The organism is Niveispirillum sp. (genome assembly GCF_052437035.1).
Classification (GTDB): domain Bacteria; phylum Pseudomonadota; class Alphaproteobacteria; order Azospirillales; family Azospirillaceae; genus Niveispirillum.
The window spans coordinates 110149-166228 of the sequence record NZ_JBQVOH010000004.1 but is presented as its reverse complement, the minus strand read 5'-3'; the positions used below and the strand labels follow the sequence as shown (position 1 = coordinate 166228).

The following is a 56080-nucleotide window of genomic DNA, read 5'->3' as shown; positions in this document are numbered from 1 at the left end:
TGCGCATGGGCGTGATGGCCACCATCACCCAGACCATCGATGCCGATACGGCTGAACTGGTCGTGCAGGAGCTGGGTCACCGTCCGGTTCGCGTTGCCGAAAGCGACGTGGAAATCGGCGTGATGGGCAACGAGGATGTGGCCGAGGATCTGGTGTCCCGTCCGCCCGTCGTCACCGTCATGGGTCACGTCGACCATGGCAAGACCTCGCTGCTGGACGCGCTGCGCAAGACCGACGTTGCTGGCCGCGAGGCCGGTGGCATCACGCAGCATATCGGTGCCTATCAGGTGCAGCTGAAGTCCGGGTCGAAGATCACCTTCATCGACACGCCGGGTCACGCCGCCTTTACCGAGATGCGTGCCCGTGGCGCCAACGTCACCGACGTTGTGGTGCTGGTCGTGGCCGCCGATGACGGCGTCATGCCGCAGACGATCGAAGCCATCCGCCACGCCAAGGCGGCGGGTGTGCCGATCATCGTCGCCATCAACAAGTGCGACCTGCCCTCGGCCAAGCCGGACCGCGTCCGCCAGGAACTGCTCCAGCATGAGCTGGTCGTGGAAGGCATGGGCGGCGACGTCCTGGACGTGGAAGTGTCGGCCAAGGCCGGCATCAACCTGGACAAGCTGGAAGAAGCCATCCTGCTGCAGGCCGAAATCCTGGAGCTGAAGGCCAACCCGCGTCGCACCGCCGATGGCGTTGTGGTCGAGGCCAAGCTGGACAAGGGCCGTGGTCCGGTTGCCACCGTGCTGGTGAAGCGCGGTACCGTGAAGGTCGGCGATATCGTGGTTGCCGGTTCCGAATGGGGCCGTGTCCGCGCGCTGGTTAACGATCGCGGCATCAATGTCCCCGACGCCCCGCCGGCCATGCCGGTTGAGGTGCTGGGCCTGGGCGGCGTGCCGCTGGCCGGTGAAGAGATGGTCGTGGTCGACAGCGAAAGCCGCGCCCGCGAAATCACCGAGTACCGCGCCCGTAAGAAGCGCGAAGCCGAGAGCGCCAAGTCCGGTCGTGGTTCGCTGGAACAGATGTTCAAGCAGATCCAGGCGGGCGAAGCCAAGGAACTGCCCATCGTCATCAAGGGCGACGTGCAGGGTTCGGTCGAAGCCATCTCCGGCGCGCTGGAGAAGCTGACGGCGGAGCATACCGAGGTGAAGGTGCGCGTGCTGACGTCCGGTGTGGGCGCCATCACGGAAAGCGACATCACGCTGGCCAACGCGTCCAAGGGTCTGGTTGTCGGCTTCAATGTCCGCGCCAATCCGCAGGCCCGCGACATGGCCAAGCGCGACGGCGTGGAAATCCGCTACTACTCGATCATCTACAACATCATCGATGATGTTAAGCAGATGCTGACCGGCATGCTGTCGCCGACGCTGCGGGAGAAGTTCCTGGGCAACGCGCACATCCTGCAGGTCTTCAACATCACCAAGGTCGGCAAGGTTGCGGGCTGCCGTGTGTCGGAAGGTATCGTCAAGCGCGGTGCCAAGGTCCGCCTGCTGCGCGACAATGTCGTGATCCACGAGGGTACACTGAAGACCCTGAAGCGCATGAAGGACGAAGTCCGCGAAGTGCGCGAAGGGTTCGAATGCGGTATGGCCTTCGAAAACTACGACGACATCCGCGAAGGCGATACGATCGAAGCCTTCGAGATGGAAGAAATCGCCCGCGCCCTGTAATCGGGTCTTGGGTGATGTGATAAAGGCCGGTGCCAGCGATGGTGCCGGCCTTTTTCTTTTCCGAACTTGCCCTCACCCTCCCACTGGCTGGCCTTGATGGGAACATAAGGGCAAGCACGAGGCAAAACCTGATCTCCATCTTCTGCTGGCCTTTCCCTGTTTCACAGCGTTTCATAGGAAACGTGGAAGGAAAAGCCGCGACCCGCGCGGCGTCTGGGAGATCATAAATGCCCAAACTTGCCCAAAATCTGATCTGGATCGTCATCGGTGTCTTCGGTGCCGCTTGCCTGGGCGGGATCGCCCTGCACCGGGGGGAGACGATCAATGCCCTGTGGTTCATCGCGGCGGCCTTTGGCATCTATGCCGTCGCCTACCGGCTTTATGCCGGCTGGATCGTCACCCGTGTGCTGGTAGCCGATCCCAGCCGGGCGACGCCAGCCCTGCGTATCAATGATGGGCGCGACTATGTGCCGACCCATCGCTGGATCACCTTCGGCCACCATTTCGCCGCCATTGCCGGCGCCGGCCCCCTGGTCGGGCCGACGCTGGCGGCGCAGTTCGGCTATCTGCCGGGCACGCTCTGGCTGCTGACCGGTGCCGTCATCGGCGGCTGCGTGCAGGACATGGTGGTCCTCTGGGCTTCCACCCGCCGCGATGGCCGCACGCTCGGCCAGATGGCGCGGGACGAGCTGGGGCCGGTGGCCGGCGGTGCCGCCCTGGTCGGCACCCTGCTGATCATGGTGCTGATCGTGGCCGTGCTGGGTCTGGTCGTCGTCAATGCCATGAAGCACAGCCCCTGGGGCACCTTCACGGTGGCCATGACCATCCCCATCGCCATCCTGGTTGGAATCTATATGCGCAGTATCCGGCCGGGCCGGGTGCTGGAAGGCTCGCTGATCGGGCTGGCGCTGCTGTTGCTGGCCACGGTGGGCGGCGGCTGGGTGGCGCATGACCCGGTGCTGGGGCCTATGTTCAATTTCGATGGGCCGGCACTGGCCCTGATGGTCATCGGCTACGGCTTCTTCGCGGCCATCATGCCGGTCTGGCTGCTGCTGGCGCCGCGTGACTATATCTCCACCTTCATCAAGATCGGGGCCATCCTGCTGCTGGCCTTCGCGGTTGTCATATTGCGGCCCGAGTTGCATATGCCGGCCCTGACGCAGTTCACCGACGGCACCGGGCCGGTGGTGGCGGGCGGGCTTTATCCGTTCCTGTTCATCACCATCGCCTGCGGTGCCGTTTCCGGCTTCCACGCGCTGATCAGCGCCGGCACCACGCCCAAGCTGATCATGTCCGAAAAGGATCTGCGGCTGGTCGGCTATGGCTCCATGGCTATGGAAAGCTTTGTCGGCGTCATGGCCCTGATCGCGGCCTGTGTTCTGGACCCCGGTGTCTATTTCGCCATCAACAGTAGTGCCGGCATCGTCGGTGCCACGCTGGAAACGGCGACGGCCACCATCACTTCCTGGGGCTTCCCCGTCACGGCGGAGCATATGCAGGAACTGGCGACGGCCATGGGGGAGACGACGTTGCTGGCCCGTACCGGCGGTGCGCCGTCGCTGGCCGTCGGCATGGCACAGATATTCGCGGGCGCCTTCGGGCAGAACCTGCTGGCGCTCTGGTACCATTTCGCCATCATGTTCGAGGCCTTGTTCATCCTGACGGCGGTGGATGCCGGCACCCGCGTGGGCCGCTTCATGCTGCAGGATCTGTTGGGCAATATCTGGAAGCCGCTGGGTGATACCAAGGCACGGGGACCGGCCATCGTCTGTTCGGCCCTGTTCGTGGCCAGTTGGGGTTACTTCCTTTATATCGGGGTTATTGATCCCTATGGCGGTATCAATATCCTCTGGCCGCTGTTCGGCATCTCTAACCAGATGCTGGCCGCCATGGCGCTGGCCATCGCCACCACCATCATCGTGAAGAAGGGCAAGGCCGCCTACGCTTGGGTCACGGGGCTGCCCATGGCGTTCCTGGCTGTCACCACCACCTATGCCGCCTGGCTGAAACTGTTCGATCCCAACCCGCGCATCGGCTTCCTGGCCGGGGCCAACGCGCTGGAAGGCAAGCTGGCGGCGGGGTCGCTGTCGGGTAAGGCGCTGGAGTCTGCACCGCAGTTGATCTTCAATCAGCGGCTGGATGCCGGGCTGACGGTGTTCTTCATCATCGTGCTGTGGGTGATGATCATTGAGATGGCCCGCATCTCCCTGCGCCATGTGCAGGGTCAGGCGGTGCCCGCTTTGTCGGAAGCACCCTATGTCGATGTGGCCAGCTTGCCGCAGCCGACCGGTGCGGGAGGGCATTGATCATGATGGCGGGACCGGCCCATTTCCTGCGCACGGCCTGGACCGTTTTACGGGAAGTATCGGGCGATGCGGCGTATGAAAATTACGCCGCCCGCCATCGCGAACGCCACCCGGATCAGCCACTGCTGGACCGGGAGGCGTTCTACTTGTCGGAGCTCGAACGGCGATGGAGCGGGGTCAACCGCTGCTGCTGACGCCGGATCAGGCGTCATTGGCGGCGGGTAGCTCACCGATCGACATGGGTTCGTGGTCGGGGAAGCGGTCCAGCAGGGCGTCGGCTTCTGCGGCCACCGGCCCCCGGTCGGTGATAAAGCCGGTGATCAGCGACAAAGGCAGGATGTCGGCGCCCGGTGCCGTGATGGTGCCGGGCCCCAGCGCCTGCCAGTTGATGGCGGCGGCGGGAAGGCAGACATGCAGCGGTGCGCCCGCCACCTTGGCCGCCCGCGCCAGATCGCCGGTCCCGGTGGGGACCAGAACGTCACCGCGCGCACTGGCCCGGATGGCGGCCACGAACAGCCGCTCCACCACCCCCCGCTGGACAAGATCCAGGGCGCCGTCAAGGTCGCAGGGGCTGTGCGGAATGCCCGCCTCCACCATCTCCCACGCGGCCAGCGGGCCGATAGTCACGACCTGCGGCGGGGCGATATCCTCCCCCAGCACACCACCCGTGGCCCGGCGCAGATCCACCTGTTCTTGTGCCAGAAACAGGCCGGCGGACGCGGCACCCCATCCCACCGATGACAGCCAGCCCGGTTCGGCGGCCAACAGCAGGGTCTGCGGCTTGCCGTCGCCGCCACCCGCACCGACTCGGCGCAGCATGCCCATGGCGTGGCGACCGATGGCAAGGTTGCCGGCCAGTTCCTCCGCCGCGATGGCGTCGGCCTCCATATAGGCGCGGTGGGCGCGTTCGGCGGGCGGGGTGACATCCAGCACCTCCCGCATCCGGTCCAGGACACCGCGCAGACGCGGGCAGCGGGGATCGGTGGCGGCCAGCGCGTGCCAGGCCGTCATGACGGGGACTATGTCGGGATCGCGCCGTGCGGCCAGGGCCAGCCCATAACCCGCTAGGACGGAAATCAGGCCCGGCCCCCGCACCACGCCGCCAACAATCGCACCCAGCACTTCACCTACAGAGGCGACGCGGCGAATCTGGCACTGCGCGGGCAGCCCGGTCTGGTCGATGACCTCCACGCCCCAGCCATCATCCGCCAGCCATATCGACTGGTGTCGCATGTAGCGGCGTGGAGAGGCGGCAGCGGGCATGGGGTTCCTGTTTCCGTTTGCGCACCCACCATGGACCGCCGCTGCGGCGCGGGTCAAGCTGCCTTACCCTGTCCGAAAGCACGGGGGACGATTTTTGCCCCGCTAAGCGGCAGACAGTTGTTCAACAAAACCGCTAACATTGCGGCGCAGGTCGCCCGCCTGTCCGGCCACGCCATTGGCCGTGCTGGTTACCTGACGGGAGGTTTCCCCGGTTTCGCCGGCAACACCGACCAGACCGTCCAGATCCTGACGGATATCCTCCGTACCGACTGCTGCCGCCTGCACATTGCGGGTGATCTCGGCGGTGGCGGCGGACTGTTCCTCCACCGCCGCTGCGATGGCGCCTGTCATGCTGCGGATCTGGTCGATGGCGGTGACGATGCCGCCGATGGCCCCGACGGAACCACGCGTGGCACTTTGTACCCCCTCCACCCGGCGCCTGATATCTTCCGTCGCGGATGCCGTCTGGTTGGCCAGCGCCTTGACCTCCGACGCCACGATGGCAAAGCCGCGTCCCGCGTCGCCGGCCCGCGCCGCCTCGATGGTGGCATTCAGCGCCAGCAGGTTGGTCTGGGCCGCGATCCCGTCGATCAGATCCACGATCTGTCCGATCTGGCCCACCGTGTCGGCCAGATCGGCAATGTCGCGGGCCGTGCGCTGGGCGCCGTCGGCCCCCTCGCCGGCCAGGGCTGCCACCTGCGTTGCCTGCCGGCTGATCTCCCGGATGGAGGCGGCCAGTTCCTCTGTGGCGGCGGCCACGGTCTGCACATTCGCGCTGGTGCGGTTTGATGCCTCGGCGGCGGCACTGGTGCGGTCGGCGGCGGTGGTGGCGGCGCGCTGCAATCCGCCGGCCTGGTTCTGCAAACCATCTGCATTGCCGGCCAGTTCGGTGACGATCGCCTCCATCCGGCCCACGAATTCTTTTACCAGACGTTCGCGGTTGATCCGGCGTGTGGCCATCGCGGCCTCCGCTTCCTTCTGTTCGCGGGCAAGCCGTTCCGCCCGCTCCATCCCGTCGCGGAACACGGCAACCGCGCGGGCCATTTCCCCGATCTCATCCGACCGGTCAGTATCGGCCAGTTTGACATGCAGATCATTGGCGGCCAGCCGGCCCATGGCCCCGATCAACCGGTTCAGGGGCGAGGTCACACCCTTCAGTGCCACCACCAGCGACAGGCCGATACCGCCCAGGGTGCCCAGCAGCGCCGTCAGCGACAGGGTCCAGCTGGTCAGCCGTTCCATGGCATGCAGTTCGCCGGTCAGGGCCGCGACCGCCTTCTCCAGCGTCGTGATATAGGGGTCGGTCTGTTCGGATGCGGCGCGTTCGGTGCTCCGCACCTTGTCCCGGAACAGGGCGTGGGCGTCAGCACTTTTGCCATCCATGGCCAGGGTCCGCACGTCCCGCAGGGCGGCGATCACCGGGGTCTGGCTGGCGGCGATGGCGGCAGGATCACTGCCCGGCACCGGCGGCGGCAGGGTGCGCATGGCGGCCACCGCCGCCTCCATGGTCGCCAGCCTTTTATCGAACCGGGTGGCGATGGCGGCCCTGCCATCGGCGGGTTCGAAGATCAGGTTCAGGGCGTCGCGCTGCAACGCGCGGCTGGTGGAGCGCAGTTCGCCTGCGGCCAGTGCCGCCTCATTCGCCCGGTTCAACGCCTCTGTCGCGCCATTCACGCGCGCCTTGGACCACAGCGCAGTGGCGGTCACGACCAGGGCGACCAGCGACAGGATGGCCACGGGGGCCAGAATCTTCATGGAAAGACGCATTAATGCCGCTCCCTTTTTTGACGAAACGCCGCGAAACGGAAGGGAAAGCTGGGCCAAGGAGGTCCTGGGCCGATATATGCAGGTGAAAGTAGAGGATACGCCGGTCCGTGGATCGGGGAAGGGGCGATTGCGGTCCTGATGGATAGGGTTCCGATTATTTCCGGCCATCGCCATTCTGGAACCTGTGCGGCGGCACGAAAAGGGGCGTGCCGATGGTTTCAGCACGCCCCTTTCCGACAAGTCCCTGTCAGCCGATCAGCACCCGCAGGGCAAAGGCCTCCATCGCGTCGGGCAGATAATCGGCCAAGCCCGGGGCCAGGGCATCGTAGCGCGCGCGGAAATCGGGATGCGTGCGGTAGATGTCGGCCAGACCCGCATAGGCATTAGCCTCGGGGCGGCGTCCCCAACTGGCGGCTACCCAATCCAGATGCCGGTTCAGCATCGGATCAAGCCGGGGATCATCAGCCTCAATCCCGTCCCGCAACGCCTGGGCAATGGCCACCTCCACGGCGGCCAGTTCGGCCATGTGCGCCGGCTGATCCAGTCCGGTCATGGCCTGCTTGGAACGGCTAATATCGGTCCGCACGGCGGGGCCATAACGCCCAGCCAATCCTCATATCCCGCCTGCTTTTCGGGGCTGAACCCCTGGTACAACGTCTCGGCATCCATCACGGATTTTCCTTCCAGTAGGGTGATGGTGCGGTCGATGGTGGTGACCAGTGCACGGTATCGTTCCGCCTCGGCCAGCAGGTGCTGGCGCTGGACGCGCAGGGCGTCCAGCCGGTCGAAGCCTGGGGCGTCCAGCAGCCGGGCAATCCGGGCCAGCGGCAGTCCCAGTTCCCGGTGCAGCAGGATCTGTTGCAGGCGCAGCAGTTCGTCTGCCCCGTAATAACGGTAGCCGTTTTCCCCCGTCACGGCGGGTCGCAGCAGACCGATATGGTCGTAATGGTGCAGGGTGCGCACCGACACACCGGCCAGTCGTGACAATTGGCTGACGGTATAACGGCTCATCCCCCGGTCCCTTCCATGTTCCACACGCCCATTCTTGCTGGGTTATGACGCGGCGTCAGGGTCAAGGGGGGAATTAAAACAGATCGTCGATCTCGCTCTGGTCCATGGTAACGGCGGGGTTACTGTCCTGCACGCTGCCATGGACGATGGCGCTGCCCCGGTCGACCAGGGCCTGCAAACGCTGCCAGTAATCGGCGGCGGTAAAGCCCAGCATGTCGGCATCGTCGCGCATAGCCGACAGGTTGGCCACCGCCTCCACGATCAGGCTGTTCATATCGTTGATCGCATCGTCGAACGGTGCCCGGAACTCGGTGGGCACATGATCATAGGCTTCGATGGCCAGCGGCGCGAAGGCCAGGCCCGATTCCTCGAAATGCTGACGGTAGGTCTTGGGCGTCCAAGCCACGATCTCGTCCAGCATGTCGGGCATATCGCCCAACATGGACAGCAACATGATCACTTCATTGAAATGATTGAAGTAATCTGTCGACAGCAATGTCCTGTCGTCGATCGTCGTATCACGGACAAGTTGGCGGTAATGGTCGAACATGGACGTATCTTGCATGGCATGGTCTCCATACCACAATGTTCGCTAACAATATCCCTAAAATTCCATCTACCCTGTCATCCCCACACCTCAAACCCATTTCCCTGTTGAACAATCCTTGTGCAGATATTGGGGGGAAGGGAAGGGGTAAGTCCCTATCCTTACGGTGTTTCCGGTTTCCCCGGCTGCCAACCCCGGGCGCGCCTTAGGACTTCTTCCGCTGTCACCCCCTGCTCGCGCAGGGTGCGGATACCTGTGGCGCCGTCGCGTTTGGACAGCCGCTCCCCCCGGTCGTTCAACAGTAGATCGTGATGGTGGTAATCCGGTTTCGGCAAGGACAGCAGCGCCTGGAGCAGGCGATGGACATGGGTAGCCTGGAACAGGTCCACACCACGCGTTACCAAGCTCACCCCCTGGATGGCATCATCGACAGTAACCGACAGGTGATAAGAGGTACGGACATCGCGCCGCGCCAGCACGATATCGCCCAGCAGGCCAGTGTCCGCCGTCACGATCCCCCGCCCCCGGTCATGCCAGGTCAGGGGGCCGGTCAGGCTGGCAGCCTTTGCCACATCCAGGCGGGTGGCGTGCGGTTCCCCCGCTGTCACGCGCGCGGCGGCCACATCCGGGGGCAGGTTGCGGCAAATGCCGGGATAAAGCGGCCCCTCCGGCCCCACGGCCACCAGATGCGGGGCATTGCCGGCCCGCGCAATCTCATCCGCGATCTCCTTGCGTGAACAGAAGCAGGGATAGGTGACGCCCAGAGTCGCCAGCCGGTCCAGCGCCGCGGTATAGTCATCCATATGGTCGGATTGCCGCCGCACCGGTTCTTCCCAGCGGAAGCCAAGCCAGGCCAGATCCTCCTTCAGCATCACCTCATAATCCGGGCGGCAGCGGTTGGGGTCGATATCCTCAATCCGCAGCAGAAAACGCCCGCCGGCCTGTTGCGCGGCATTCACGGCGAACAGGCAGGAATGGACATGCCCCAGATGCAGGAAGCCTGTTGGGCTGGGTGCGAATCGGGTAATGACGGGGAGGGCGGGTTCAGTCATGCATTGGCACCGGGGATGGGGGCGGCGCCCCTGCTCTCACGACATATACCCCCAATGGGTGGCGGGTCACAAGCCAAGCGACCACAAGGGCTTGCGTGTCGTTTCTATTGCAGGCGCGTGATAATTGCGGATTACGCATGCCGGGCGGGTTGCCAGAAGGGGTCGGGTCGTTATATCAAGATGCCCGACGTTCCGGCCTGCCGCCAACCTGTCCGCCGCCCGATGCCGACAGTCCCGAAAGGGTCCTGACGGGTGGAAGAAGGCGGGGCTCCGGGGGTCGGGAACACCGACGGAACGGCGCTTGGGGGTGCAACTTGTCACCACCTTATGATGGGTGTCCTGCCTTGGTGCTGAATGCGGATTTCCGTCCGCTCAGCTATTTCCCGCTCTCGCTCTGGTCATGGCAGGATGCGGTCAAGGCCGTGTTCCTGGACCGCGTCAACATCGTCTCTCACTATGACCGCGTGGTCCGGTCGCCACAGCTGGCGATCCGGCTGCCCAGTGTCATTTCGTTGAAGGAATATGTGCCCGCCACGCGGCGGCCCGCCTTCACCCGTTTCAACGTGTTCCTGCGTGACCGGTTCACCTGCCAATATTGCGGGCGCTGGTTCCCGACGCATGAGCTGACTTTCGACCATGTCATCCCGCGCTGTCGGGGCGGGCGGACCAGTTGGGACAATGTTGTCACCTCCTGCTCGGCCTGCAATCTGGTCAAGGGCAGCCGCCTGCCCAACCAGTGCGGCATGCACCCGATGCAGGAACCGTTCGCCCCCACGGCGTACGAGCTGCAAGAAAATGGCCGCAATTTCCCGCCCACCTTCCTGCATGACAGCTGGCGCGACTTCCTGTCCTACGATGATATCGGGGACGAGGTGGCGGCCGATCCGGGTGAGGATTTGCCGGGCGCCGCCTTCCCCGCCTCCATGACCAGCGCCGAATATTGGGGCGCCGAACTGGAGCAGGGCTGACGCGCTGGCAAGGGCCGCCGGATTGCCCAGCATCCCCTTCCATCCCGCCTTTTTATGGTGGTGTTGAAAGGTCCGCTTCGGCGGGCCTTTCTTCCGTTATAGGCCGGTGTGGAAGCTGCCGGGTGGCATAGGCTTTGTCTTACCCCGAAAGTTACACCCCTTCCGGCAAGTTGGATGGTTGAAGCGTGACGCGTACGCATTAATTCTAAATTAGCTGTTTTCAATGCTTTCGGAAAAGCAGCGGTGAAAGTCAATAAATCAAAAGGCTGAATTATATCTAAAATCCAATCGATCAAGAGGAGCGGCATTTTATTCTGAGCGGATAGTTAAAAAGCTTTCCTGAATCCTCCCCAAAACTCTCCGTCGCTATCCTTTGTCAAGGATGGCCTCGCTCCTTCTTTGCCCGGATCGACCGTGGCCAGGAGAAATCGCATGCTGACCAAACTGCGCGACCTTTCGATTGCCCGCAAATTGCTGATCGCCTTCGGGGCGCTGGTCCTGACCTCTGCTGCGGTTGGCACCATCAACCGGGTGCAGCTGGCCTTCATCGAAAATGGCAATGCCGAAACCGTCCATACCTATGAAGTTATGCGCACGGTGCGTCAGTTGACTACTGCCAAGGTGGATCAGGAAACGGGCCTGCGCGGCTATATGCTGACCGCCGATGCCAGCTTTCTGGAACCCTACAGTAACGGCATCCGGAATTTTGACGCCAGCTTCGCCCGCGTCAGCGAACTGACCAAGGATAATCCCGAACAGCAGGCCCGCCTGCGGGAGATCAAGGAAGCGTCGGATGCCTGGAACCGCGAGGTTGCGGAACCGATGATTGCCGGTATGAAGGACCTCGCCACGCGGGAGGCGACGCGCGCAGCCGCAGCCGCCGGCACAGGCAAGAACCGGATGGATGCGATCCGGGCTAAGGTGGAAGAGGTGCAGAATGTGGAGCGCACCCTGCTGGAAAGCCGTCGCGACGGCTTGGCCAACGCCTTCTCCACGGCCAATATTGCCACCATCGCGGGGGCCGTCGGGTCGCTGATCATCGCCATCGTGGCCGGCCTGTCGCTGGCCGGTGCCATCGCCCGGCCCATCCGCGCCATGACCGACCAGATGGGCCTGCTGGCCGGTGGCGACAAGACCATCCATATCGACGGGCTGGACCGTCAGGACGAGGTGGGCGGCATGGCCCGCGCGCTGGAAGTGTTCCGCCAGAACGCCATCCGCGCCGATGAACTGGCCGCTGAACAGGCCCGTGAACAGGAGGCGAAGCTGCGCCGGACAGAGGTTGTGGAGGGGCTGATCGCCCGCTTCGACGCCGAGGTGACGGCCGTCCTGGGCAGCGTCGCCGGCGCCACCAGCCAGCTGGATGCCACGGCCCAGGGCATGACCGCTATCGCCGAGGAAACCCGCGCCCAGGCCACCGCGACCGCCAGCGCCGCCGACCAGACCGCCGCCAATGTGCAGACGGTCGCGTCGGCGGCTGAGGAAATGGCCAGCTCCATCCAGGAAATCTCCCGCCAGGTGGTGCATTCGACCCAGGTCGCCGACAATGCCGCCAGCCAGGCCGCCCGTACCAATGACACGGTGCAGACCCTGGCTGACGCCGCACAGCGCATCGGGACGGTGGTGCAGTTGATCAGCGAGATTGCCAGCCAGACCAACCTTCTGGCCCTGAACGCCACCATCGAGGCGGCGCGGGCCGGCGAGGCCGGCAAGGGTTTTGCCGTCGTCGCATCGGAGGTCAAAAGCCTGGCCAACCAGACGGCCAAGGCCACCGAGGAGATCGCGCAGCAGATCCAGTCGATGCAGGCCGTGACGGGTGACGCGGTTGGGGCCATCGGCTCCATCACCGGTACCATCGCGCAGATCAACGAAGCCATGGCCACCATCTCAGCCGCCGTGGAACAGCAGAACGCCACCACCCTGGAAATCAGCCGCAATGTGCAGCAGGCGGCCCTTGGCACCCGTGAGGTTTCCGCCAACATCGCCAGCGTGACCCAGGCGGCGGGAGAGACGGGTGCCTCCGCCACCCAGGTCCTGGGTGCGGCCCGCGAACTGGGCGAGCAGGCAGATGTCATGAAAAGCCAGGTGGAAAGCTTCCTGTCCGGCATCCGGGCAGCGTAACGGTTCCTTGCTCCAGTCTGTGGACAGCCCGGCATCCGGTTTCTGGATGCCGGGCCTTTCCTCTGGCACGATGCGGTCAATCCTCCTTTGACCGGTGTCCAGAATGCGCTTTTCTCCGTTCCGTTGCCTGCTCACGCTGCTTTTGAGTTCTGCACTGGCCGGATGTGCCGCCGCCCCTCGGCAAGCTGCGCTTCCGGTCGGTGCGAAATATGTTGCGATGGGCAGTTCCTTTGCTGCGGGTCCCGGTTTGCCGCCCTATGTGCCGGACGCGCCGGCGCGGTGTGGACGGTCGGCCGGCAATTACGCGCAGCAATTGGCGGCCAAACGTGGGCTCGCCCTGACGGATGTCACCTGCTCCGGTGCGACGACGGGGGCCGTTCTGGAGGGATGGGCAGAACTGCCGGCGCAGGTTACTGCGATTGATGCTGATACACGGCTGGTGACGGTCACCATTGGCGGCAATGATGTCGGCTATATCGGCAACATGATCTCCGCCTCCTGTCTGACCCTGGCACGCAACACCGGTTCGGGGACCGAGAAGTGTCGCACCCCGTCCTGGGCCGAGGAGGAAAAGTTCCAGCAACTTGCAGCGGCGCTGATCCGCATAGGAACGGCTGTGCGTGAACGCGCACCCAATGCCCTGCTGATCTTCGTCGAGTATCCCGCCATTCTGCCGCCCACGGGCACCTGCGCGGCAACGCCGCTGGACCCGGCGGATGCCGACCGGTTGCGGGAGGTTGAGCGCCGTCTGCGTGATTTGACGGGGTTGGCTGCCAAACAATCCGGTGCCCTGTTGCTGCCCGCGGCGAAACTGTCGCTCGACCATGGCGTATGCGGTGCGGAACCCTGGATGGAGGGGTTCCCAGTTTCGGCGGGTAAGGCTCCCTACCACCCCAATATGGCGGGCATGAGCGCTGTTGCCGTCGCCCTGGATGGAATGCTGCCGCGCTGACAGATTGGAGATGTTCCCGTTTTGTTGATGCATGGCGGCGGGACTTGCCTATACTCCGCCGCCATGAGCGAGATTGTCCCCTTCCGCCGGCCCGGCACTGACAAGGCGCCAGATGCCCCGTCATCTGTGCGTACGGCGCCCCCGCGCCTGTTGCTGCCTGATGCGCCGGCCATTGTGGTGGGCGCGCGCGGGGTCACCTGGGTGACGCCCGATGGCGAGGTGGACCTGATCCCGCATGACGAGGCAGCGTACCGTCTGCGTCACGAAAGCGTGATCCTGGCCCATGCACGCGCCGTGGGAAGGCGGCTGCGCACCGAGCGGATGAACGATCCGTTCGATGTCCTTGAACTTTTCGCCTTTGTCCGCCCCGCCCGTTTCTGTCTACCCACGCCCAAGGGGCTGGCGGACGCTACGGGACAGCCGGTCCCCGCCGACCCGGAAGCCGAGGCCCTGTCCCTTATCGACAGTGCCCGTGCCCTGCTGTCTGAACTGGCGGAGAATAACCGCCCGGAACCGGACGGGGAAAAGCGCAAGCAGCGGCGTGAATTATCGGATGCCGCCGGCATCGGCTGGTTCATGGGACAGGCGGGCTGGTCCTGGGCTCCGTCGGTGATGGCGGCATTGGGACTGCCGCATGGTCCCGGCGACGGGCGGGCGCGGCGTGGCCTGATGGTCTGGAACCATCTGAAGGAATGGCAGGCCGAGGCACCGGAGCCGCCGCCGGGCCATATCCCCGTGGAACCGGCGGAGGCGCGCTGGCGTCTGGCCGAACTGGTGGGCAGCGGGGCCGGTGCCGAACCTCGCCCGCAGCAGGCCGATTATGCCAGCGCCGTGTCCAGCGCCTTCACCCCACGTGATGAACAGGGCGTGCCCAATGTGGTTCTGGCAGAGGCCGGGACGGGCGTGGGCAAGACCCTGGGCTACCTCGCCCCGGCCACCGTCTGGGCGGAGAAGAACAGCGGGCCGGTCTGGATTTCCACCTATACGCGCCAGCTGCAGCAGCAGATCGACAAGGAACTGGACCGGCTGCACCCCGACCCCGCTGTGAAGGCGAAAAGGGTGGTGGTGCGCAAGGGGCGGGAGAATTACCTCTGCCTGCTGAACCTGGAGGAAGCGGCCAACATTGCCCATACCCAGCCCGCCTACGCCAATGCCATCGGCCTGATGGCGCGGTGGGCGGCGGCGACGCGCGATGGCGATATGGCGGGCGGGGACTTCCCCGGCTGGCTGGTCGATATTCTGGGCAAGGGCCGCACCATGGGTCTGGCCGACCGGCGCGGTGAATGCGTCTACAACGCCTGTTCGCACTATTCCCGCTGTTTCATCGAGAAATCGGTCAGGCGCGCGCGCAAGGCCGACATCGTGGTGGCCAACCATGCCCTGGTCATGGTGCAGGCGGCGCTGGGCGGTGGTGACGATGCCTATGTCCCCACCCGCTATGTGTTTGATGAAGGCCATCATGTGTTTGATGCCGCCGACAATGCCTTTGCCGGCCATCTCACAGCGGCGGAAGCGGCGGAACTGCGCCGCTGGCTGCTGGGGGCCGAGGTGTCGGGCCGCAGCCGGGCACGCGGCCTGCGCCGCCGGGTGGAGGATCTGGTGGGCGGGGATAAGGGTTCCCTGGACCTGCTGCAGGAAATCCAGCAGGCGGCCCAGATCCTGCCGGGGGAAGCCTGGTCACAGCGCATCCATGGCGGCGAAGTCAAAGGGCCGCTGGAGGCGTTCCTGGCCGGCGTTCGCGCCCAGGTCTACGCCCGCGCCCAGGGCGTGGATAACCCCTACAGCCTGGAAACCGACTGCAAGCCGGTGGCCGAGGGTCTGGTCGATCTGGCCGGCGAACTGGACATGGCGCTTTTGAAACTGGCCACGCCGCTGGAGAAGCTGGCCGACCGGTTGAAGGAGATGCTGGACGAGGAAAGCGACGAGTTGGAGGCCGAAACCCGCCGCCGCATGGACAGTGTGGCGCGGGCCTGCAAACGCCGCGCGCAGAACGAGGTGAATGGCTGGCGGCTGATGCTGCAAAGCCTGAAGGACGATACCCCGCGCAAATTCGTCGACTGGTTCGGGGTGGAGCGGGTGGAGGGGCGGGATTTCGATCTGGGCATGTATCGCCACTGGGTGGACCCCACCATCCCCTTTGCCGACACGGTCGGCACCGTCGCCCACGGTTTGGTCCTGACCAGCGCCACCCTGACCGATGGCACCGGCGATGTGGAGCAGGATTGGCAGGCGGCCCATCTGCGCACCGGTACCGTGCATATGGGGGCCACGGCCTTGCGTGCTGCCGTGCCCAGCCCGTTCGACTATGCCAGCCAGACCCGCGTGCTGGTGGTGAATGATGTGCGCAAGGATGATCTGGGGCAGGTGGCAGCGGCCTATCGTGAACTGTTCCTGGCGGCGGGCGGTGGCGGGCTGGGCCTGTTCACGGCCATTCAGCGGTTGCGCGCGGTCCATGAACGCATCGCCGAACCGCTGGAAGAGGCTGGCATCCCCCTGTTGGCCCAGCATCTGGACGGCATGGATGTGCCCACCCTGGTGGATATTTTCCGGGGCGAGGAGGATGCCTGCCTGCTGGGCACCGATGCCGTACGCGACGGGGTGGATGTGCCGGGCCGGTCCCTGCGCCTGATCGTCTTCGACCGCGTACCCTGGCCCCGTCCCGATATCTTGCACAAGGCGCGGCGGAATTATTTCGACAAGATCGCGGGCCGTCGCGGCTTTGACGACATGATCACCCGCCTGCGCCTGCGCCAGGCCTTTGGCCGTCTGGTCCGCCGCGCCGATGACCAGGGCGTGTTCGTCCTGCTGGACCCCATGATGCCATCCCGCCTGATCGGTGCCTTCCCTGAAGGGGTGGAGGTGCGCAAGGTCGGGCTGGCGGAGGCGGTGCGGGTGACGAAGGGGTTTTTGCACCGCCCCGTGTGACGGGGGTTAAGCCCCCGGCACACCCTTGCTGGTCGAATACTCAAAATGCAGCACATGGTCCGGGTGGACCAACCCATGCGCCGAGTGCGCAGCCATAGCCGCCTCGCTGAACCCGCACAGGATCAGTTTCAGCTTGCCCGGATAATGCGCGATATCGCCGATGGCGAAGATGCCGGGGGCCGACGTGGCGAGCGTGCGCTGATCGACCAGGATATGGCCCTTTTCCATGTCCAGGCCCCAATCGGCGATGGGGCCAAGATTCATGGCCAGACCAAAGAAGGGCAGCAGGACATCCGCCTCCAGCAGCTTTTCATTATCATCCAGATCGGCGACGCGTACGCCCGTCAGCTTGTTCCCGGTGCCTTCCAGGCCCGAAAGCTGGTACGGCACCACCATCTCCACCTTGCCTTCCTTGACCAACGCGTCCAGTCGGGACACGCTTTCCGGTGCTGCGCGGAATTTGGGGCGGCGGTGGACCACCATGACATGGGCCGCCACTTCCGACAGGGAATTGGCCCAGTCCACGGCGCTGTCGCCGCCGCCGGCAATGACGATGCGCTTGCCCGCGAAATCCTGACGGCGCTTCACCAGATAGAAGATGCCGGTGCCTTCATAGGCTTCCAGACCGTCCAGCGGCGGCTTGTTGGGACCAAAGGCCCCCACGCCCGCCGCGATGATCACGGCCTTGGCGTCGATCACGGTGCCCTTGTCGGTGCCCACGCGCCAACCGGTATCGGTCCGGGTCAGGGTGGTGACCTGCTGTCCCAGATGGTAGGTGGGGTTGAAGGGGGCGGCCTGTTCGGCCAGCTTGTCGATCAGGTCGGCGCCATCAATGGAAGGGTGGGCCGGGATGTCATAGATCGGCTTTTCCGGGTACAGCGCCGTGCATTGCCCGCCCACCATGTCGAGCGCGTCCACCACATGGGTGCGCATCTTCAACATGCCGCATTCAAACACGGCAAACAGGCCCACGGGGCCTGCGCCGATAATGACGACATCGGTGGAATGGCTGTTCTCGGACGACATGCAAACGCTCCCCATCGGGCGGACATCACGACTGGCGGGTTTGGTGCCCCGTTTCGCGCACGATGGCAAGTGCGGATGCGCGGATGCGGGATTGCGTCGCCCCTTGCGATGCGGGGGTCTTTTGTCGGAGTCTGGGGTCATGATCCTGGAAAGCCACCTCGAATGACCCTGACCCTTTCCCTTGCCGATGAGGCCGCGACCAAGGCACTGGCGGCACGTCTGGCCCCGCATCTGCGGGCCGGCGATGTGGTGACCCTGCGCGGTGACCTTGGTGCCGGCAAGACGGCGCTGGCCCGGTTCCTGATCCGCCATCTGGCCGGCGATGAGGCGGAAGAGGTGCCAAGCCCGACCTTCACCCTGGTCCAGACCTATGAACACCTGACGCCGCCCATCTGGCATTTCGACCTTTACCGCCTGACCGATCCGGGGGAGGTGGTGGAACTGGGGTGGGAAGAAGCACGCGAAGCCTGCGCCCTGGTCGAATGGTCGGAACGGCTGGGTCCGCTGCTGCCGCGTGACCGGCTGGATGTGCAACTGACCTTGGACGGGCCGACGGCGCGGCAGGTGGTCATTACGGGCCATGGCGCCTGGGAAGCACGCGTGGCGGGGATATGATACCAATTTGCCGAGGGTTAAACCCTCGGCAAATTGGAGGCTGGCGACGGCCAGCCCGGCGCCTGTGCGCCGTGAGCCAAGCTGCCGGATGGCAGCGCCCGGCGTTTGAGGGAGATTGGTATACGCATGATGCGGGATGAAGTGATCGGAGCCTTCCTGGCCCACGCCGGCTGGGCGGATGCCCACCGGGCATCGATGGGGGCCGATTGGTCCACGCGGCGCTATGAACGGCTGAGGCGGCCCGATGGGGCGAAGGCCATCCTGATGGATGCGGCGGGCGACGGTGCAGGGCAGGTGCCGCCCTTCGTGCGCCTGTGCGGTCTGCTGCGGGATGTGGACCTGTCGGCCCCCGTGATCTTTGCGGAGGATCAGGGTCAGGGCCTGCTGCTGCTGGAAGATTTCGGGGATGACAGTTTCGCCGCCCTGCTGGAACGCGGGGACGATGCCTGGCCGCTTTACGGTGTCGCGACCGATGTCCTGTCGCACCTGCATCAACGCTTTGATCCCGGTATCGCCCCGGATGTGCAGCGCTATGACCTGTCCCTGTTCACCAGACAGGTGGCGCTGTTCGGCGATGCCTATCTGGATGCAGCGGGCAATCCGCTGACCCCGGCGGGGCGGCATGCGCTGGATCAGGCTTGGGTGACGGTGCTTACCCATGTGCTGGGCATCGTACCCGACAGCCTGCTGCTGCGCGATTATCATCCTGGCAACCTGATGCGGCTGGACCGTCCAGGCGTGCGGGCCTGTGGTCTGCTGGATGTGCAGGATGGCGGCGTCGGGCCGGTCAGTTATGATCTGCTGTCGCTGTTGCAGGATGCGCGGCGCGATGTGCCGGACGATATCCAGGCGGCGATGATCGACCGCTATCTGGCGTCCATGCCCGGCCTGTCGCGCGATGCTTTCCTGGCCAGTTACGCCGTGATGGGTGCCATGCGCCATGCCCGCATCCTGGGCCGTGTGGCACAACTGGCGGCGGGCGGGGGCAAGGCAAAGCAACTGGCCTTCCTGTCCCGCGTCTGGGGACAGTTCCGGACGGCCATCGCGCATCCGCTTTTGTCGCCGTTACAAAGTTTCACGGATCAACATTTGCCCCCTGACGGTGCCGTGCCGCATATTCTGGGGCGTTGACTAAAGTTGGAGTACGATTCCATGTCCTTCATGCCCAAGCGGGCGATGGTGCTGGCGGCGGGTCTGGGCCTGCGCATGCGCCCGATCACGTTGGAAACGCCCAAGCCGCTGGTGACCGTGGGTGGCCGCACCATGCTGGATCACGCGCTGGACCGGCTGGAAGCCGTCGGCGTGGAAGAGGCGGTGGTGAATGCCCATTGGCTGGCCGATAAGATCGAAGCGCATCTGGCGGCCAACCCCCGCCGAAACCTGAAACTGACCCTGTCGCGCGAAGAGACGCAGCTGGAAACTGGCGGCGGCGTGAAGCATGCCCTGCCGCTGCTGGGTGATGATCCATTCTTCGTGGTTAATGCCGATATCGTCTGGCTGGACGGGCCGGTCCCGGCATTACGCCGCCTGGCCGATGCCTGGAACCCCGACCTGATGGACAGTCTGCTGCTGGTCACACCTACGCCCAGCGCCATCGGCTATGACGGTCGCGGCGATTACCTGATGGACCCCGATGGCCGCCTGTCGCAGCGCCCAGACCTGGAGGTTTCGCCCTTCGTGATGGCCGGCGTGTCGATCATGACGGCGGTACAGTTCACCGACACGCCCGATGGCGCCTTTTCCAATCTGCTGCTGTGGCAGCGGGCGGAGGCGGCGGGCCGCCTGTTCGGTGTCCGGCATGAGGGCAACTGGTACCATGTCGGCACGCCGGGCGCCGTGCCCCTGGTCGATGGTCATTTGCAGGCCCCGGCCAGCCGTGAGGTCGTGCCCTGATGTCCCATACCCCGCCGCCCGCCAGCGTTTTCACCCTGGCGCCCAACCTGCCCTTTGTCGATGCGCTGGCGGCGGGTCTGTGGGAACAGGCGGGCGGGGATGCGCTGGCACTGAACCGGTTCACCGTGCTGCTGCCCACCGCGCGCGCCGTCCGGTCGCTGCGGGAGGCGTTTTTGCGCCTGTCGGGCGGGCGGCCCATCCTGCTGCCCCGCATGGCCCCGCTGGGCGATGTCGATGGGGACGAGGTATCGCTGATGATGGATGGGGTGACGGGCAAGGCGGGCGGCTTGGACCTGCCCCCCGCCATCGCACCCCTGCGGCGGCAATTGCTGCTGGCCCGCGCCATCGCGGCCGCCAGCGACCGCTTTGCCAAAACGCGCGCCCAGGCGGCACGATTGGCCCGTGAACTGGCCAAGCTGCTGGATCAGACGCAGACGGAAGGGGTGGGGTTCGACCGGCTGCACAGTCTGGTCCCCGATGATTATGCCGAACATTGGCAGGTGACCCTGTCCTTCCTGTCGATCATCGTCGATCAATGGCCCGCCATCCTGGCCGCCGAAGGGGCCGTGGACCCGGCGCAAGAGCGCAATAACCGCCTGCTGGCCTATGCCGCGGCCCTGCGCGCGTCCCCACCCACGCACCCGATCATCGCCGCCGGCTCTACCGGCTCCATCCCCGCCACCGCTGAACTGCTGGCCACCGTTGCGCGCCTGCCCACGGGTTCCGTGGTGCTGCCGGGGCTGGACCGGGATTGCGATGACGCGACCTGGGCGGCGCTGGACGATGCCCACCCGCAATTCGGCCTCAAGCAACTGATCGACCGGATCGGCGTGACGCGGGATCAGGTGCCGGACTGGCCCCTTGCCGCTGGTGTCGCCCCGTCCTGTCCGCCGGCGCGTACGGCCCTGATTGCAGAAGCCCTGCGGCCCGCCGGCACGACAGAGGCCTGGCGCGATATGGGGGCGCTGGACCCCACCGCCCTGTCCGGCCTGACGCGCATCGATGCCGCGACACCGCAAGAAGAGGCCGGCATCATCGCCCTGATCCTGCGTCAGGCGCTGGAAATGCCGGGGCAGACGGCGGCCTTGGTCACGCCCGACCGCAATCTGGCCCGCCGCGTGGCCACCGAGCTGCGCCGCTGGGACATCCGCGTCGATGACAGTGCCGGACGCCCCCTGGCCCAGACACCGGTCGGGTCCTATCTGCGCCTGATCATGGACAATGCGGTGCAGGGCGCGCCCATCCCGCTGCTGTCGCTGCTGAAACACCCGATGGCGGGGGCAGGCCTGCCGGCGGGACAGTTGCGGCGTCAGGCGCGCCTGCTGGAAACCGCCATCCTGCGCGGCCCCCGCCCGCCCGCCGGGCTGGAGGGTTTGCGCCACGCCATCCGTTTCATGGCGTCGGACGCCGCCGACAAGCGTCGCCGTATCACCAACCCCAGTATCCGCGACGACCTGCTATCCATGGTGGACCGGCTGGATGCCGCCATGGGTGGTCTGGCGGCAGCGGTCGCGGATGGTGAGGAACGTCCCCTGTCCGACTGGCTGCGCCTGCATGTCGGGGCGGCAGAGGCGCTGGCGGCACTGGAGGGGGAGACCGGGTCCGACCGTCTTTGGCGCGACAAGGATGGAGAGGCCGCCGCCAAGTTCATTGATGAACTGCGCGAGGCGGCGGATGGTTACCCGCCGCTGGGCGGCAAGGATTATGCGGGCCTGATGGAGGTGCTGATCGCCGGCAAGGCCGTGCGTTCTGCCTTCGGCCTGCATCCGCGCCTGCATGTGCTGGGCCTGATGGAGGCCCGGTTGCAGCAATTTGACGTGATGGTCCTGGCCGGGCTGAATGAGGGGACATGGCCCCCGGCCCCGCCGCCCGACCCCTGGATGTCGCGCCCCATGCGCCGGGATTTTGGCCTGCCGGCACCTGAACGCATGGTTGGACAGGCCGCCCATGATTTCGCGACGTCGTGCGGTGCGAAGACCCTGTACCTGACCCGGTCGGAACGGGTGGAGGGCACGCCGACCGTGCCGTCACGCTGGCTTCTGCGGCTGGATACGGTGCTGGACAAGGCGGGCCTGCGTGGGCGGATTGAGGCGGATGGCGATTACTGGCGCGGCCTGTGGCAGGCGCTGGACCGCCCCTCCCAGGTGCGCCCCTGCCTTGCCCCCGCCCCGAAGCCGCCCCTGTCGGCCCGGCCCCGCCGTCTGTCCGTCACCCAGATCGAAACCTGGATGCGCGACCCCTATGCCATCTATGCGGCCAAGGTGCTGGACCTGTCAGCCCTGGACCCTATTGATGCCGATCCGGGCGCGGCAGAGCGGGGGGAAATCATCCACAAGGCGCTGGACCTGTTCGTCCGCCAATATCCCGACACGCTGCCGCCGGACCCGCTGGGCGAACTGATCGCCATCGGGCGTGGGGCGTTCGGTGACCTGCTGGACCAGCCGGGCGTGGCCGCCTTCTGGTGGCCGCGGTTTGAGCGGGTGGCGGAATGGTTCGTGGCGCAGGAGACGGAGCGGCGGCGTACCATCAAGCCGCTGGCGACCGAGGTGACGGGCCGCATCACCCTTACCGGCCCCGGCGGCGACTTCATCCTGACGGCCAAGGCCGACCGCATTGATCGCACGCCCACCGGCGGTCTGGTTCTGATCGATTACAAGACCGGCAGCCCGCCCACGGGCAAGGAAGTGCGGCTTGGCAAGGCCCCACAATTACCGCTGGAGGCGCTGATCGCCAGCCGTGGCGGGTTTGAGCATCTGAAACCCGCCCCCGTGGATGGGTTGGAATATTGGCGTCTGTCGGGCGGCGATCCCGCCGGTACCATCCAGGTGCTGAAGGAGGACCCGGCGGCCCTGGCGGTGGAAGCGCGCGAAGGCCTGCTGGACCTGATCCACCAGTTCGATGATCCCGACATGCCCTATCACAGCCAGCCGCGCCCCGCCTGGGCACCCAAATATACCGACTACGCCCACCTGGCCCGCATCAAGGAATGGTCCGCGGGAGGCGGAGGTGAAGCAGAGGGTTAAGGGATGAACGACGAAATCCGGCAACTGGCCGAACAGCTTCTGACCCAGGGCGAAACCGTCTTGTCCGACCGGGAACGCCGCGTGCTGTCCCGCATCGCCCACCGTCAGGCCATTTCCCGCAACAGCCATTCCGACTTCGAAGCCTCCATGACCTTCGGTGACCGGCTGGCCGACAAGGTGGCGTCGGTGGGTGGGTCCTGGTCCTTTGTGATCGGATTCGGCCTCTGCATGGCGGTCTGGATGGCGCTGAATGCCGCCATCTGGGGTTTCGCCTGGGACCCCTATCCGTTCATCCTGCTGAACCTGATGCTGTCCACCCTGGCCGCCTTACAGGCCCCCATCATCATGATGTCGCAGAACCGGCAGGCCGCGAAGGACCGCATCCAGGCCAACATGGACTACGAGATCAACCTGAAGGCCGAGTTGGAGATTATGGCCCTGCACGAAAAACTGGACCGGCTGCGAACAGATGAGCTTGAAGCCCTACTGCGCCAGCAGAAGGAGGAAATTTCCCTACTGCGGGCGGCGGTGGAAGCGCTCAAGACCTAGCCGGAGCGGACCGGCCTTCCATCCTACCGCAGGGTCTTGAACCGCTCCGTCGCCTGGACCAGGGCCATGCGGACGCCGGGTTCCATGGCGCTGTGGCCGGCGTCGGGCACGATGATATAGTCGGCCTCCGGCCAGGCGCGGTGCAATTCGTCGGCAGTGCGGATGGGGCAGACAATGTCGTAGCGGCCCTGCACGATGACGGCGGGGATATGCCGGATCGCCCGGATATCGCGCAGCAGCTTGTCTTCCGGGTCCAGCATGTTGTTGCGGAAATAATGCGCCTCGATCCGCGCCAGCCCCAGGGCGTGATTATCTTCGCCGGAGGCGGACACCAGTTCCGGGCTGGGCATCAGGGTCGAACAGGAACCTTCATACATGCTCCACACCCGCGCGGCGGGCAGGTGGATGGCCGGGTCGGGATGGGTCAGCCGCTTCCAGTAGGCCTCCAGCAGATCATCGCGTTCGGCCACGGGGATATAGGCGTTGAAATGGTTCCACGCTTCCGGGAAAATCTGCTTCATCCCATAGAGGAACCAGTCGATCTCCGACCGGCGCATCAGGAAGATGCCGCGCAGCACCAGACCGATCACCCGGTCGGGATGCGCCTCCGCATAGGCGATGGACAGGGTGGAGCCCCAGGAGCCGCCGAACACCATCCAGCGGTCGATGCCCAGATGCGCGCGCACCGCCTCCAGATCGCCCACCAGATGCGGGATATCATTGTTGCGTAGGTCGCCCAGCGGCGTGGAACGACCGGCCCCGCGCTGATCCAAGATGATGATGCGGTAGAAGGTGGGGTCGAAAAACCGGCGATGAGTGGGCGAGGCGCCGGCCCCCGGCCCACCGTGCAGGAACAGCACGGGCACGCCATCGGGATTGCCGCTCTGTTCCCAGTAAAGGTTATGAACATCATCGACCTGCAACCGGCCGGTCTGAAAAGGGTCGAGCGGGGAGAACAGATCGCCGCGGGGCATGGATGCATCCGTTTGTTGTTCCGCTGATTGTAGGCAAGCGCAACGCGCAACGCAAACCGTCCGCGCGGACAAAGCTGGGGGAAATCGCGGCAGGTTAGGATCGTGCCATGATGAGCACCCGCCCGCCCTATGCCCGCATTGATGATGACAGCCTGACGGTGCTGCTCATCGAATTCTATGCGGCCGCCCGCCTGGACCCCCTGCTGGGGCCAATGTTCCAGACCATGGTGGGGGATGGGGATGAGGAATGGGCCGCCCATCTGCGCCGTGTTCATGATTTCTGGTCGTCGGTGACCATGGGCACGGGGCGATATGGGGGCCGGCCCATGCAGGTGCATGCGGGTATTCCCGGCCTGGATGCCGCGCATTTCCAGCGCTGGCTGGACCTGTTCGGACAGAGCACGGACCGGCTGTTCACTCCGCCTGCCGCCGCCTTCCTGCGCGACAAGGCCGCCCGGATGGGGGAGGCGTTGCAGCAGGGCATTGCCATGGCGCGCGGCGTTTGAAGCCGGGCCTTGCGTCCGGCCCCGGCAACCCCCATCTTGACGCCATGACCGATCCCGCCCACCCGCATCCTGACCTTGCCGACCCGCGCCCGCGCGGGGCCATCGGCCAATGGTCTGACCGGGTGAAGGCGCTGGCACTGCTGGTGCTGCTGGCCTGTGCCGGCGTTCTGGCCGGGCTGGGCGGGGGCGAAGGGGATCGGGCGCGCGAAGGGCTGACGGCAAGTGGTCCCGGTCTGCGCACCACCCTGTCGGAGGCACCGGCCACGCTGGCTGCCCTGCCCGACGAACAGCGCCGTGCCGATCTGTCCGGCGGAGATGACCCGCCGCCGGCAAAATTCGTGGCGGCCAGCCCGCCCTGGATGCCGGTCCCGGTTGCCCTGGACAAATCGTCCCTGCCGCCGGTCATCATGGGGCCTGCCATGGCCCGCGCGGGCCATGCCGCCCGCATGCCGACGGGCCCGCCCGCCGGACTTTCCGCCTGATCCATCCTGATCCTTGAATGCGCGGGGCATGCGTGGCCGATGCCCGACCCTGCGCCCATGCCGGAAAGTCCGTAACCATGAAAAAGTCTCTGTTCTTTTATGCTGCGGCCTTGGCTGCTGCGGGTGGTGTCATGACCGTCAGCCGTCAATGGGGCGGCTTCATGCTGCTGGCCACCTTCATCCTGTGGTTCCTGCACAGCGTCTTTGCCAGTACCGATGGCACGGGCCGGCAGCTGTAATACTCGCCCTCATCCGGGCGCTGCCGCATTGGTCAGGGCCCGGATAATCGCTTGCCAGTCGTCAATGACCGTGCGCAGGCGCGATTTCACCATCAGCAGAATGGTGAGATCGCGGCTGCGATCGATACGCGGCCAAGTACCGAAATAGCCAGGGCTGGAGATCGTGGGGCAGGCACCATCGGCCTCTCGCTGTTCGCACCACATGCCAATGCCGTAACCCTGCATGGCTTTGGCAGCGTTCGGCTGTTGCTTGCGCCGGGCGGCCCCAATCTGGTCATGCTCCATGGTGGGGAATATGTCGACCGGCAGCAGGCGCTGCCCATCTTCCATCACGCCCTGCCGCGCGATCAGCAGCAGGATGCGCTCAAAATCGTCCGGGCTGGCGATCAACCCACCGGCCACACCCCAGCGCTCACCCCAGCGGCAGGCGGGCGACAGGCCCAACGGGTCGGCGATCAGGCGGCGAAACAGGCTGTTCCAATCGGCCCCGCCCGCCTGTTCAGCCATGAAGGCCGCCACCTCCATCGATACGCCAGCATAGGCGAAGACCCCACCCGGCGACCCGATTAGGTCCATATCCGCCAGCTTTGCCGCCGCTGCGCGCGGGGTGGGGTAGCGGCGGTCCTGCCAGAACGGGCCGGTGTCCGGCAGGGCCGAGGTATGGCTCATCAACTGCGCGAGCGTGATGCCGGCTTTCGACCCGGCGCTGACCAGCCCGGCATCGGCCAATGTCATGTCCAGCCGCAGCTGCCCCTGGGCCACCAGCGCCATGATCACCAGCCCCGCCACCCATTTGCTGGCCGACGCCACATCAATGGCGGTCCCGGGACCGACATCGCCGAAATAGCCGCGATAGAGCACGCGCGGCCCCTGATGCGCGATGGCGGCCACCCCGTCCAGCCGGTGGCGGCGGATGGCATCCTGAATCAGCGTTGTCACCTGCGGCAGGTCCGGCGATGTCGGATCGACGGGCACGGCGACGGCGGTAGGAAACGGCAGCAGCAGGCCGGCGGCGAGGCTGGACAGAAACAGACGACGGCTCTGCATGTGCATGCTCCGGGTGTGGGTCTGTGCCTGATACGACCCAGCCACCCTGACCCTGCCGCCAGCCCTCACTCAAACCGATGCGGCACGAAGCGGGAGGTGTCGCGGGTGACGGCGGTGCTGTCCTCACGGATGCCGATACCCCGGCATTCATCGCCCACCATCCATGCGCCGATCACGGCATGATGGTCACGTGTCACGCCCTTGATGTCCGGCCCCCGCGCCGACACCACCGGCGACCAGGCCTGATAGACATAGCCTTCTTCGCCGTAAGGTCCAGCCACATCCAGTTCGCGCGTGGTGGGGCGGCCATCGGGGCCCATCGTGACGACGCTGATATTGGCCCCTTCCCGGCCCAGTAGCGGCTTTGCCACCACGCGGGTACCGGCGGCAAAGGCCCGGCGGTCGAAATGCGCTTCCACCAGATAGGGGTGGTGCGGGTACATTTCCCACAGAACCGCCAACAGCCCCTTGTTGGACAGCAGCATCTTCCAGGCAGGCTCCACAACCCGGATATCATTGCGTTGGGCCAGGGTCAGCAGGTTGGTGCCGAAATCATCGGCCACCAGCCATTCCCACGGCGTCAGCTTGAACAGGCATTTGATCTCCTGTTCCTCTAGGTCGGTGAAGTAACCGCGCGTCTGGCGGTTCAGGTGGTCCTGCTCCTCGGTCCAGCCGATATCCGACAGGGCAATGCTCTTGGTCGCCAGCCCGGCCTCGATGGCCGTATCCTGGAGATAGCGTAGCGTGCCCTCATCCTCGGTATGCGGCATGGCACAGGTCAGGTGCAGGGCGCGCCCCGCCTCCCATACTCCGCGCCGACCGCCATCATCGGCCAGCAGCCGATCAGCACGCAGCAGGGCCTTCCACTGATCCACCAGCCCTTCATGGATGGAATTGAACTGATCCCCCTCGGGGAACACATCCTCCAGCCAGGTCCATTGCGCCACCGCCGCCTCATACAGGCCCGTGGGCGTGTCGGCATTGTACTCCAGAAGTTTGGGCATGCCGTCACCATGGCCGGCCCCGCCATAGGCCAGGTCGAAACGGCCATAGAGGGAGAATTCCTGTCCCCCCTGGTAACGCTGCCACGATGCCTCGATGGCCGGAATGGCATGGGCGGGGATGTTCAGCAGGGGGTAGAGCCGTTCATCAATGATGCGCTTGGCGGCGGCCAGACACATCTTGTGCAACTCGTTCCCCGCTTCTTCCAGCAGGTCGATCTCCGCCTCGCTGAACACCCAGCAGGCACTTTCATCCCAGTAAACCCCGCTCGGGTCCTCGTCCGTCGGGATGGTGTGGAAATCAAAGCCCAGCGCTTCCATGCGGGCTTTCCAATCGGGACGCGGGCGGATGGATTGGCGATGCATGGTGGTATCCGCTGTGCTGAAGGGGCGCGGGAAGGAGAGGCAGAGAGAGGGGGAACGGCGGTCAGGAACCGCCGCCGCCAAACTTGGCCGACGATTTGCCAAAGCCGCCGCGGCTGGTCGATTTGGTGGTGGTTCCCACCTGCGCCGACTTGCCCCGCACCTCGGTCTTCATGCCAAAGCCGGTCTTGCCCTGGGTGAAGCTGTCGCGGCTGACCGGGGCGCGGCCCAGGCTGCCCCGACCGCTATACATGAACCCGTCACGGTCAATGAAGATGGGACGCGGATAATAGTACCCACCCCGCGCGCCGATATAGCCGCCGCCATATTGCGGGGGTGGCTGCAACGCCTTGGCCATCATGAAGCCCATCAGGGCCGGCACGAAGACATTGCCCAAGCTGCCATCTGGCTGCGACAGGACCATGGGCTGACACGCGCCATTGCCCATCGTCGCCTCGCACGCGGCCGCCGTATCGAAGCGCGGGGTGGATTGCAGGTGCAATTGCTTGGCCTGTTCAAAGGCGCCGTTGCATTCCTGCTGGCTGAACTCCACCAGGCACGCTTCCACCGTTGGGAAGATGCGGGCGTCTGTCTCCTGCACATCGTCGCCGCCGCAGCCCGACAGCATCAGGGCCGCCGCCCCCCCGACAAGCAGGGTAGAGACATGGGCGGAACGGCGGCGTTTGCGCTGTTGGTCGGTCATGGCGGCCCGGATGGCGATGGTGGCGGGGTAACGGATACGGTCAGGGGGCGTTGCGGCCCTACTTGCTCCACTTGTCGGTGATGGCCAGCGGGGCGGCGTCAGGCGACGGACCCTTCAGGCGGGCCAGACGTTCCTGCACCGACAGGGCGGGTGCCCCGCCCTTGCCCACGGCGGCCAGTGCCGCCTGGATATCGGCATCGCCCATATCATCGGCGGATTTGCGCGACAGGTCGCCCAGGGCCTGGGCCTTCATGCGCGCCGCCTCGGCATTGGCGCGGGCCTCATTGGCGCGGCGGGTCATGGCGTCGATGGCGGTGTTCAGCTTCGAACCGCCATCATCGCGCAGGCCGGCCACCTGGGCGGCGCGGTTGGCGCGCTCGCGCTCCCGCTCCTCCTGGATGCTGGCGCGCTGCATGTCGCGCTCGGCCTTGGCCAGGGCGGACTTGGCCTCGGTCAGGGCGCGGGCCTTCTCGCGATAGGCAACCTCGGCTTCGGCCACCAAAGCCTCGGCCTCGTCGGCCTCGCGCTGTTCAATGGCGACCTCGCTCTCCAACTCTTCCAGCTGTGCCAGCAGCTTGGCCAGGCTAGCCTCCAGGCTCGCCTTACGCTCGCCCTCGGCGGTGGCCAGCAGGTTGTTCAGATGCTCGGCGGCGGCAAGACGGCGGTCATAATTCTCCCGCGCCTCCACAGCTTCCTTGCGCTCACGCTGCATATCGACGCGAAGATTGGTCAGCAGCTTGCCGGCCTTGTCCAGATCGGCCTCCATGACCCGCAACTGGGCGACGGACGCGCTCTTGGGGTCCATGGCGACCAGGGCATCCACCACCTGGCGGCCCACCTTCTCACCCTTCACGCCCAACAGCGTGCGGAAGAACTGCATCATCGGAACTGGCTCCTCAAGACCAAGCAGAACGGCCCCGCCGGTTATGGCCGGGCGGGGTTAATCAGAGATAGGGAGGCCGGGGTTAAACCGAAAGCGCCCCGGCATTCAAAATTCCCATGGCAATGGACAGGGTGCCCAGCGTGACGCCATAGCCCAGCTTGTCCGCTTCGATCCCCTGCCGGAAACCGGGCAGCAGGAAACAAACGGCGACAAACACCAGCAGCTGACAAGCCAGCGCCATCCCACCCCACATCAGCAGTTCGGCCACCGCGTAGGTGCCGCGCGCCACCGATGACAAGGCAATGGCCATGCCAATGGCCGTGCCGCCCATGCTGGTCGCCGCCGCCGAATTCCCCTGCCGGATCAAGGCCCATTCGCGGTACGGCGTGATCAGCGTATAGGCCAGCAGGGCCACGGCCAGCAGCGCCACAGAGGCGCCGACAAAGGTCAGATAAAGCGGCAGGGTCTCGAACATCGATCCGTTGCTCCTTATGGGCGCCCACAGGCCACGCATTTGCCCGCACGCTACGGGAGCGCGCCGGAAATTGCAAAAAATGTTTGGATCGCAGGCGGGACGTGCAAGGGGGCGGAAGTAATTAATCGCCATGCACCCAGCCCCTGGCACCAGCCCCACAACGAAAAAGGCCGCCGGGTTGACCCGGCGGCCTTTCTCACTCAACGCATCCCGAAAGCCGGAAAGCACCCTTGGGCATCAGCCCTCGGTGGCTTCGGCCTTCTTGGACAGGTCTTCGCCGGTCACCTGATCGACGACCTTCATCGACAGCTTGACCTTGCCGCGATCGTCGAAGCCCAGGACCTTGACCTTGACCGCATCACCCTGCTTCACGACGTCGGTGACCTTGGCCACGCGCTCGTTCTTCAGTTCGGAGATGTGGACCAGACCGTCGCGGCTGCCCAGGAAGTTCACGAAGGCGCCGAAATCCATGACCTTGACGACCTTGCCGTCATAGACCTCGCCCACTTCGGCCTCGGCCACGATGCCCTTGATCCACTTGATGGCGGCGTCGGAGCACTTGCTGTCGACCGCCGACACCTTCACGGTGCCATCGTCTTCGATGTCGATCTTGGCGCCGGTCTGTTCCACGATCTCGCGGATGACCTTGCCGCCCGAACCGATGACGTCGCGGATCTTCTCCTTGGGGATGTTGATGACGGTGATGCGCGGGGCATTGCCCGACACTTCGCCGCGCGCTGTGTTCAGCGCCTTGTTCATCTCACCCAGGATATGGATGCGGCCCTTCTGGGCCTGCGCCAGGGCCACCTTCATGATCTCCTCGGTGATCGAGGTGATCTTGATGTCCATCTGCAGGGCGGTGATGCCCGCTTCGGTGCCGGCCACCTTGAAGTCCATGTCGCCCAGGTGATCTTCATCACCCAGGATGTCGGACAGGACGGCGAACTTGTCGCCTTCCTTGATCAGGCCCATGGCGATGCCGGCGATGGGGCGGGCCAGCGGGGCGCCGGCGTCCATCAGCGACAAGGACGTGCCGCAGACCGTGGCCATGGAGGAAGAACCGTTGGACTCGGTGATCTCCGACACGACGCGCAGCGTGTAGGGGAAATCTTCCTTGGTCGGCAGCAGCGGGTGGATGGCGCGCCAGGCCAGCTTGCCATGGCCGATCTCGCGGCGGCCCGGAGACCCCATGCGACCGGCTTCACCCACGCTGTACGGGGGGAAGTTGTAATGCAGCATGAAGCTTTCGCGGTATTCGCCTTCCAGGGCGTCGATGATCTGCTCATCCTGGTTGGTGCCCAGGGTCGCGACGACCAGGGCCTGCGTCTCACCGCGCGTGAACAGGGCCGACCCATGGGCGCGGGGCAGGATGCCCACTTCGGCCACGATGGGGCGGATATCGACCGTGGTGCGGCCGTCAATGCGCTTGCCGGTGTCCAGCACCGCACCGCGCAGGACGTCGGCTTCCACTTCCTTGAACATCTCGGAAATGGCTTCCGGCGCGAACTCTTCCTTCAGCGCGGCCTTGGCCTTATCCTTGGCGGCACCGACGGCGGCATAGCGCTCCTGCTTGACCAGGATCGAATAGGCAGCCTTCACGTCAGCACCGGCAACCTCCAGGATGCGGGCCTTGACGGCGGCCTTGTCAAAGGCCGGCGGGGCGATGTCGCGGGGTTCCTTGGCGCAATCCTCGGCCAGACCGATGATCAGGTCGATGACCGGCTGGAACTGGGCATGGCCGAACGTGACGGCGCCCAGCATGACCTCTTCCGACAGCTCCTTGGCCTCGGACTCGACCATCAGCACGCCTTCCTGCGTACCGGCAACCACCAGATCCAGCGTGGCGTTTTCCATCTGGTCGGCGGTCGGGTTCAGGATGAACTGGCCGTTCTCATAACCGACGCGGGCCGCACCGATGGGGCCCAGGAAGGGCAGACCGGAGATGGTCAGGGCGGCGGACGCACCAATCAGGGCGACGATGTCGGGATCGTTCTCTAGATCGTGGCTCAGCACGGTGCAGACGACCTGCGTCTCGCAGCGGTAGCCATCGACGAACAGCGGACGGATCGGACGGTCGATCAGGCGGCTGACCAGCACTTCCTTTTCCGTCGGACGGCCTTCACGCTTGAAGAAGCCGCCGGGGATCTTGCCCGCGGCGAAGGCCTTTTCCTGGTAATTCACCGTCAGCGGGAAGAAATCCACGCCCGGCTTCGGCGACTTGGCGCCGACGGCAGTGCAGAGCACGACCGTGTCGCCATAGCTCACCATGACGGCGCCATCGGCCTGACGGGCGATCTTGCCGGTCTCGATGACCAGCTTGCGTCCGCCCCATTCCATTTCCTTGCGGAACACCTTGAACATCGTATCGATCCTTCCATCCGAAACCCGCAACACCCCGGATTGGGCGGCCGGGCCGGGGCCCGTTCGGACGGCCCCGCCTGTTTCTTGCCCCTTCAGTACAGCATTTCTGCGCATTCCGCACGGCGCGCATGGCAAAACGGCCAGCCGGAAGGGGTCCCGGCTGGCCGTCCACACCTTAACTCTGATGCGGGTCCCGACGGTTCCTACCGCCCAGGGGCCCGCCGCCGACACGCCATCCCCCACCGCCGGAGCGGGTGTGGAACATCGTCTGGACGGTGGGCTGCATGTTCACGTCGAACATCACCTTGGGCGTTCGGGTCTGTAACCGTCGCGACCGGCCCGCCTTAGCGGCGCAGGCCCAGGCGCTGGATCAGGCTGTCATAACGAGCCTTTTCCTTGCCCTTCACGTAATCCAGCAGACGGCGGCGCTGACCGACCATCACCAGCAGGCCACGGCGCGAGTGGAAATCCTTCGCGTGGGTCTTCAGGTGTTCGGTCAGGTTGTTGATGCGCTCGGTCAGGATGGCGACCTGCACTTCGGGCGAACCGGTGTCGGTTTCGTTGGTCTTGTATTCTGCGATCAGCGCAGTCTTGCGCTCAGCCGTGATCGACATCGGATGTCTCCACATTAAGATGATTGAGGGATGAACGCACCCGGCACCGCGAAGGCACCCTATCGACCGGGTTCCGGTATCCCGGAATGGGCACGCGCCCACGCGTTGCGGGGCCGTGCCGGGATGTCGTCCAGCACGGTCCCGCACGGGCGGGCGTCGATATGGGTGGGTTGATGCGCCAAACCCGGCTTCCGGTCAAGCGGAATCCTTGGATTTCCGCGCCTGTCCGGGCATGGCAGCGTCCCTGACGGCTTCAGGCTCAGTTCTCTACCGGCAGCCAGGGGATGCTGGCGATGGGGACGCCCTCCTCCCGCAAGGCCTCGGCCTGCTCAGTCGAGGTTTCGCCATAGATGGCGCGGCCTTCCACCTCTCCATAATGGATCTTACGGGCTTCTTCGGCGAAACGGTCGCCCACATAATCGGCGTTCTTTTCCACCTGAGTGCGCAGGTCGCGCAGGTGCCGCAGGATTTCGGCCTGCGCCTCGCGTACCGCGTCGGGCATGGGTGGGGCCGCTGGGGCGAGGGTATCCGCTACAGGTGCGAGCGGCGGCTGGTCGCGGTCGCGTGAGCGGCCGCCCTTGGCGATGGCCGGGGCCATGGGCGCCTTTTCGATCTTGGCGTCGCCGCACAGAGGGCAGGTGATGGCGTGCGACGCAGCCTGCGCCTGATACGCGGCACCGTTGCGAAACCAGCCTTCGAACCGGTGGCCTTGGCTGCATTGAAGGTCGAACAGGATCATGGGGCGATGAATCGTCAGGAGGATACAGATAGATGGACCGTCGCGGTCTGGCGGGCAAGTCCCTTGGAATCCAGTGTGCTATGTCACCGATGCCGCAAATGGGCGCTTGCTGTCCGCCGCCAGTCTGTCCTGGCAAGGCCAAATGCCTTATTTTGTAAATGGTTTATGTACTTTCCACTCGCCATCATCAGTTGGCGCGGGATGTCTGTCCCCCTGTCCCTGCGCCGGAGGTGCCGTGATCCGATATCTGCCCCTTCTCGTGCTGCCGCTTCTTCTGGCCGGATGCCAAGGGGGAACCGGCCCCGCGAAGCAGGTTGCCGACGCCGCGCCGCCCTGTTCGATGGTGACGCAAGGGAGGTTTGTCAGCCGCTGGATTGATCAGCCGGACGCCGACGGCCTGCGCTATGGAGCGGCCCCGTTCCTGGTGCCGCGAGAGATCGCGAGTCTCCCCAACTCCGGCCAGATTGACGGCGCGATGAGCTGGTATCGCGAAGACGGGGACCACGGCCATGTCAGCTTGCTTCTCGATCGAACGGCCGCCGTCGATGCGCCACGGATCATGGTCCCGAGCAGCCCGGCCTTTGCCTGGCGCCGGTGGGTGGAGGAAGGTGCCATGGCCCTGCCGGGCGGCGATGGCAGGCCGGTGTTGCGCCATTATCTGTGGCAGGACGGGGAGGGGGACTGGGGCAACGCGGTTACCGCCCTTTTCAGGGGCGGTTGGGTGATGGGACTGAAAACGACCGGACGGGACCGGGCGACGGTTGAACGGCTGATGCAGATGGCACTGGCTGGCATTCGCATAGACCCGGGCACGACGCCATTTCCCGTCCTTGACCTGCGTCCCACGGCATGCCCCGCGCCGCAGTCCGGGCCGGAAGCCATGCGGATGGAACCGGGTATCATTTCTGCCCTGTCAGGCCCGCCGGAGGATGAAAGCCAGTTTTCCCCTTGGTCGCCTGATGCGCCTGATGAGGTTTGTATCGAGGCCGAACTGCCGCCTTTCGCCCGCTTGCTGCGCCGCCAGGATAAAGCCGGTAAGGCAATTGGCTGGCTTGTCCTTATCGGCGATGGCGGGACCGCCATGGAGGGCCTGCCCATTCCAGCCGGTGGTGCTAGCCTCAACGGGGCATCGACGCCTTATGTCCTGCGTTATTTCGGACCGCCACCCGATAAGGAGGTGGTTGCGGTTTTTGACGGCCTGCCCAACCGTGAGCAGATGCTTTCCATCATTCGGGGTCTGATACCGAACTCTTGATCTGTTGCCGGTGCCTGACCGCGATCCGTCACTGGTGACCCAGAGGGTGTTTGTATCCCCCCGCAATCAATCTATGATCCGGCGCCATGACCCACACCTTGCCCTTCGCCCCGCCCTCGCCCTGGATCGTCCGTTTCACGCCGCTGCTGCGGCCGGGGGGATGCCTGCTGGACGTCGCCTGTGGCGGCGGGCGGCACCTGCGGCATGTCCGGGATCGGGGCCTGTCGGTCACGGGCGTCGATATCGATCTGCGCGGTGTCGCTGACCTGACAGGGCAGGAAGGTGTGACCCTGGTGCAGGCCGATTTGGAGGGGCCGGATGGCTGGCCGCCCACCCTGTCGGGCTTTGACGGGATCGTCGTCACCAACTATCTGCACCGGCCGCTGCTGCCCGCCATTGCCGGTGCGTTGAAGCCCGGTGGCCTGCTCTTGTACGAGACCTTCGCCAATGGCAATCAGCGCCATGGCCGCCCGTCCAGCCCGGCTTTCCTGCTGCGCGAGGGGGAATTGCTGCATCTGGCCATCGGGCAGGGATTGCAGGTGGTGGCCTTTGAACAAGGAGAGGTGTCCAGCCCCAAAGCCGCCATAGTGCAGCGGTTGGCCGCACGGCGCCCCTTTGGTGCCGCTGCAGACCTAAATGGTGACCCCGAGCCTGTGCCCCTGCCGCCGGCCTGACAGGCGACGGAGCGGTTCAGGCCCGCCCGTCGCGGAACACGGCCACGCTCAAGGTACGGTTGGACCGGACGGGACCGGCACAAGGGCCCATGCCCGTTTGATCGGGGCCGCCCGACAGCTTGTCATAGATCATCAGCAGATAGCGCGCGGCGAAGGCGCCACCCGGCGGCTGCCGCTCCAACGGCAGAATCAGCCGGCGGACCAGGGCAACAGCGCCGTTGATATGCGTCACCTCATCCAGGCTGGACATGGGCCGGAAGGAACCGGCGCAGAAGGCGTAGGCTGGGATGATGTCGGCCACATAATCCGGCGGCATCAGCTTTGACAGCGTCATGCCCGCCGGATCGAAGGTCAGCGATGCCATCACCCCGGCCCCCACCTTCTCCACCCGCGCGTCACGGATGCTCCCGGCTTCCAGATTGAACAGGATGCAATTATCCGCCGTCTCTGCCGCTTGCCGGCAGGCCATCATGTCGGCCAGCGGCACCGCCGGGTTCCGCCGGGCAATGCTGGTCCAATGCGACAACGCATAGTGCTGCGTGTCGTTGGTCAGGTCATCAAGGCGGAAAACATCATGCATGCGCGTGTCTGCTTGAAAGGGCACGGACAGATTGTACGCGGCATGCGGCGATGGGGCAGGGGGGAAAGGACAATCCAGAAGGATAGGATCAGGAATTAAAGTGATCAGCCGTGCTTTTCCTAAGGGTGAGAGAAGCCCGTACACAATGCCAAATGCCGTTTCGGCCTGCTCCCCAGGCTTTGATGGTCAATACATCCTTCCGCCATTGGGCACGGGCTGATCGGGTGAGAGAAGAACCACTTCACCCGTATCGCTGGGAACGCCCAGCACCAGAACCTCTGACATGAATTTGCCGATCTGGCGGGGCGGGAAGTTGGTGACGGCCACGACCTGCCGGCCGATCAGTCTGTCCGGCTGATAATAGGCCGTGATCTGCGCGGAAGATTTGCGGATGCCGATCGGGTCGCCGAAATCCACCCACAGTTTGATGGCGGGGCGGCGCGCCTCTGGAAAGGGCTCTGCCTTGACAATGGTACCGGCCCGGATATCGACCTTCTGGAAATCATCATAGGTGATGGGGCTGCTGCTGCCCGTCCCGTTCTCCGCCATCTGCCCTGTCTCCCTCCACGATCCTCACCGCAGTATGTTGCGCTGCGAGAAGACGGGAAAGGGAAAATGCATGTAAAAAATATTTGACATGATCGCGACGAGGCTGCACATAATGTTAAAAATATCCAACATTATGAATGGAGAGATTAACATGTCATTCCGGGAGAAACTGGCCTGGACGCAGTTGCTGGTCCTGTTGGGTTTCGGTGTCGCCTATTTCGGGCCGGTTTTCGGCTCGTATCTCGGCTGGGCTGCGGTACCGGGTGGGGGCCAGTTCATGTGGATGGTGGCCTGCATCATCGGCCTGATTGTAGGGCAGGTGGTGCTGGCCGTGGCACTGGCCATCGTAACAGCGATCCGTACCCCGGCAGAAGCGCGCAGCCCCAAAGACGAGCGTGACCGGCAGGTCGGCCTGCTGGGCACCCGCACTGGCTTTTACGTCCTGGTGACGGGAATCATCTGCGCCATGCTCAGCCTGCACCATGGTGCCGACAAGGTTATGCTGGTGAATTTCATATTTTTCGCCCTGCTGCTGGCCGAACTGTCGCGGCTGGGCACGCAGGTCTTCATGTACCGCCGGGGCTGGTGATCCATGCTGCCCTTCACCAATCAAGTCCGCCGCCTGCGGTTCGAGGCTGGCGAGATGACGCAGCAGGAACTGGCCGACCGGATCGGCGTGACGCGCCAGACGGTGGCTGCAATCGAACAGGGAAAATATTCACCCAGCCTGGAGGCCGCTTTCCGCATTGCCCAGGTCTTTCAGGTGCCGCTGGAAACAGTGTTTCAATGGCAAGGGGACGGTGCGGCGGCAAACCCATGAAAAAGGGGCGGTCCCGAAAGGGCCGCCCCCGTCTCATCGTTCCGCAGAGGAACGGATCAGCCCTCGCCGCTGCTGGCGGGGTTGCCGATCATGGCCAGGAACTCACGCCGGGTCTTCTCGTCCTCGCGGAAGGCACCGAGCATGCGGCTGGTGACCATCGTGACACCGGGCTTGTGAATGCCACGGGTCGTCATGCACTGATGCGTCGCTTCGATTACTACCGCCACGCCCAGAGGCTCCAGCACCTCATCGACGGTGTTGGCAATCTGGGCTGTCATCTTTTCCTGGATCTGCAGGCGCTTGGAATAAACCTCGGCCACGCGTGCCAGCTTGGAAATGCCGACCACGCGGTTACGCGGCAGATAAGCGATATGGACCTTGCCGATGATGGGCACCATATGATGCTCGCAATAGCTTTCCAGCCGGATATTGCGCAGCACGACCATCTCGTCATAGCCGTCGGTTTCTTCGAAGGTCCGGGCCAGAAGATCGACAGGATCGACCTCATATCCGGCGAAGAACTCTTCATAGGACCGGACCACGCGGTCGGGCGTGCCCACCAGACCCTCACGGTCTGGATCATCACCGGCCCAGCGGATCAGGGTGCGGACGGCGGCTTCGGCTTCCGCCTTGCTGGGGCGAACCAGATTGGGGTTGGTGGCGGCGGGTCCGGCGCGGCGGCCATGGACGGGACCCGGCACGACCTTGTCGTCATTCTTCTTGGGCACGGTCACGGGGATGCACTCCTCAATGTATGTGTTCGGCTTGCATGCAGCCCCCTTGCAGGGCGGGCCACCGGCCAGTTCCCCCGATCCGGCCGGCCGGGCTACCTCAAAGGGTCAAGGTCAGTCCCGGCAGGAGAAGCAGATGGCTTGTTCGCCGAATGTTTCAAGCGCCGATTTCAGATATCCCCCCGGCGTGCGGATTTTCCGTCCCCTGATCGTCGGTGACGGCGTCAGTTCAGCCGCCGTTCCTGATGCGGACTGTCCAGGGAAAAGGCCGGGATGGCGATGTCAAAGCTCTCCCCGGCCTCGCTTTCCATCCCATAGCTGCCGACCATGATGCCGGACGGTGTGGAAAGCGGGGTGCCGCTGGTATAGGTGAAATGTTCGCCGGGCCGCAGCAGGGGTTGTTCGCCCACCACGCCCGGCCCCCGCACCTCCATTAATCGGCCCCGCGCGTCGGTGATCTTCCAATGCCGGGTGCGCAGGCGCACCGTCTCCTGCCCCAAATTCTCGATCCGCACATGATAGGCCCAGACATAATGGCCTTCCGTGGGTTGCGACTGGTCGGGCAGGTAGCGCGGCTCCACCGTCACCCGGATCGCGCGTGTCGTGTCGCTGTACATGGCGGCCTCCCGTCCCATTTCCGATCCGATGATCTGATCCCGGATTTCATCATGGCCCGCAGGCGAAAGATGCCCGGAGATCAGCATTATAGGCCGGTTCCGTCCCCACACAATCCCAGGCGGTTGCCGACGCATCCGGTCAGGGGGAACTTCGTCATGAAAACGCCGCTTGCGTCGGGGGGCGGATGGCCTCATATAGCAAATCACGGTCAACTGCTTACGAGCCGCGCGATGTTGCGCTTCACGCCCCTGCGACGACGAAAGATCTCGGTCCCCTTCTACGGGCGGCCGGTTCTTGTGCACGGGACCTGACGCCATCTGCGTGGGGGTCCCGGCCAGACGCTTCTCACAGTGTCTCCCCCACATTCCATTTTGCCGGGAAACCCCAATCGTATGAACATCACGCTTGAGCTGCCGGTTCACGCCGCCGCCATCGAAAAGCTTCTCGACAGCTCCTTCGGCCCCAAGCGCCACACCAAGACCGTGTATCGCCTGCGCAAGAATGTCGCCCCCGTGGCCGACCTGTGTTTTGTCGCGACCGATACGGATGAGGCGGGGAACGAGGTGCTGCTGGGCACCATCCGCTACTGGCCGGTTATGCTGGGCAACAGCGTCCAGGCCCTGATGCTGGGCCCCATCGCCATCGATCCGGCTCACCGCAGCGAAGGCTTGGGCGGTAAGCTGATCCGCCATAGCCTGGAGGCCGCCAAGGCTCTGGGTCACCGCATCGTCATTTTGGTCGGCGATGCTCCCTATTATGTGCGCTTCGGGTTCCAGCGGGATCTGGTGACGGGCCTGTCACTGCCCGGCCCGGTTGATCCGACCCGGTTCCAGGGTCTGGAACTCGTAGAAGGTGCCCTGACCGGCGTCACCGGCATGGTGGGTCGTGCCAAGCCGGCGAAGGTTCGGACGGCTGCTGTTGCGGCCACGTCTGCCGCCCCCCGCGCCGCCGCCAAGGTCACCAAGCTTGCGCTGTTCGCCGCCCTGACCCAGGGGGCCGACCTGGACACCCCGGTGTCCCGACGTCGTCTGCGGCGCGCGGCGCGCTGAACCGGGTGGGTCGGCCAAGGGGCGATCAGAAGACGATTAGACCCTTGATCCGGCATCGGGAACCCAATATAAGAACGGTCCCGGCGCGGGTGTAGCTCAATGGTAGAGCAGAAGCTTCCCAAGCTTACGACGAGGGTTCGATTCCCTTCACCCGCTCCAACGACTTTCCGGTTAATCCGGTTGTACAGACGGCGCCCCAACAGGGCGCCGTTGTCGTTTCGGGGTTATGACCCAGCCAAGGCCTTGGCGCGGATGCCGGACAGGGTGCTGGTCGGGGTGATGGCTTCGGGGTCCAGGCGGACATGTACCAGGGCCGGGCGGCCGCTGGCCATAGCGGCGTCGAAGGCGGCCTGAAACTCTCCCGCCTTTTCTACCGTGAAGCCGACGCCGCCATAGGCGCGGGCGAGTGCTGCGAAATCGGGGCTGTAGAGCTGCGTGCCCAGGACGCGACCGGGAAATTCACGCTCCTGATGCATGCGGATGGTGCCGTACATGCCATTATCGATGACGACGGCCACGATGGCCGCGCCATGCTGGACCGCGGTGGCAAATTCCTGCCCATGCATCAGGAAACAGCCATCGCCGGCCAGCGCCACGATGGTGCGGTCGGGTTGGTGCAGCTTGGCACTCACGGCAGCGGGCAGGCCATAGCCCATGGACCCGCTGGTCGGCGCCAACTGCGTGCCATAGGCCTGGTAGCGATGGAACCGGTGCAGCCAGATGGCGTAGTTGCCGGCGCCGTTGCACATCACCGAATCAGACGGTAGGGCGCGCAGGGCCGCCACGACCTCCGCCATCTGCACCGGGCCGGGATTGGCCGGCACATCATCGGTCCAGGCGCGATAGGCGGCGCGTGCCGCCTCCCGCCAGACCGCACGCGGGCCTGGGACGGCATGCGCCAGGGTGGGCAGGGCAGCGGTCACGAAGGCACGCGGGTTGGCCTGGATCGACAGCGCGGCCTGATAGACGCGGCCCAGTTCTTCGGCACCGGGATGCACATGCACCAGCGGCACACCGGGATTGGGGATGCCCAGCAGTTCATAGCCCTGTGACGGCACCTCCCCCATGGTGCCGCCCAGCAGCAGAACCAGATCGGATTGTTTCACGCGGGCCAGCAGAGCCGGATTGGCTCCGAAACCCAGGTCGCCGGCATAGGCCTCGCTCATCCCGCTCACCAGCATCTGGCGGCGGAACTCCACGGCCAGGGGGATATGGTGTGCCTCGGCAAAGTTGGCGAAGGCGGCAGCTGCTTCTGCGGTCCAGCCGCTGCCGCCCAGGATGGCCAGCGGGCGTTCGGCGGCGGCCAGACGCCGGGCCAGATCATCGATGGCAGCGGGGTCGGGGAAGGCCTCAACAGTGGGGGTGATGGCGGCGTCGGCCACATCGGCCAATTCCGCCAGCATATCCTCCGGCAGGGCGATGACCACCGGACCCGGCCGGCCCTGGCAGGCGACGCGGAAGGCGCGGGAGACCAGTTCCGGGATGCGGGCGGGGTTGTCGATCTCCAACGCCCATTTCGTCATGCTGCCAAAGACGGCGCTGTAATCCACCTCCTGGAACGCGCACCGCTGGCGCATGTCGCGTGCCACCTGTCCCACGAACAGGATCATGGGCGTGGCGTCCTGCTGGGCAATGTGGATGCCGGCAGAGGCGTTGGTGGCGCCGGGCCCGCGCGTGACGAAGCAGATGCCGGGACGTCCCGTCAGCTTTCCCTGCGCCTCTGCCATGATGGCGGCCCCGCCTTCCTGCCGACAGGTGATGAAGCGGATGCCGCTGTCATGCAGGGCGTCCAGGACCGGCAGATAGCTCTCCCCCGGCACGCCGAACACCATCTTCACCCCTTGCGCCTCCAGGGCGGCGACCAGAAGGCGGGCGCCGGTACGGGCGGTGTTTGGGGTGATGCCAGGGGCGATGGCTGCGTGCATGGTCATGACGGCGGTCCCTTGAGAATTGATTGCCGCGATTGTGGCGGCAATGACCGCCGGATTGAAGTGGCGGATCGGGCGGATTGCGGTGATGATCCCGTCGTTTCGACGGTCATTCGCGGCGAAGCGCCATTACAGCGACAAGGTTCGTACCGTGTCGCGGGCAGCCGTAACCTGCCGGTCATCACCGACGATCAGGAACAGCGCCTTGGCCCGGATGGTGCGGCCCACCGGATTGGCCAGGACGGCACCGGTATCGGCGCAGAGATAGCCGATGGGGGTGCCGATGCCGGCCCCGGCGATACGGGTCAGCAGATCCAGCCAGGTTCCTTCCCACATGCGGGGCAAGTCGATCCGGCGGCATTCATCGCCCTCTGCCGTGAACAGCTGTTCGATCAGCGCCTCCGATCCGGGGCTGACGATGGCGCGGGCCGCCACTTCGGGATAGCCGTGCATGACGCGGATGGGCTGGGCAGCACCAAGGCGGGCCAGACGGTCATGGTCGCCGACATCGACGCATTCGGCCACGATGGCGGTTGTCTGTCCCGCTTCCCGCAGGCGCAGGACGGTATCCAGCACGCGGGCCGTCGCCTCCCGGTCGGTTTCGGAGCTGGAAAAGACCAGGGAGGTGCGGGCACGGTCAGGCCCGGCATGGGCAAGCGCCGTGGCGTCCGCCGCACTGCCTGTAACATGCACGACCCCACGGTCGGCCAGTGCGGTCGGCAGGCGGGTTGTCTCAAAGGCGCGGGTCAGCAACAGAATCTGCGTGTCGCGCCAATCCTCATGCGCGCGGACCTGATCGACCAGCCGGCAGAGATGCTGGACTGCGTCGCCGCTAGGTTCACCGATCAACAGCAGATGGTTCGACAATTTCCACCCCCAGGTCCCGTTGGCCTTGCGTTCCTGTTGATCCATGCGCCAATCGACCAGCGCCGACACCAGGCTGGCCACCACAAAAATCCCGCCAATATACATGAAGCCGACCGTGGCCAGCCGCCCTGCATCGGTCTTGGCGAACAGATCGCCATAGCCGACGGTGACGATTGTCGTAGCTGTCAGCCACAGCGCATCGCGCAGGGCCATCCCTTCCAGCACCATCATGGCGATGACATGGGCCGCACAGACGGCGGCCACCCACAGCACCAGCGTGCCCAAGCGCCGGCCCAGGGTCACCTCATGCAGGCGTGACCGGGGAGAGCGGAACCAGCGATAGAGCAGGGACAGCATGGTCGGTCAGTGGCCAGGGACGGAAGAGCGGCAGCAGAAAGCAGAAGGGCGGGGATGTTGCCAGCCCCGCCCTTCCATTATCACACGTCCAGGTTCGCGACCTTCAGGGCGTTTTCCTGGATGAAGGCGCGGCGGGGTTCGACCACGTCGCCCATCAGGGTGCTGAACACATCCTCGGCGTCGTCCGCATGGTTGACCTTCACCTGCAGCAGCGTGCGGACATTGGGGTCCAGCGTGGTTTCCCAGAGCTGTTCGGGGTTCATTTCGCCCAGGCCCTTGTAGCGCTGAATGGTCAGGCCGTGGCGGCCCTGGTCGATCACGCCCTCGAACAGCGAGGCCGGGCCCGTGACATGGCGCAAATCCCTCACACGGTGGCGCAGGGTGCCGGCGACGGTGTAGGTGGACGACAGGTGATCGAACATGGCGTCCAGGCGGCGTGCCTCAACGCTTTTCAGCAGGTCGGCATCCAGCACATGGCGATGGGTCACGCCGCGGCGGGTGCGCGACAGGATCAGACCATCCTGATCCGCCGTACCCTGCCAACCGCCAATGGCGGCGGGGGTGGCATCCACGGCCATGGCATCACCGGCGGCCAGCGCGCGGTCACGCGCCAGCACGTTCAGACGGTCGGCGACAATGCCGGCCAGTTCGGCGGCGCGGGGCGCATCGTCCAGCAGCCTGGAGGACAAGGCGCCGATGATGGCGGCCTGTTCCACCACGTCGCGGTTCCCGGCCTTGCGGGCCAGGGCCTGGATGGCGGCCTTCGCGGCGCGTGCCTGCTCGACCAGACCGCGCAGATCGTCCCCACCCTTGGCGCTGCCGTCGGCAGCCACCAGGAACACATCATCCGTGCCCTGGTTGATCAGGTAATCTTCCAGCGCGCGGTCATCCTTCAGATACCGTTCCTTGGCTGTGCCGCGCTTCACGCGGTACAGCGGCGGCTGCGCGATGTAGAGATAGCCCTTCTCGATCAATTGCGGCATCTGCCGATAGAAGAAGGTCAGCAGCAGGGTGCGGATATGGGCGCCGTCAACGTCGGCGTCCGTCATGATGATGATCTTGTGATAGCGGGCTTTTTCGATCTGGAACCCGATTTCCGGGTTCAGTTCGTCACGCCCGATACCGGTGCCCAGCGCCGCGATCAGGGTACCGATCTCAGCCGATGACAGCATCTTGTCAAAGCGCGCACGCTCCACATTCAGGATCTTGCCACGCAGGGGCAGGATGGCCTGATTCTGGCGCGAACGGCCCTGCTTGGCGGAACCGCCGGCCGAATCACCCTCCACGATGAACAGTTCAGACAGGGCCGGATCGCGTTCCTGACAATCGGCCAGCTTGCCGGGCAGGCTGGCCATGTCCAGCGCCCCCTTGCGGCGGGTCAGTTCGCGGGCCTTGCGGGCGGCCTCACGCGCGGCGGCGGCTTCCACCACCTTGCCGACGATGCGCTTGGCGTCGGCGGGATGTTCCTCAAACCAGGAGGACAGGGCGTCGGCGCAGATCGCCTGCACCACGGGGCCTACTTCGGACGAAACCAGCTTGTCCTTGGTCTGGCTGGAGAATTTCGGGTCTGGCACCTTGACGGAGATGATGCAGGTCAGGCCCTCACGCATATCGTCGCCCGACAGCGCCACCTTCTCCTTCTTCAGGATGCCGCTTTCTTCCGCGTATTTGTTAACGGTGCGGGTCAGCGCAGCGCGGAAGCCGGCCAGATGGGTGCCGCCATCACGCTGCGGGATGTTGTTGGTGAAGCACAGCGTCGTCTCGTGATAGCTGTCGTTCCATTGCAGCGACACTTCCACACCGACGGGAACGCCGGCCTCTGTCGCTCGTTCACCCTTGGCATAAATGCCGGGCTTGTGAAGGGCCGTCTTGGACCGGTCGAGATAGGCGACGAACGCCTCAAGCCCACCCTCATAGAACAGCTCAACCGACTTCGGCTCCACCCCGCGCGCGTCGGTGAAGATGATGAGGACGCCGGAATTGAGGAAGGCCAGTTCGCGCAGGCGGTGTTCCAGGGTCTGGAAATCAAATTCGGTCTTGGTGAAGGTGGCCTTGGACGGCAGGAAGGTCACCTCCGTGCCGGTCAGCGCCTCCCCGGCGCGCTTGCCCTGCTGGACGATGGGGGCGGGGCCGACATCGGCCAGCGGCGCCACCGCATCGCCATGGGCGAAGCGCATTTCCCACACCCGGCCCTGGCGCCAGATGCGCAGGTCCAGCACCTCTGACAGGGCATTCACCACCGACACGCCCACGCCGTGCAGACCGCCGGACACCTTGTAGCTATTCTGGTCGAACTTACCGCCGGCATGCAACTGGGTCATGATGACCTCTGCCGCCGACACGCCTTCTTCCTTGTGAATGTCCACGGGAATGCCGCGGCCATTGTCACGCACCGTCACGGACCCGTCGGCATTCAGGCGCACATCCACGCGATCGGCGTGGCCGGCCAGCGCCTCATCGATGGCGTTGTCCACCACCTCATACACCATGTGGTGCAGGCCGGACCCGTCATCGGTGTCGCCGATATACATGCCGGGGCGCTTGCGGACGGCGTCCAGGCCCTTCAGCACCTTGATGGAACTGGCCCCATATTCCTCTGCGGCAGCGGAAACGGACAGGGCGGCGGTGGTGTTGTGATCGGTGTTCGTCATGGTGCCGGAGTGTAGCAGAAAGAGCCGGAAAACAGGGGTAAAAGCGCAGGCGGACGCCTAAAATTCCGCATGGCACAATCGCGATTGTGCAACCGTAACATGGGTGGCGGACGCTCCCAGCGGGCGGAAGATACCGGCATCGGTACCGGTCATCCAGGCCTGGCTGCCGGTCGCCAGAATCTCATCGAAAAGCGCCTGCCTGCGGCCTTCATCCAGATGGGCCGCCACCTCATCCAGCAGCAGCAGCGGGGCGGTTCCCGTCTCTGCCCGCATCAGACGGGCATTGGCCAGCACGATGGCGATCAGCAGGGCTTTCTGCTCCCCCGTACTGCCCAATTCGGCGGGCATATCCTTGGCACGGTATGTGACGGAAAGGTCTGACCGGTGCGGACCAATAGTGGCGCCACCCGCCGCCGCATCGGCCCGCCGCCCCTCGGCCAGCGCCTTGCGGAAACCTTCCTCGGCGTCCAGCGCCGGGCGCCCGGCCAGCAGCGCATCGACGGCCCCAATGATCGCGATGCCAGGGGCGGGGAAGGGGCCAACCCCCTGTGCCGCCGCCGCTTCCAGCCTTGCCGCCATGTCAGCCCGTGCCGCCGCCACCGCGATGCCGGTTTCTGCCATCTGGCTTTCCAGGCTGGACAGCCAGGCGGGATCGACGGGGCCGTCGCGCAGGATGCGGGCACGTTCGCGCAGGGCGTTTTCGTACTTGGTCAGGCGCCCGGCATGGCCGCTGTCAAACCCAAAGACCAACCGGTCCAGAAACCGCCGCCGCCCCGCCGCCCCTTCCAGGAACAGCCGGTCCATCTGCGGCGTCAGCCAGACGACGGAGACATGCTCGGCCAGCGCAATCTGGCCCTTGGCGGGGCGGCCATCGATATGGACCAGCCGCCGCTCACTCTCCCCACCCGCCGGATCGCGGCCCGTGCCGATCTCTACCGGGCCGGTCGGCGTGGCGACGGTTGCGGCGATGGCCCAGCCGGGGCCGCCCGTCCAATCCGCCGCTGAACTGTCGCCGATGCGTTCAATCTCCGACAATTTGGCCCGGCGCATGCCACGACCGGGGGCCAGGAAACTGACCGCCTCCAGAATATTGGTCTTGCCCGCCCCGTTCTCCCCCGTCAGCACGACAGGCCGCGTATCGCATTCAAGCCGCGCGCTGGCATAGGATCGGAACCGGGTCACCGTCAGGCGGGTGACGGCCAGGGTGGGGATGGGGTTCATCATATGGGTGCAGTTCGAAGGTGCTGGATGGGTGTCCAACGGATGTTCACTCTACCTCGGCGGCGGCTCCCCGCTTGGCGATCAGTTCATCGGCAAGACTGACGCCGTCAGGAACATACCGGCGAACAAGAGCTTGCGCACGTCTTATCGCCGCAGCGATGTCCTGGGGCGGGGCCACCCTCCTTTGAACCAACTGTTCGCTTTGCGCAGACACCGAAATCCCCTTTGTGCCAAAGGCACTTACACCGGCATACATGTCATTAATCGGGCATGCCCCTGGTCCTTGGTGGAGGTGCTGGTGGGGACATGACCTCTTCAATGATCTCGGTCCTGAAAACGCATAAATAAGGGACGAGTACGACGTCTGGACGGGTATCCCACAATACTCCGATACAACCACCCCAGTAGGCCACTGCCGCCAGTGAGCCGAGCAGATAAGGGCGTAAGTTGCGCTCGTCCCGTATAGTTGCCCGAAGCATCATCCAGCGATATCCCCTTCGTCGTCGCATGAGCAGCGTGATGCAAAGCGGTACCCCGCGCAAGCCCCAGCCCTAAGCAAAACGCCCTGGCCAGTCTCCCGGCCAGGGCGTTCCACAAACTCAACCCACAACTATCCTCACACGCGCATCGGCATCAGCACATAGAGTGCCGTGGCGTCCTGGGCGTCGCGGACGATGGTGGGGGAGCCGCCGTCAGCCATCTGGAAACGCGCAGTGCCGCTTTCGATCTGGCCGGTGATGTCCAGCAGATAACGGCTGTTGAAGCCGATTTCCAAGGGCGTGTTGTCATAGGCGATTTCCAGCTCTTCCGTGGCCGAACCGGCATCGGCGGAACTGGCGGACAGGGTCAGCAGGTCACGGCCCAGCGACAGCTTCACGGCGCGCGACTTCTCGGTCGAAATGGTGGCGACGCGGTCCACGGCGGCGGCGAAGGACTTGGAATTAACCTCCAGCACCTTGTCATTGCCGGCGGGGATCACGCGCTCATAATCCGGGAAGGTACCGTCGATCAGCTTGCTGGTCAGCACGACATTGTCGAAGGCGAAGCGGACCTTGGTTTCCGACAGCTGCACATCGATGCTGCCCGCGACCTCGTCCAGAAGTTTGCGCACTTCCAGCACGGTCTTGCGCGGCACGATCACGCCGGGGATGGCGGACGCGCCTTCGGGCAGCGGCACTTCCACGCGGGCCAGACGATGACCGTCCGTGGCCACGGCACGCAGGGCCGGGGCGTCGCCGCCCTTCGGCTTGGTCGCATGCACATAGATGCCGTTCAGATAGTACCGGGTTTCCTCGGTGCTGATGGCGAACTTGGTGCGGTCGATCAGGGCCTTCAACTCGCTGACGGTCAGCGTGAAGCTGTGGGCCAGATCGCCCTGCGCCATCTGCGGGAAATCATCGATGGGCAGGGTGCCCAGCTTGAAATGCGACCGGCCCGACCGCAGGGTCAGCACATCGCCCGTCGCATCCAGCTCCACCTGGCTGCCATCGGGCAGCTTGCGGGCGATGTCATACAGGGTGTGGGCGGGGGCGGTTGCCGAACCGGGCGTGGCGATTTCCGCCGGCACGCTTTCCACAATCTCCAGGTCCATGTCGGTGGCGGTCAGCGACAGTTCGCCATTGGCCGCGTTCAACAGGACATTGGACAGGACCGGAATGGTATTGCGCCGTTCGACAATGCTCTGCACATGCCCGAGGGAGCGAAGCAGGGCGGCACGTTCGATGATGATCTTCATCCTGGTTCCGGTCGGCTAGGTCCCCCGAAAGGGGACGACAATGTTCTTCCAATCCCCCGGCCAAGGGCCGGAAGGGGCGCTACCATAGCATAAGACATCGGACATAACAGGGGTTTGCTGCATGGATCGGGCCACTGTCTGATGGACAGGGTACGACCCGGCCAACGCTCCGGCGGCGACTGCCGCCGCGCCGCACGTGCGGCGTGAAGCCAAGCGGCGGATGCCGCGCCGGCGCCTGAGGAAAACGAACGACTAGAGCGTATTTCCGGTCACCGGAAATACGCTCTAGCTCACCATGGGGGCGGGGCGCTTGGGATAGTCGAAACGCGGCGGCAGACGATGATGCAGGGCCGCGTAGATGGTCATGACCGCCGCCCCGGCCACCGCAATGGCCAGCAGTTCCAGGGCTGGCATGGTGGTCGATCCCGCCACCACCACGGGCATGGCGCCCGCCGGCGGATGGGTCAGGCGGGCCAGTGACATCATGGTGATGGCGGCCCCCACTGTCAGCCCTACCACCCACCAATCGGCGGGCAGGGCCATATGGGCCAGCAGGGTGACAAGGCCGGCCAGCAGATAGCCACCGATGACGTTCACCGGCTGGGCCAGCGGGCTTGCGGCTTGTGCGAACAGCAACACGGCACTGGCCCCGAACGGCGCCAGCAGCAGCGGCAGATGCGTCACCCCGGCCAGCCACCCCGCCGCCGCGATGGTCACGGTCGCCCCCAGTCCGGCCTTCACATGGGCGGCCAGATGCGGATGGCGGGATTCATGACGGACCAGCAGATGACGCGGCATGGGTAAATCCTGTGCATTGCGTGCCTGTTTTCTGACCCGAGATCGCACAATTTGCAATCAATCTCTATCGTGGCACTCGGTTGAGCGCTGTGCATGCCTGTTGTCTGGATTGTGCGCTGCCGGAATTGATCCGAAATCGGATTTATTGAGCGGAGCTTTGGAAGAGGGATGTGGGTGATGACGCGGACGCTGATCTGCGCCTTGCTGGTGATGGGAACGCTTCTGGGGTTGGCGGGAATTGATCTGGTCCTGCCGGCGCTGCCGCTGTTGGCCGGCTGGCCGGGGGGTGATGCGGCGCGTGCGCAGCTGGTGATCGCCGCCTATGTAGCGGGCGCCATGGCGGGCATGCTGCTGTTCGGCACGCTGGCGGCACGTTTCGACCGACGCTTCCTGCTGCTGGGTGCCATGGCGGCGTTCGGCATCCTGTCGGGCATGTCGGTGCTGGTCACCGATCTGGATGTGCTGATCGCGCTGCGCGCGGGGCAGGGGTTGGCCGGGTCCGCCCCCGCCGTCTTCGCACCCGGCATCATCCGCCGTCTGTTCGATGAGGTCGGGGCCATGCGCGCCCTGGCGCTGCTGGGTTCGATCGAGGCCATTGCACCGGGTGCCGCCCCGCTGGCGGGGGCGGCCCTGATCGCCTGGGCCGGGTGGCAGGCGCCGTTCCTGGCCATCACGCTGGCGGCTCTGCTGGTGCTGGCCTGCCTGACGGCGGGTTTGGGTATTCTTCCGGGCGGACGGGTGGAAAAACGGCAGGGCGGTTCCTATGGCCGCTTGCTGCGCGATCCGGTCTTCCTGCGCTATGGCCTGTCGCATGGCGGGGTGTTGGGCGGGCTGCTGATCTTCGTGTTCGGCGCGCCCGTCACCATCACCGCCGGCATGGGTGGTGGCATGGGGGATTTCGTGGTGATGCAGGCCATCGGCGTCACCCTGTTCGCCATCACCGCCAATCTGGCCGGCGGGCTGGCACGACGGTTCGGGATCGAACGCATGATCAGCATCGGCACGGCCATGGCCTTTCTGTCGGGCGTCCTGCTGCTGATCTTCGGCTGGACGGGCGGCGGGCCGGTCTGGATGCTGTCGGTGCTGTTCGCGCCCATGAATATCGGGCTGGGCCTGCGTGGGCCGCCGGGTTTCCTGCGGGCCATCATGGCAGGGCGCGGCGATGATGACCGCGCCTCGGCCCTGGTGATCTTGTTCATTACCGGCATTTCGTCGCTGGGCACCGCCCTGCTGGCCCCGTTCATCACCCTGGGCCTGCCGGCCCTGACCCTTGCGGTGGCTTTGGTACAGGCGGTGGGGCTGGCAGCGTTGATCCTGCTGCCCCGGCTGCCGGACTGATCTGCTTGTGCAGGGTAGCGGTTTCCGCCACCCTGTGCGCGGTCATGATGGGAAAGGCGGCATGGGCTGGGGTTACGGTCTGGAGGCAAAGCTGGCCGATTGGCGGCGCGAAGGGTTGATCAGCGATGATCAGGCCGCTCGCATCGCCGCGTTCGAGGCCAGCCGCGGCAAACCGAAGCTGGCGCTGGCCCTGGCGGTGCTGGGGGCCTTTACTATCGGTGTCGGCATCATCGCCATCATCGCCGCCAACTGGGACGCCATCCCCATCGGCCCGCGCCTGGGCCTGCATATCCTGATCAATCTGGTCCTGGGGGGCCTTGTCTGGCATTGGGCGGGGCCCACCTCGCTGTCTGTTCGGGTCGAAGGCGGGGTGCTGCTGCTGTCGCTGTCCACCCTGGCCCTGATCGCGCATATCGGACAGAGTTTCCAGTTACAGGGCAGCGCCAGCGGCCTGATGGGGGGATGGCTGCTGCTGTCCACACCCTTCACGCTGGCCCTGGCACGCGGTGGGCTGAACCGCTGGGTCTGGGTCCTGGGCCTGTTCACCTGGGCCGGTGCCCTGCTGTCCGACCATTGGGATTGGCTGCATGACAGACGCCTGTCAGCCAGCATCTTGATCCTGTTTCTTGCGCTGCTTTATTTGGCCCGGCTGTCGCCCCGGCTTGTGCCGGCGGTCTGGGCGCGCCATCTGGGGCGGGCGGCAGTGGGGACGCTGATCGGCGGGTTGACCGTCCTGCTGCTGGTGCTGCGTCCCCTGATCGACGGGGTGCCGGAACCGGATGTGATGTGGGATGCCGGTATCGGCGGGGTCGTGGGCATGATGGCCATCGCCGCCGCCCACGCCTTGTCGCCGGGGGACATGAGGGGGATGCGGCTGGGCTTCGGCGCCCTGCTCGCCCTGGCGCCACCGCTGTCGGTGCTGCCTTTCCTGCTGGATGGCACTCTGGCCGCCATTGTGACGGGGGTGCTGTTTTGCCTCTATTGGATTGCTCTGGCGCGGCTGGCCTTGCTGACGGAACGGCCGGGCTGGTTCCGCTTGGCCGTCGCATTGATCGCGGTACGGGTCTTTATCGCCTATCTGGATGCCACGGGCGGATTGCTGGCCACCGGCTTCGGGCTGGTCCTGGCCGGCCTCGTGCTGCTGGGGCTGGCCTTTGCCGCGCGGCGGGTCATGGCCTGGGGTGAAGCACAGCAGGCGGGGGAGGGCACCTGATGCGCAAGGAGATGCTGCTGCGCGCGGCCCTGCTGATCCTGCCGACCCTTATCCTGACAGGCTGGGCCTTGTCGCTGCCGCTGCTGCGGGCAGAGGAGCCGCTGCTGCGGGTCCGGTTGGCCGGCTTTGACCCGCGCGACCTGCTGCGCGGCCATTATCTGCTGGCGCGGCTGGATATTGCCGGGCTGCCGCCGGGGCGCTCAGGCGCCGGAGACTGTGTCTGTCTGACACCCGGTGGCGCCGATGGCCGGCCCGGCTTCACTGCCCTGCCGGCCTGCACGCCGGATGTCCTGTCGGCCTGTCCTTATCCGTTGGCCGATCCGGGGCGGGAATTGCGGATTTACCAGTCGCAGGAACGGGCGCTCCGGCTGGAGGTGCTGCTGCGTGATGCCAAGGTGCGGGTTGATGTCGCCGTGCGATTCGACGGCAAGGGTGGCATCGCTTTGGAGGATGTCCAGGTTGACGGCAAATCCCTGCCCGAAACCGAATAGCCAGGGAGGAATGCCGTTATGGCGCGTGAAGGCCGTTTGATCCGGGTGGAGGTCGCGCTGACCCATCTGGACGGGTTCATGGAATATTTCGGCCATAACCTGCGCCACAGCCGGCAGGAGCCGGGCTGTATCCAGTTCCGTGCCGCCCGCTCCCCGTCCGAGGAGAAGGAGGGTGGCCCTGCCATCTTCCATGTCTGGGAGGAATTCGTGGATGAGGCGGCGATGCGCAGCCACCATGCCTCGGCGCATTTTCAGCGCTGGAGCGCCTGGCGTGCCGAACAGGGCGACGCCGTGGTCAGGGTCGGTCAGGTGACGGAGCTGTGGCCGGAGGATTGAGAGTGCTTGCATCCTCCCCCGCCCAGCCACAGGCGGCCAGCGCTGCCTGCATGTGGGGTGGGACGGGGGCCGTGATGGTGACGGGCGGCTTGGTGGCCTGAATGGGCACTGTGACGGCGCGGGAATGCAGGTGCAGCATGTCCCCCACCTTGCCCGCCGCGCCGGGCGGCAGATAGATCGGGTCGCCCAGCAGCGGATGCCCCAGATGCTGCATATGCACCCGGATCTGATGGGTGCGACCGGTTTTGGGGTTCAGTTCCATAAAACTGACGGGGCCGATGCCCGGCAGTTCGCCGCGTCCGCGCACCCGCCAGATCGTGACCGACGCCTGTCCATTTTCTTTGTCGATGACCATGCGCCAGCCGCGCCGCGCGTCGCTAACCTTGGTCAGGCCGGCATCGATCTTGCCGCTATTGTCGGCGGGGTGGCCCAGGGCGACGGCCCAGTAGGTCTTGGCGACCTTGCCTTCCTGAAACAGGATGCCCAGCCGGCGCAGCGCCTTGGGATGCCGGCCTAAGATCAGGCAGCCCGAGGTATCGCGGTCCAGCCGGTGGGCCAGCGATGGTGGCTTCGGGAAGCCAAAGCGCAGCGCATCGAAATGCCGTTCCAGATTATCGCCCTTGCCCTTGGCCGTATCCGGCCCCGCATGCACGGCGATGCCTGCCGGCTTGTCCAGCACAAGCATCAGGCCGTCACGATAGAGAAGGCGGGCAAGGAGATCGTCTTCGGTCATGGCATCGGCAATCTTATCTTCATATGAAAAGGGCCGCACCGTTGCCGGTGCGGCCCTTTCATTCTACCGGAACCCGGCGTCCGCTCAGTGGACTTCCGACCACAGGCGACGCTTCGCGGCATACATGATGCCGGCGAAGAACACCAGGAACAGCATGACCATCAGGCCGACGCGGCGACGCTCTTCCAGCTTGGGCTCAGCGGCCCAGGCCAGGAAGTTCGTCACATCCTTGGCCTGCTGATCGATCGTGGCGGCGGTGCCGTCGGTATAGGTCACGCCGCTATCGTACAGCGGCTGCGCCATGGCGATGGCGTGGCCGGGGAAGTACTTGTTGTAATTGGCGCCCGGCGACAACTCGAAGCCGGCGGGGGCGTCGGTGTAGCCGGTCAGCAGGGCGTGGATGTAATCCTCGTGATGGGCGCGGGCCTTCACGATCAGCGACAGGTCCGGCGGAGCCTTGCCACCATTGGCGGCGGCTGCGGCCTGCTTGTTCGGGAACGGGTTCTTGAACCGGTCCGAAGGCAGGCCAGGCCGGGTGAACATCTCACCCTGGTCGTTGGGGCCGTCGTTGATTTCCTGCGCGGCGGCAATGGCTTTCACTTCCGCCTCGGTGAAACCGATGTCGTGCAGATTGCGGTACGACAGCAGGTGCATCGAATGGCAGGCAGAGCAGACTTCCTTATAGACCTGGAAGCCGCGCTGCACGGAAGCGTAATCATAGCCCTTGAAGAAGGACAGGAAGCTGTTCACCCCGCCATGGGCCCAGGTCTGGGCCGGGGGCAGGGGCACGTCGCCGGCGGCCAGGGCCGTGCTGGTCAGGCCAGCAATGGTCATGGCGCCTGCGGCGATAAGGGTACGAAGACGACGCATCAGGCCTTCTCCCATCACTTGGCGGTGGCGGCGTTGCCGCCGAGAACCGGGTTGGCGATGCTGGCCGGCAGCGGCAGCGGCTTCTCGATCCGGCCGATGATCGGCAGGAGCAGGAAGAAGGCGAAATACATCACCGTGCCCAACTGGCCGATCAGCACGTAGGGCTGTTCAGCGGGCTTGCCGCCGGCATAACCCAGCATGAAGAAGGCCGGCACCAGGCAGAGCAGCACCCACCACTTGAAGATCGGGCGGAAACGGGCCGAACGGACCGGCGAGCTGTCCAGCCAGGGCAGGACGAACAGGATCGCGATGGAGCCGAACATGGCCAACACGCCACCCAGCTTCGCCGGGATCAGCACCACGTCGGTAAACGGCAGGCTGATAGCGAAGGTGATGGAGCGCAGGATCGCGTAGAAGGGCAGGAAGTACCATTCCGGAACGATATGCGCCGGCGTCACCAGCGGGTCGGCCGGAATGTAATTGTCCGGGTGGCCCAGCAGGTTTGGCGCGAAGAACACGAAGGAGGCGAAGAAGATCAGGAAGACCGTCAGGCCGAAAATGTCCTTCGTGGTGTAGTAGGGATGGAACGGCAGCGTATCCTGCGGACCCTTCGGCTCCACACCCAGCGGGTTGTTGGACCCGGTGATGTGCAGGGCCGCCACGTGCAGGACCACAACGGCCAGCAGCACGAACGGCAGCAGATAGTGCAGTGCGAAGAAGCGGTTCAGGGTCGGATTATCGACCGAGAAGCCACCCCACAGCAGGGTCACAATGCTCTCACCCACCACCGGTATGGCTGAGAACAGATTGGTGATCACGGTGGCGCCCCAGAAGGACATCTGGCCCCAGGGCAGCACATAGCCCATGAAGGCGGTGCCCATCATCAGCAGCAGGATGATGACGCCGAAAATCCAAAGCAATTCGCGCGGCGCCTTGTAGGAACCGTAATAGATGCCGCGAAAGATGTGGATATAGACGACAATGAAGAACATCGACGCACCGTTGGCGTGGATGTACCGGATCATCCAGCCCCAATTCACGTCGCGCATGATGCGTTCGACGCTGTCGAAGGCATACAACGTGTTGTTGGTGTAGTGCATCGCCAGAAAGATGCCGGAGACGATCATCGTCACCAGCACGAACATGGCGAGCGCGCCGAAGTTCCAGAAATAGTTGAAGTTACGCGGAGTC

General features: G+C 65.1%; 52 protein-coding genes, 1 tRNA gene and 1 pseudogene (2 of these 54 running past the window's edge). 25 read left to right on the top strand and 29 right to left on the bottom strand.

Annotated elements, in window-relative coordinates; translation table 11 throughout:
* From infB to ACT6Q8_RS12550, 3 genes are all read left to right on the top strand, one after another.
* Positions 1-1670, top strand: the 3' portion of a protein-coding gene (gene infB, locus ACT6Q8_RS12560; protein WP_444732801.1) for a translation initiation factor IF-2. It extends 1159 nt beyond the left edge of the window; 1670 of the gene's 2829 nt are visible here — the last part of the coding sequence; the start codon falls outside the window, past its left edge; the stop codon is at positions 1668-1670.
* A 227-nt stretch (positions 1671-1897) separates the two neighbouring features.
* Positions 1898-3976 carry a carbon starvation CstA family protein gene (locus tag ACT6Q8_RS12555; protein ID WP_444732802.1) on the top strand — a complete coding sequence of 693 codons (2079 nt, stop codon included), beginning with the start codon at positions 1898-1900 and terminating at the stop codon, positions 3974-3976.
* A gap of 2 nt (positions 3977-3978) precedes the next feature.
* Entirely contained in the window at positions 3979-4170 is a 192-nt protein-coding gene (locus tag ACT6Q8_RS12550) for a YbdD/YjiX family protein (protein WP_444732803.1), read from the top strand.
* 7 nt (positions 4171-4177) lie between these two features.
* On the opposite strand, the gene ACT6Q8_RS12545 is transcribed toward ACT6Q8_RS12550, so the two are convergent.
* The 6 genes from ACT6Q8_RS12545 to gluQRS form a co-directional block, all read right to left on the bottom strand.
* Entirely contained in the window at positions 4178-5239 is a 1062-nt protein-coding gene (locus ACT6Q8_RS12545) for a hypothetical protein (protein ID WP_444732804.1), read from the bottom strand.
* A gap of 102 nt (positions 5240-5341) precedes the next feature.
* The gene (locus tag ACT6Q8_RS12540; RefSeq protein ID WP_054166925.1) at positions 5342-7006 is read right to left on the bottom strand and encodes a methyl-accepting chemotaxis protein; all 1665 of its coding nucleotides are present in this window, start codon (positions 7004-7006) and stop codon (positions 5342-5344) included.
* 247 nt (positions 7007-7253) lie between these two features.
* On the bottom strand, positions 7254-7559 hold the full coding sequence (locus ACT6Q8_RS12535) for a TipAS antibiotic-recognition domain-containing protein (RefSeq protein WP_444732805.1): 306 nt from the start codon (positions 7557-7559) through the stop codon (positions 7254-7256).
* Positions 7556-8017, bottom strand: a complete 462-nt coding sequence (locus ACT6Q8_RS12530) for a MerR family transcriptional regulator (protein WP_444732806.1) — start codon at positions 8015-8017, stop codon at positions 7556-7558. The genes ACT6Q8_RS12535 and ACT6Q8_RS12530 overlap by 4 nt, the downstream gene beginning before the upstream one ends.
* 73 nt (positions 8018-8090) lie before the next feature.
* Entirely contained in the window at positions 8091-8582 is a 492-nt protein-coding gene (locus ACT6Q8_RS12525) for a hypothetical protein (protein WP_054166923.1), read from the bottom strand.
* Positions 8583-8725: 143 nt separating this feature from the next.
* The gene (gluQRS, locus tag ACT6Q8_RS12520; RefSeq protein WP_444732807.1) at positions 8726-9616 is read right to left on the bottom strand and encodes a tRNA glutamyl-Q(34) synthetase GluQRS; all 891 of its coding nucleotides are present in this window, start codon (positions 9614-9616) and stop codon (positions 8726-8728) included.
* Positions 9617-9930: 314 nt separating this feature from the next.
* Here gluQRS and ACT6Q8_RS12515 point away from each other — a divergent pair.
* The 4 genes and pseudogenes from ACT6Q8_RS12515 to ACT6Q8_RS12500 form a co-directional block, all read left to right on the top strand.
* Positions 9931-10473, top strand: a pseudogene (locus ACT6Q8_RS12515) (HNH endonuclease); the annotation flags it as partial.
* Positions 10474-11016: 543 nt separating this feature from the next.
* The gene (locus ACT6Q8_RS12510) at positions 11017-12705 is read left to right on the top strand and encodes a methyl-accepting chemotaxis protein (RefSeq protein ID WP_054166921.1); all 1689 of its coding nucleotides are present in this window, start codon (positions 11017-11019) and stop codon (positions 12703-12705) included.
* Between the two features lie 217 nt (positions 12706-12922).
* Positions 12923-13657 carry an SGNH/GDSL hydrolase family protein gene (locus tag ACT6Q8_RS12505; RefSeq protein WP_444732808.1) on the top strand — a complete coding sequence of 245 codons (735 nt, stop codon included), beginning with the start codon at positions 12923-12925 and terminating at the stop codon, positions 13655-13657.
* A gap of 63 nt (positions 13658-13720) precedes the next feature.
* Positions 13721-16582: an ATP-dependent DNA helicase gene (locus ACT6Q8_RS12500; protein WP_444732809.1), complete on the top strand. Its 2862-nt coding sequence runs from the start codon at positions 13721-13723 to the stop codon at positions 16580-16582.
* A gap of 6 nt (positions 16583-16588) precedes the next feature.
* Here ACT6Q8_RS12500 and ACT6Q8_RS12495 read toward each other — a convergent pair whose 3' ends face one another.
* Positions 16589-17608, bottom strand: a complete 1020-nt coding sequence (locus tag ACT6Q8_RS12495; protein ID WP_444732810.1) for an NAD(P)/FAD-dependent oxidoreductase — start codon at positions 17606-17608, stop codon at positions 16589-16591.
* A 162-nt stretch (positions 17609-17770) separates the two neighbouring features.
* On the opposite strand from ACT6Q8_RS12495, the gene tsaE reads away from it, so the two are divergent.
* From tsaE to ACT6Q8_RS12470, 5 genes are all read left to right on the top strand, one after another.
* Positions 17771-18223, top strand: a complete 453-nt coding sequence (gene tsaE / locus ACT6Q8_RS12490) for a tRNA (adenosine(37)-N6)-threonylcarbamoyltransferase complex ATPase subunit type 1 TsaE (RefSeq protein WP_444732811.1) — start codon at positions 17771-17773, stop codon at positions 18221-18223.
* A 126-nt stretch (positions 18224-18349) separates the two neighbouring features.
* The gene (locus tag ACT6Q8_RS12485) at positions 18350-19354 is read left to right on the top strand and encodes a phosphotransferase (RefSeq protein WP_054166917.1); all 1005 of its coding nucleotides are present in this window, start codon (positions 18350-18352) and stop codon (positions 19352-19354) included.
* Between the two features lie 21 nt (positions 19355-19375).
* On the top strand, positions 19376-20116 hold the full coding sequence (locus ACT6Q8_RS12480) for a nucleotidyltransferase family protein (protein ID WP_444732812.1): 741 nt from the start codon (positions 19376-19378) through the stop codon (positions 20114-20116).
* Positions 20116-23139, top strand: coding sequence for a double-strand break repair protein AddB (addB, locus tag ACT6Q8_RS12475; protein ID WP_444732813.1), 3024 nt, complete (start codon positions 20116-20118; stop codon positions 23137-23139). Before ACT6Q8_RS12480 ends, addB begins: the two co-directional genes overlap by 1 nt.
* A gap of 3 nt (positions 23140-23142) precedes the next feature.
* Positions 23143-23688 (top strand): DUF1003 domain-containing protein, encoded by a 546-nt coding sequence (locus ACT6Q8_RS12470; protein WP_444732814.1) that lies wholly within the window; start codon positions 23143-23145, stop codon positions 23686-23688.
* A 23-nt stretch (positions 23689-23711) separates the two neighbouring features.
* Here the strand turns inward: ACT6Q8_RS12470 and pip are convergent, their stop codons facing one another.
* The gene (gene pip, locus ACT6Q8_RS12465) at positions 23712-24662 is read right to left on the bottom strand and encodes a prolyl aminopeptidase (protein WP_054166913.1); all 951 of its coding nucleotides are present in this window, start codon (positions 24660-24662) and stop codon (positions 23712-23714) included.
* Between the two features lie 107 nt (positions 24663-24769).
* Here pip and ACT6Q8_RS12460 point away from each other — a divergent pair, with 107 nt between their 5' ends.
* The 3 genes from ACT6Q8_RS12460 (at position 24770) to ACT6Q8_RS12450 (ending at position 25889) form a co-directional block, all read left to right on the top strand.
* Positions 24770-25168 (top strand): group III truncated hemoglobin, encoded by a 399-nt coding sequence (locus ACT6Q8_RS12460; RefSeq protein WP_444732815.1) that lies wholly within the window; start codon positions 24770-24772, stop codon positions 25166-25168.
* A gap of 44 nt (positions 25169-25212) precedes the next feature.
* Positions 25213-25650 carry a hypothetical protein gene (locus tag ACT6Q8_RS12455; protein WP_444732816.1) on the top strand — a complete coding sequence of 146 codons (438 nt, stop codon included), beginning with the start codon at positions 25213-25215 and terminating at the stop codon, positions 25648-25650.
* A gap of 77 nt (positions 25651-25727) precedes the next feature.
* Positions 25728-25889, top strand: a complete 162-nt coding sequence (locus ACT6Q8_RS12450; RefSeq protein ID WP_156344479.1) for a hypothetical protein — start codon at positions 25728-25730, stop codon at positions 25887-25889.
* A 9-nt stretch (positions 25890-25898) separates the two neighbouring features.
* On the opposite strand, the gene ACT6Q8_RS12445 is transcribed toward ACT6Q8_RS12450, so the two are convergent.
* From ACT6Q8_RS12445 to ACT6Q8_RS12410, 8 genes are all read right to left on the bottom strand, one after another.
* Positions 25899-26936, bottom strand: a complete 1038-nt coding sequence (locus tag ACT6Q8_RS12445) for a serine hydrolase domain-containing protein (protein WP_054166909.1) — start codon at positions 26934-26936, stop codon at positions 25899-25901.
* A gap of 65 nt (positions 26937-27001) precedes the next feature.
* Positions 27002-28303, bottom strand: coding sequence for a glutathionylspermidine synthase family protein (locus tag ACT6Q8_RS12440; RefSeq protein WP_082372098.1), 1302 nt, complete (start codon positions 28301-28303; stop codon positions 27002-27004).
* Positions 28304-28364: 61 nt separating this feature from the next.
* A complete protein-coding gene (locus ACT6Q8_RS12435; protein ID WP_054166907.1) occupies positions 28365-29003 on the bottom strand; it encodes a DUF1190 domain-containing protein in 639 nt (212 codons plus the stop codon).
* A 58-nt stretch (positions 29004-29061) separates the two neighbouring features.
* Positions 29062-29886, bottom strand: a complete 825-nt coding sequence (locus tag ACT6Q8_RS12430) for a hypothetical protein (protein WP_054166906.1) — start codon at positions 29884-29886, stop codon at positions 29062-29064.
* A gap of 82 nt (positions 29887-29968) precedes the next feature.
* A complete protein-coding gene (locus tag ACT6Q8_RS12425; protein ID WP_444732817.1) occupies positions 29969-30361 on the bottom strand; it encodes a DUF350 domain-containing protein in 393 nt (130 codons plus the stop codon).
* A 237-nt stretch (positions 30362-30598) separates the two neighbouring features.
* The gene (gene pnp / locus ACT6Q8_RS12420; protein WP_054166904.1) at positions 30599-32722 is read right to left on the bottom strand and encodes a polyribonucleotide nucleotidyltransferase; all 2124 of its coding nucleotides are present in this window, start codon (positions 32720-32722) and stop codon (positions 30599-30601) included.
* A gap of 344 nt (positions 32723-33066) precedes the next feature.
* Positions 33067-33336, bottom strand: a complete 270-nt coding sequence (gene rpsO / locus ACT6Q8_RS12415; protein ID WP_054166903.1) for a 30S ribosomal protein S15 — start codon at positions 33334-33336, stop codon at positions 33067-33069.
* Between the two features lie 259 nt (positions 33337-33595).
* Positions 33596-34075 carry a DUF1178 family protein gene (locus ACT6Q8_RS12410; RefSeq protein WP_444732818.1) on the bottom strand — a complete coding sequence of 160 codons (480 nt, stop codon included), beginning with the start codon at positions 34073-34075 and terminating at the stop codon, positions 33596-33598.
* Positions 34076-34310: 235 nt separating this feature from the next.
* Between ACT6Q8_RS12410 and ACT6Q8_RS12405 the strand changes: the two genes are divergently transcribed.
* Together ACT6Q8_RS12405 and ACT6Q8_RS12400 are read left to right on the top strand one after the other, a co-directional pair.
* Entirely contained in the window at positions 34311-35330 is a 1020-nt protein-coding gene (locus tag ACT6Q8_RS12405) for a hypothetical protein (RefSeq protein ID WP_444732819.1), read from the top strand.
* Positions 35331-35416: 86 nt separating this feature from the next.
* Positions 35417-36004, top strand: a complete 588-nt coding sequence (locus ACT6Q8_RS12400) for a class I SAM-dependent methyltransferase (protein ID WP_444732820.1) — start codon at positions 35417-35419, stop codon at positions 36002-36004.
* Positions 36005-36020: 16 nt separating this feature from the next.
* On the opposite strand, the gene ACT6Q8_RS12395 is transcribed toward ACT6Q8_RS12400, so the two are convergent.
* Both ACT6Q8_RS12395 and ACT6Q8_RS12390 read right to left on the bottom strand, forming a co-directional pair.
* Positions 36021-36584 carry a hypothetical protein gene (locus ACT6Q8_RS12395; protein ID WP_444732821.1) on the bottom strand — a complete coding sequence of 188 codons (564 nt, stop codon included), beginning with the start codon at positions 36582-36584 and terminating at the stop codon, positions 36021-36023.
* A 186-nt stretch (positions 36585-36770) separates the two neighbouring features.
* On the bottom strand, positions 36771-37133 hold the full coding sequence (locus ACT6Q8_RS12390) for a tRNA-binding protein (RefSeq protein ID WP_444732822.1): 363 nt from the start codon (positions 37131-37133) through the stop codon (positions 36771-36773).
* A gap of 151 nt (positions 37134-37284) precedes the next feature.
* Here ACT6Q8_RS12390 and ACT6Q8_RS12385 point away from each other — a divergent pair, with 151 nt between their 5' ends.
* Both ACT6Q8_RS12385 and ACT6Q8_RS12380 read left to right on the top strand, forming a co-directional pair.
* Positions 37285-37722 (top strand): hypothetical protein, encoded by a 438-nt coding sequence (locus ACT6Q8_RS12385; RefSeq protein WP_444732823.1) that lies wholly within the window; start codon positions 37285-37287, stop codon positions 37720-37722.
* A 3-nt stretch (positions 37723-37725) separates the two neighbouring features.
* Positions 37726-37953, top strand: a complete 228-nt coding sequence (locus ACT6Q8_RS12380; RefSeq protein WP_054166896.1) for a helix-turn-helix transcriptional regulator — start codon at positions 37726-37728, stop codon at positions 37951-37953.
* A 56-nt stretch (positions 37954-38009) separates the two neighbouring features.
* Here ACT6Q8_RS12380 and folE read toward each other — a convergent pair whose 3' ends face one another.
* Together folE and apaG are read right to left on the bottom strand one after the other, a co-directional pair.
* A complete protein-coding gene (gene folE, locus ACT6Q8_RS12375) occupies positions 38010-38654 on the bottom strand; it encodes a GTP cyclohydrolase I FolE (RefSeq protein WP_054166987.1) in 645 nt (214 codons plus the stop codon).
* A gap of 254 nt (positions 38655-38908) precedes the next feature.
* A complete protein-coding gene (apaG, locus tag ACT6Q8_RS12370; RefSeq protein ID WP_054166986.1) occupies positions 38909-39301 on the bottom strand; it encodes a Co2+/Mg2+ efflux protein ApaG in 393 nt (130 codons plus the stop codon).
* 393 nt (positions 39302-39694) lie between these two features.
* On the opposite strand from apaG, the gene ACT6Q8_RS12365 reads away from it, so the two are divergent.
* Both ACT6Q8_RS12365 and ACT6Q8_RS12360 read left to right on the top strand, forming a co-directional pair.
* Positions 39695-40351: a GNAT family N-acetyltransferase gene (locus tag ACT6Q8_RS12365; protein ID WP_082372096.1), complete on the top strand. Its 657-nt coding sequence runs from the start codon at positions 39695-39697 to the stop codon at positions 40349-40351.
* A gap of 85 nt (positions 40352-40436) precedes the next feature.
* Positions 40437-40510 (top strand) — tRNA-Gly (locus tag ACT6Q8_RS12360).
* 65 nt (positions 40511-40575) lie between these two features.
* Here ACT6Q8_RS12360 and ACT6Q8_RS12355 read toward each other — a convergent pair.
* The 6 genes from ACT6Q8_RS12355 to ACT6Q8_RS12330 all read right to left on the bottom strand — a co-directional run bounded on the left by ACT6Q8_RS12355 (position 40576) and on the right by ACT6Q8_RS12330 (position 49908).
* Positions 40576-42282 (bottom strand): thiamine pyrophosphate-binding protein, encoded by a 1707-nt coding sequence (locus ACT6Q8_RS12355; protein ID WP_444732824.1) that lies wholly within the window; start codon positions 42280-42282, stop codon positions 40576-40578.
* Between the two features lie 126 nt (positions 42283-42408).
* Complete coding sequence (locus tag ACT6Q8_RS12350; protein ID WP_444732825.1) at positions 42409-43503, bottom strand: potassium channel family protein; 1095 nt, start codon at positions 43501-43503, stop codon at positions 42409-42411.
* 80 nt (positions 43504-43583) lie between these two features.
* Positions 43584-46154 (bottom strand): DNA topoisomerase (ATP-hydrolyzing) subunit B, encoded by a 2571-nt coding sequence (gyrB, locus tag ACT6Q8_RS12345; protein WP_444732826.1) that lies wholly within the window; start codon positions 46152-46154, stop codon positions 43584-43586.
* 57 nt (positions 46155-46211) lie between these two features.
* Positions 46212-47375: a DNA replication/repair protein RecF gene (recF, locus tag ACT6Q8_RS12340; RefSeq protein WP_054166892.1), complete on the bottom strand. Its 1164-nt coding sequence runs from the start codon at positions 47373-47375 to the stop codon at positions 46212-46214.
* A 616-nt stretch (positions 47376-47991) separates the two neighbouring features.
* Positions 47992-49110: a DNA polymerase III subunit beta gene (gene dnaN, locus ACT6Q8_RS12335; protein ID WP_054166891.1), complete on the bottom strand. Its 1119-nt coding sequence runs from the start codon at positions 49108-49110 to the stop codon at positions 47992-47994.
* A 285-nt stretch (positions 49111-49395) separates the two neighbouring features.
* Complete coding sequence (locus tag ACT6Q8_RS12330) at positions 49396-49908, bottom strand: HPP family protein (protein ID WP_444732827.1); 513 nt, start codon at positions 49906-49908, stop codon at positions 49396-49398.
* A 177-nt stretch (positions 49909-50085) separates the two neighbouring features.
* On the opposite strand from ACT6Q8_RS12330, the gene ACT6Q8_RS12325 reads away from it, so the two are divergent.
* The 4 genes from ACT6Q8_RS12325 (at position 50086) to ACT6Q8_RS12310 (ending at position 53286) form a co-directional block, all read left to right on the top strand.
* Positions 50086-51246: an MFS transporter gene (locus ACT6Q8_RS12325; protein ID WP_444732828.1), complete on the top strand. Its 1161-nt coding sequence runs from the start codon at positions 50086-50088 to the stop codon at positions 51244-51246.
* A gap of 61 nt (positions 51247-51307) precedes the next feature.
* Positions 51308-52459, top strand: a complete 1152-nt coding sequence (locus ACT6Q8_RS12320; protein ID WP_054166890.1) for a DUF2157 domain-containing protein — start codon at positions 51308-51310, stop codon at positions 52457-52459.
* Positions 52459-52950, top strand: coding sequence for a hypothetical protein (locus tag ACT6Q8_RS12315; RefSeq protein WP_444732829.1), 492 nt, complete (start codon positions 52459-52461; stop codon positions 52948-52950). Before ACT6Q8_RS12320 ends, ACT6Q8_RS12315 begins: the two co-directional genes overlap by 1 nt.
* Positions 52951-52968: 18 nt before the next feature.
* Positions 52969-53286 (top strand): putative quinol monooxygenase, encoded by a 318-nt coding sequence (locus ACT6Q8_RS12310; protein WP_054166888.1) that lies wholly within the window; start codon positions 52969-52971, stop codon positions 53284-53286.
* Here the strand turns inward: ACT6Q8_RS12310 and ACT6Q8_RS12305 are convergent.
* The 3 genes from ACT6Q8_RS12305 to ACT6Q8_RS12295 form a co-directional block, all read right to left on the bottom strand.
* A complete protein-coding gene (locus ACT6Q8_RS12305) occupies positions 53246-54019 on the bottom strand; it encodes an RluA family pseudouridine synthase (protein WP_054166983.1) in 774 nt (257 codons plus the stop codon). The genes ACT6Q8_RS12310 and ACT6Q8_RS12305 overlap by 41 nt on opposite strands.
* An 84-nt stretch (positions 54020-54103) precedes the next feature.
* Positions 54104-54889 carry a cytochrome c1 gene (locus ACT6Q8_RS12300; RefSeq protein WP_054166982.1) on the bottom strand — a complete coding sequence of 262 codons (786 nt, stop codon included), beginning with the start codon at positions 54887-54889 and terminating at the stop codon, positions 54104-54106.
* Between the two features lie 14 nt (positions 54890-54903).
* Positions 54904-56080 carry the 3' portion of a cytochrome b gene (locus tag ACT6Q8_RS12295; RefSeq protein ID WP_054166887.1) on the bottom strand. 104 nt of this gene lie beyond the right edge of the window, so the window shows 1177 of its 1281 coding nt (coding positions 105-1281); its start codon lies beyond the right edge, outside the window; it ends in the stop codon at positions 54904-54906.

Excerpts from the sequence above, each read along its gene's own strand:
- ACT6Q8_RS12365 (WP_082372096.1), top strand. The coding sequence starts at position 39,695 with ATGAACATCACGCTTGAGCTGCCGGTTCACGCCGCCGCCATCGAAAAG.
- rpsO (WP_054166903.1), bottom strand. The coding sequence starts at position 33,336 with ATGTCGATCACGGCTGAGCGCAAGACTGCGCTGATCGCAGAATACAAG.
- ACT6Q8_RS12300 (WP_054166982.1), bottom strand. The coding sequence starts at position 54,889 with ATGCGTCGTCTTCGTACCCTTATCGCCGCAGGCGCCATGACCATTGCT.
- gyrB (WP_444732826.1), bottom strand. The coding sequence starts at position 46,154 with ATGACGAACACCGATCACAACACCACCGCCGCCCTGTCCGTTTCCGCT.
- ACT6Q8_RS12540 (WP_054166925.1), bottom strand. The coding sequence starts at position 7,006 with ATGCGTCTTTCCATGAAGATTCTGGCCCCCGTGGCCATCCTGTCGCTG.
- ACT6Q8_RS12305 (WP_054166983.1), bottom strand. The coding sequence starts at position 54,019 with ATGACCGAAGACGATCTCCTTGCCCGCCTTCTCTATCGTGACGGCCTG.
- ACT6Q8_RS12460 (WP_444732815.1), top strand. The coding sequence starts at position 24,770 with ATGATGAGCACCCGCCCGCCCTATGCCCGCATTGATGATGACAGCCTG.
- ACT6Q8_RS12430 (WP_054166906.1), bottom strand. The coding sequence starts at position 29,886 with ATGATGCAGTTCTTCCGCACGCTGTTGGGCGTGAAGGGTGAGAAGGTG.
- ACT6Q8_RS12435 (WP_054166907.1), bottom strand. The coding sequence starts at position 29,003 with ATGACCGACCAACAGCGCAAACGCCGCCGTTCCGCCCATGTCTCTACC.
- pnp (WP_054166904.1), bottom strand. The coding sequence starts at position 32,722 with ATGTTCAAGGTGTTCCGCAAGGAAATGGAATGGGGCGGACGCAAGCTG.
- ACT6Q8_RS12330 (WP_444732827.1), bottom strand. The coding sequence starts at position 49,908 with ATGCCGCGTCATCTGCTGGTCCGTCATGAATCCCGCCATCCGCATCTG.
- ACT6Q8_RS12510 (WP_054166921.1), top strand. The coding sequence starts at position 11,017 with ATGCTGACCAAACTGCGCGACCTTTCGATTGCCCGCAAATTGCTGATC.
- pip (WP_054166913.1), bottom strand. The coding sequence starts at position 24,662 with ATGCCCCGCGGCGATCTGTTCTCCCCGCTCGACCCTTTTCAGACCGGC.
- ACT6Q8_RS12395 (WP_444732821.1), bottom strand. The coding sequence starts at position 36,584 with ATGCATGATGTTTTCCGCCTTGATGACCTGACCAACGACACGCAGCAC.
- ACT6Q8_RS12525 (WP_054166923.1), bottom strand. The coding sequence starts at position 8,582 with ATGCAAGATACGTCCATGTTCGACCATTACCGCCAACTTGTCCGTGAT.
- ACT6Q8_RS12310 (WP_054166888.1), top strand. The coding sequence starts at position 52,969 with ATGGCGCGTGAAGGCCGTTTGATCCGGGTGGAGGTCGCGCTGACCCAT.
- ACT6Q8_RS12530 (WP_444732806.1), bottom strand. The coding sequence starts at position 8,017 with ATGAGCCGTTATACCGTCAGCCAATTGTCACGACTGGCCGGTGTGTCG.
- ACT6Q8_RS12355 (WP_444732824.1), bottom strand. The coding sequence starts at position 42,282 with ATGACCATGCACGCAGCCATCGCCCCTGGCATCACCCCAAACACCGCC.
- ACT6Q8_RS12445 (WP_054166909.1), bottom strand. The coding sequence starts at position 26,936 with ATGCAGAGCCGTCGTCTGTTTCTGTCCAGCCTCGCCGCCGGCCTGCTG.
- ACT6Q8_RS12325 (WP_444732828.1), top strand. The coding sequence starts at position 50,086 with ATGACGCGGACGCTGATCTGCGCCTTGCTGGTGATGGGAACGCTTCTG.
- ACT6Q8_RS12440 (WP_082372098.1), bottom strand. The coding sequence starts at position 28,303 with ATGCATCGCCAATCCATCCGCCCGCGTCCCGATTGGAAAGCCCGCATG.
- ACT6Q8_RS12400 (WP_444732820.1), top strand. The coding sequence starts at position 35,417 with ATGACCCACACCTTGCCCTTCGCCCCGCCCTCGCCCTGGATCGTCCGT.
- ACT6Q8_RS12500 (WP_444732809.1), top strand. The coding sequence starts at position 13,721 with ATGAGCGAGATTGTCCCCTTCCGCCGGCCCGGCACTGACAAGGCGCCA.
- ACT6Q8_RS12535 (WP_444732805.1), bottom strand. The coding sequence starts at position 7,559 with ATGACCGGACTGGATCAGCCGGCGCACATGGCCGAACTGGCCGCCGTG.
- ACT6Q8_RS12495 (WP_444732810.1), bottom strand. The coding sequence starts at position 17,608 with ATGTCGTCCGAGAACAGCCATTCCACCGATGTCGTCATTATCGGCGCA.
- ACT6Q8_RS12425 (WP_444732817.1), bottom strand. The coding sequence starts at position 30,361 with ATGTTCGAGACCCTGCCGCTTTATCTGACCTTTGTCGGCGCCTCTGTG.
- ACT6Q8_RS12470 (WP_444732814.1), top strand. The coding sequence starts at position 23,143 with ATGAACGACGAAATCCGGCAACTGGCCGAACAGCTTCTGACCCAGGGC.
- ACT6Q8_RS12505 (WP_444732808.1), top strand. The coding sequence starts at position 12,923 with ATGGGCAGTTCCTTTGCTGCGGGTCCCGGTTTGCCGCCCTATGTGCCG.
- ACT6Q8_RS12485 (WP_054166917.1), top strand. The coding sequence starts at position 18,350 with ATGATGCGGGATGAAGTGATCGGAGCCTTCCTGGCCCACGCCGGCTGG.
- ACT6Q8_RS12350 (WP_444732825.1), bottom strand. The coding sequence starts at position 43,503 with ATGCTGTCCCTGCTCTATCGCTGGTTCCGCTCTCCCCGGTCACGCCTG.
- ACT6Q8_RS12455 (WP_444732816.1), top strand. The coding sequence starts at position 25,213 with ATGACCGATCCCGCCCACCCGCATCCTGACCTTGCCGACCCGCGCCCG.
- ACT6Q8_RS12550 (WP_444732803.1), top strand. The coding sequence starts at position 3,979 with ATGATGGCGGGACCGGCCCATTTCCTGCGCACGGCCTGGACCGTTTTA.
- ACT6Q8_RS12480 (WP_444732812.1), top strand. The coding sequence starts at position 19,376 with ATGTCCTTCATGCCCAAGCGGGCGATGGTGCTGGCGGCGGGTCTGGGC.
- ACT6Q8_RS12320 (WP_054166890.1), top strand. The coding sequence starts at position 51,308 with ATGGGCTGGGGTTACGGTCTGGAGGCAAAGCTGGCCGATTGGCGGCGC.
- apaG (WP_054166986.1), bottom strand. The coding sequence starts at position 39,301 with ATGTACAGCGACACGACACGCGCGATCCGGGTGACGGTGGAGCCGCGC.
- ACT6Q8_RS12450 (WP_156344479.1), top strand. The coding sequence starts at position 25,728 with ATGAAAAAGTCTCTGTTCTTTTATGCTGCGGCCTTGGCTGCTGCGGGT.
- ACT6Q8_RS12315 (WP_444732829.1), top strand. The coding sequence starts at position 52,459 with ATGCGCAAGGAGATGCTGCTGCGCGCGGCCCTGCTGATCCTGCCGACC.
- ACT6Q8_RS12555 (WP_444732802.1), top strand. The coding sequence starts at position 1,898 with ATGCCCAAACTTGCCCAAAATCTGATCTGGATCGTCATCGGTGTCTTC.
- addB (WP_444732813.1), top strand. The coding sequence starts at position 20,116 with ATGTCCCATACCCCGCCGCCCGCCAGCGTTTTCACCCTGGCGCCCAAC.
- ACT6Q8_RS12410 (WP_444732818.1), bottom strand. The coding sequence starts at position 34,075 with ATGATCCTGTTCGACCTTCAATGCAGCCAAGGCCACCGGTTCGAAGGC.
- ACT6Q8_RS12385 (WP_444732823.1), top strand. The coding sequence starts at position 37,285 with ATGTCATTCCGGGAGAAACTGGCCTGGACGCAGTTGCTGGTCCTGTTG.
- ACT6Q8_RS12380 (WP_054166896.1), top strand. The coding sequence starts at position 37,726 with ATGCTGCCCTTCACCAATCAAGTCCGCCGCCTGCGGTTCGAGGCTGGC.
- recF (WP_054166892.1), bottom strand. The coding sequence starts at position 47,375 with ATGAACCCCATCCCCACCCTGGCCGTCACCCGCCTGACGGTGACCCGG.
- ACT6Q8_RS12545 (WP_444732804.1), bottom strand. The coding sequence starts at position 5,239 with ATGCCCGCTGCCGCCTCTCCACGCCGCTACATGCGACACCAGTCGATA.
- ACT6Q8_RS12390 (WP_444732822.1), bottom strand. The coding sequence starts at position 37,133 with ATGGCGGAGAACGGGACGGGCAGCAGCAGCCCCATCACCTATGATGAT.
- tsaE (WP_444732811.1), top strand. The coding sequence starts at position 17,771 with ATGACCCTGACCCTTTCCCTTGCCGATGAGGCCGCGACCAAGGCACTG.
- gluQRS (WP_444732807.1), bottom strand. The coding sequence starts at position 9,616 with ATGACTGAACCCGCCCTCCCCGTCATTACCCGATTCGCACCCAGCCCA.
- dnaN (WP_054166891.1), bottom strand. The coding sequence starts at position 49,110 with ATGAAGATCATCATCGAACGTGCCGCCCTGCTTCGCTCCCTCGGGCAT.